Below are 57,671 nucleotides of genomic sequence, written 5' to 3' on the forward strand. Positions count from 1 at the left end.
AGTCTGAGTTGCCGCTGTCGGCAACTCTTTTTACTTCTACTATTTAAGGTTTGTCAGTGACAGGCGGAGCGGTTTCTTTTTCGCTACGGGCTAAAGTTTTTTCCAGCAATACAGAATATAGCGGTTTGCCACCTAAAAATTGAGCCATCATTGTGGCGCCAATGCAGGTAATAATCATCGGTAAGATTAACTGGTAGTTATTTGTCATTTCTAAAACTAAGACTATCCCAGTTAATGGGGCTCTGACGGTTGCGGCAAATAAAGCTCCCATGCCTGCAATAGCGAAAGTCCCCACTTCAATTTGGTAATTAGGGAATATTTCGAGGGCGGCGTAGCCGAAAACACCACCAAATAATGTCCCAAGGGCGAGTAAAGGAGAGAAAATACCACCTGGAGCCCCAGAGCTAAAGCTAATCGTCGAAGTTAAAAACCGCAAAGCAAAGAATATGAATAACAAAGTGATGGTAAATTGGCCTGCTACCATCTGGTGGATCACGGAATATCCACCACCTACAATTTCAGGCAGGTAAACGCCAATTGCACCACAAGCACCACCAATTAACCCGCCCATCAATACAAAGCGAGAAATTTTATTTTGGTAAAATGCTAAAAATTTACTTTGTAGGTACAATAAAAAACCATTAAAACAGATACCGATAACACCAAACATTAATCCTAAAATTAAATAAAGCCATAAAGTATTCATAGGTGCAGAAGAAAATTGGCCGATATTTAATACAATAGCTTCTCCATTGATTAGCCGATAGACAATGGTGGAGGTAACAACACCGATAAATACCGCTTTAATTGAAATTAAACTGTATTTAAATTGCGGACGCATTTCTTCAATAATAAACAAGATGCCAGCTAAAGGGGCATTAAATGCTGTAGATAAACCTGCCGCCGCACCAGAGGCAAGCAAGGTGTGGCGTGACTCATTATCTTTTAAACGAAATAAATCATAAAACATTTGGCTAAGGTTCGCACCAAGTTGCACGGTTGGTCCTTCACGGCCTAATACCATACCTGAGCCCAATGTTCCTAATCCACCAATAAACTTAACTGGGATGACTCTCCACCATCTTACGGGGCGTAAATCCTGTAATGCACCTTCAATTTCTGGGATCCCAGACCCACCAGATTCAGGAGAGAACCGTTTAACAAGGTAATAGCCTAACATGGCAAGAAGTGCCGAGATAAAAAACATCCCAACAACCATCAGCCATTTTGGGGCAACCCATTCACTCACCGATTGCACGCGATAGTTGCTAATCCAAGTTGTTCCTAATTCAAATAGTGAACCGATAAGACCGACCGCCGCACCAATGAGTGCCGCAAGTAGTAAGATTTTTATAGGTGTTTTATCTGATTCTTTTAGCCGTTTAAAAATCTGCAATCGGGTTTTTATCATAGATTTACTAGCTGAATTTACCTGGCTCATCTTTATTAGATTCTCTTTATACGATGGAATAACAAACACTTATAGGTAAGTATAACAAGAGTTATCGTAAGAGCGTTATCAGGATATAAATAAAATGCAAAATAGTGCATTTAAGCAAGAAAAGTGAAAACAAAACCAACAGCACGAATAGCATACTTTCATTACTGTGAATAGTTCTCATTTGCAATGAATATTAATATAGATCAATAAACCATTAGATAATGAATAATTCCACTTTTTTATTCTAATAAAGAGCGTAGTCTTAATGTTGTATTTGAAATGCAACTTTAAGAGGCGAACAACATGTACTGTGTGCAATGTGAACAAACAATTAGAACTCCAGCTGGTAATGGCTGTGCATACGCGCAGGGTATGTGCGGTAAAACAGCAGAAACTTCTGACCTACAAGATTTATTAGTTGCTGTATTGCAAAGCTTATCTGCAAGTGCAGTCACTGCCCGCTCACTGGGTATTATTGACCATGATATTGATAGTTTTGCTCCGCGCGCATTTTTCTCTACTTTAACCAACGTCAATTTTGATTCAGAGCGTATTATCGGTTACGCCCGTGAAGCTATTTATTTACGTGATAAATTAATAAAACATTGCCAATCCGTGAATAGTGTAGTGGCTTTCAATCATCCATTAATTAATTTGCAATTAAATGGTACTGACATTCCAACCTTACAGGCACAAGCGGCTCAATTTTCATTAGATATTGATAAAGCTGAAGTTGGCGAAGACATTCACGGTTTACGTATGTTATGCCTATATGGCTTAAAAGGGGCGGCAGCCTATATGGAACACGCCCATGTTTTAGGTCAGTATGATAATGAGGTTTATGGCCAATATCATGAAATTATGGCTTGGCTGGGAACATTGCCATCGGATATGAATGAACTGCTTGATAATGCCATGGCAATTGGTCTGATGAATTTCAAGGTCATGGAAATTTTGGATGCAGGTGAAACGAGCGAATTTGGTCACCCAACGCCAACGGAAGTCAACGTTCGTCCAGTCGCAGGGAAATGTATTTTAATTTCAGGTCATGACCTGAAAGACTTAAAAATGTTGTTAGAACAAACTGAAGGTACGGGTATCAATGTTTATACCCACGGCGAAATGCTGCCAGCACATGGTTACCCAGAACTGAAAAAATACCCTCATTTAGTCGGTAACTATGGTAGCGGTTGGCAAAATCAGCAAGTGGAATTTGCAAAATTCCCTGGGTCTATCTTGATGACCTCTAACTGCATTATTGACCCTGATGTTGGGGATTATAAAGACCGTATCTGGACGCGTAGTATTGTGGGTTGGCCGGGTGCAAAACATTTAGTGGGTGATGATTTTTCTGCAATGATTGCTCAAGCTCAGTCACTTGCCGGTTTCCCGTATACCGAAATCGAGCACAAAATTACGGTTGGTTTCGGTCGTCAAACCCTGCTAGGTGCGGCAGACGCGGTGATTGATTTAGTTTCACAGAAAAAACTACGTCACGTATTCCTTGTTGGTGGTTGTGATGGTAGCCGTGGCGAACGTAGCTATTATACGGATTTTGCCCGTAGTGTACCTGAAGATTGCTTAATCCTTACACTCGCATGTGGTAAGTATCGTTTTAATAAATTAGATTTTGGCACATTAGAAGGGCTACCACGCTTACTGGATGTGGGCCAATGTAACGATGCATATTCTGCCATTATGCTTGCGGTGAATCTATCAGAGAAACTTGGTTGTGGTATTAATGACTTGCCATTGAGTCTGATTCTGTCTTGGTTTGAGCAAAAAGCGATTGTCATCCTTTTAACATTATTAGCGTTGGGTGTGAAAAATATTTACACCGGCCCAACAGCACCTGGTTTCTTAACTGAAAACTTATTAAATGTGCTAAATGAGAAGTTTGGCATGCGTAGTATTACGACAGTTGAGCAAGATCTGGCAGAAATTTTACCTGCATGATCAATAAACCGATAGAAAAAGCTTAAAAACGATGTGAAAGATGGGGGCTGCGACCCCCTTTAAAGGAGTAGCGCGATGACCATGCCAAGCAGTTTATGTCCAAATAGAATGCAAGTTCATTCTATTATTCAAGAAACATCAGATGTCTGGACAATCAACCTTATCAATCATGATTTTTATACATATTCACCTGGTCAATATGCTTTGGTCAGCATTAAAAATAGTGATGATGTCATGCGTGCTTATACTCTTTCATCATCACCGGGGCAAAGTCGTTTTATTTCCATTACTGTCAGGCGGTTAGACGATGGTGAAGGGTCAAATTGGTTAACACGTTCGGTTAAAGAAGGCGACTATCTTTGGCTTTCTGAAGCGCAAGGGGAATTCACCTGCGCTAATCTAAAAAACACTGAGTATTTGATGTTAGCTGCTGGATGTGGTGTGACACCAATTATGTCAATGACACGTTGGCTGATGGTGAACCGCCCGAGCTCCCATGTAAAAGTACTATTCAATGTTCGCGATGATAAACAAGTTATTTTTGCCGAGGAATGGCAAAAACTCGTCCGCTTATATCCAGAACGGTTGCAATTGTGTGTTATGGCAGAAACACCAGATAATGGCGATATTGCACAAGGACGTTTAACTGAAGAGAAATTGAAAGCGTTAGTACCCGATATTGATTCACGAATTGTGATGACGTGTGGGCCTGTGCCTTACATGAAAAATGCACAGCAATTTGCTGCTAATTTAGGCGTCCCTGCTGAACATTTCTTTATGGAGCGTTTTTCAACTGAACCAGAGGTTGTTGATAGTGAAGATATTCTTATATTAAAAATCCGTCAACGATTGGTCGACTTTAAAGTCCCAGTAGGTACTTCTTTATTATCTGCACTGGAGCAAAATAAACAGCCCGTTATTGCAGCTTGCCGAGCAGGGGTTTGTGGAAGCTGTAAAACAAAAGTGTTATCAGGTAAATACACAACAACAAGCACAATGACATTAACTGAAGCAGAAATAGCTGAGGGCTATGTTTTAGCTTGTAGTTGCCAATTACAGGGTGACACTGAAATAGCGTAAAATTATATAACATGTGCAAACTGTCTCATTAGAGTATTAATGGGACAGTATTATTTAAAATAAATCATAGTAATTATTTACAATACTCAAAATGAGAGTGCAATTAATGTTTCGGTAGTGAGCTATGTAAAAAATAAATAGATAATTTACTTAATGTATTAATCGCTGATACAGCAACCTCTTTGTTTGGATCCTGACATAAGTCTATGATTCGTATGATGGCATCATTATATTCAATCGTTGCTTTGAAATCACCTAAAGCAGAAATGGCAGCAATTTTGATTTCATCGTTTACGCGAAATGTTAGTTTCGTTAACATTCCAACAATTACTTTATCCATAATAAAACTTTCACTGTTATATAAAATAAAAAATATTCTAAGATAATTCTTGTAATATTTAATACTAAATTGATATCTGCAATTAAATATTAACAATTTAAAAGAATGCTTTTTAATGATAATTTCGAATTAAATAATGCCTTAAGTGTATTTTCTTACTTCATTATTTGTTTGTTGGCTTATTTTTAATATAAAAAACCAACTAATGACTGATATTAGTGATTACTTGTACTCTAATAAAGCGTTTTAATTATATTAAATTGGGCTTACTCCTTTATATTGTTTTTTTTGTATTGTACGGTAAATAGAGAATTAAGTTTTGATTAATTATCGGTAAGGTTTACTAAATAATATTACAAATGATACTTTGATTTCTCAAAGGGTTGGTTATTGATAAGTAAATAAATATATTTACTTCAATTCTAATATTCATTCTTATTATTAGTTACATTTTGTTACTTTATAAAGATATATTTAATATAAACTTAAACGGAACCTAAACAATAAGTTTTCCATGCGTAAAAAAACGTAGATATAGGGTGGCAATTAATTCACCAATGGGTATAATTCGCGCCGCATCCAAAGTGCAGTATCTCGTTAGGCGAGGCTCCTATACAAACATAGGTTACTGATCTGACGACGTCGAGAGACGCCCAAGATTAGGACAGGATATATCGACCGAAGGTATATCCCCATGTAACTTCCTGCTAAGTCAGGATACGTTGTATAGTGCTAAAACCGAGACGAAGAGATAGCTTTCGCATTCTCTCATCTGGTTTCGCCCCTATGTGAGTACTGTTTGAGTAACCAACAGTAATAGGGACTAAAAAAATGACATTCACTACCCAGAACAAAGCGGGAGCAGTTGCTATTGCTCAATCCGCAATGAAAGGCGCACGCCTCAAAGACAATAACACACAGCCAGCAAAAGTTGATGATGCAACAGTCAGCGCTTATATGAGTCAATCATATTTGCCAGTATCTGTCGCAGACTCAATAGCTTGCGTGAAAAAAAATCTTATTGAACACCTTGATGGCGAGCAAATCCCAACCTATTTATTTGTTGTCGACAATGACAATTATTTAAATGGCATTCTTTCAGTTAAATCATTATTAGCTTCACCTGAAAATTTATTAGTGTCTGATATCATGCGACACAATTATTTTTCTGTTGCCCCAGAACAATCACGTCATGATGTTTATGATCTGATTAATCATAGCGGTTTAGATATGATACCTGTGGTGCAATTTGGCAAATTAATGGGTGTTTTGCGTCCGCAAGATATCGCCGAACTGATTGAAGATGAGAATACACTCGATGCGCAGCTACAAGGCGCTACTACCCCATTAGATGAGCCCTACTTAACGACAAGCCCTGTAACTTTATGGCGTAAACGTGTCGTTTGGTTGTTGATGCTATTTGTGGCCGAAGCGTATACAGGAACTGTATTAAAAGCATTTGAAGAACAGCTCGAAGCCGCAATTTCGTTAGCGTTTTTCATTCCGCTGTTGATTGGTACAGGCGGTAATAGTGGAACACAAATTACATCAACATTAGTCCGTGCAATGGCACTGGGTGAGGTGAGTTTACGTAACCTTGGTACCGTACTGAAGAAAGAGGTTTCTACCTCATTTTTAGTAGCGGTGACCATCGGTGGTGCGGCATTAATTCGTGCATGGATTTTAGGTGTTGGCCACGAAGTGACTATTGTGGTTAGCTTAACCATCGTTGCCATTACAATGTGGAGTGCGATTGTTTCTTCAATCATTCCAATGGTATTGAAGAAAATGAAAGTGGACCCAGCAGTTGTTTCTGCCCCGTTCATTGCAACTTTCATTGATGGTACAGGCTTAATTATCTACTTTGAAATCGCAAAATTAGTGATGACGGAGTTTGCTTAAGCGCACATCTCAAACTTGATGCGGCAGAAAGTCTAATTTTCTGCCGCAGCGACAGAAATCCCTTCTTGTTTCAATACTTCTCCACATTTTCGACATAAATATTGGTTTTCACCACGTAGTACTTTGTTGTGGCGGCGTATGGTTAATTCATGGGACACTTCACAGGCACAACGGTAGAGAAATGTTTTACTTTTTACTGTTGTAACCACAAAGTTATGTGTACGTTTCGCCGTGACTTCCAGTACGTGTTGCATCATCCATTTCCATTCTTTGCCATGAGGTGCGATACCTTTGCGGCCAAATACATGAAAAACCAACAAATGCGCTAATTCATGAGGCACAACCTCATCAATAAATTGCTCTGTATTTTCGATAAGTAAACTGGGGTTAAGGCGAATTTCCCATTCTTTTAAGTAAGCACTACCCGCAGTTGTCCCCCGTTGTTTGTAATTAACCGTTGGCTCTGAAAATGATTGTTCGAGTTTGTGTTCTGCAAGTGCGAGTTTTTCTCGCAATGTGCGCATGACTTGTTGCTGTAAAAAGAGTGGAACACGGATTGTTTTCATGGGGTAAAGGATACGTGAAGGTAATGGACATAAACAAGCAATAATTGACAAATATTATATCAAAACATATATTGTATTTTTATATAATATTAATTAGAAATAACATATGCCCAATAATACCTCTGAACAGCAACTGTTAGCGATGAAGCAGGCCGCATCAGAAACGGCTTCATTATTGAAAACACTAGGGAATCCAGATCGCTTAATTTTATTATGCCAATTAACACAGGGTGAAGCCTGCGTTAGTGAGTTAGAAGAGCAGTTAGGAATATTACAACCGACACTCTCTCAACAATTAACAGTATTGCGTAATGAAGGCTTAGTGATGACGCGTCGAGAAGGAAAGCGCATTTACTATGCGATAGCAGATGAAAAATTATTTACGTTGCTCAATACGTTATATCAGCTTTATTGCCCTGTGAAGGAGAAATGAAATGACAATAGATTGGGCTAATTTTACGCCACTTTCTGCCGCGATTGGCGGTGTGCTGATTGGCTTAGCCGCAGCAATTTTATTAGTATTCAACGGTCGTATAGCAGGTATCAGCGGTATTTTAGGCGGTTTATTGAAACCAACTAAGGGGGATACTGCATGGAAATTGGCATTTATTATTGGTTTGATGAGCGCCCCAACGTTGTTTACTTGGTTGGCGTATACACCAGAAGTTAACATTGCGACCAGCACACCTATTTTAGTATTAGCTGGGTTATTTGTCGGTTTTGGCTCACGACTGGGAAGTGGCTGTACTAGCGGTCATGGGATCTGCGGCATGGCAAGGTTATCCCGTCGTTCAATTGTTGCAGTATTAGTCTTTATGATTGTTGCTTTTGCGACAGTCGCACTAGCCAACCATTATGGGATAGGGAGATAAAGCAATGCCTATTCTTATCGCATTAATTTCAGGGATACTGTTTGGTTTAGGATTGGTCATTGCCGGGATGGGAAATCCAGCAAAAATTTTGGCATTTTTAGATATTACGGGAACGTGGGATCCTTCATTATTAATTACGATGGCAGTTGGAATGGTAATCAGTGGTATTGCTTTCTTAGGGGTTAAAAAACGCTCTGTTAGTGTACTTAATTGCCCATTGCAAATTCCTACCAATCAAACGATAGATAAAAAACTAGTCATCGGAAGTGTGTTATTTGGTGTGGGGTGGGGGTTAGCAGGGATCTGCCCAGGACCTGCATTATTGTTAACAGGAATGGGATTGACACAAGGGATAATATTTACATTAGCAATGGTTGCGGGGATGGCTATCTTCCAGTTTACGCAAAAAAATTAATCGCTCATTGTGAGCAATAAAAAACCCATCATTTGATGGGTTTTTGTATGTGACTTATTGACTAAAGAGATTACAGGCCTGCAGCGGCACGCAATGCTTCAGCTTTGTCAGTTTTTTCCCAAGGGAACTGAGAACGACCAAAATGGCCATATGAAGCAGTTTGTTGGTAAATCGGGTGTAATAAATCAAGCATTTTGATTAAGCCGTAAGGGCGTAAATCAAAGAATTCACGAACTAATTGAATCAATAATGACTCATCAACTTTACCTGTTCCAAAGGTTTCTACCATAATCGATGTCGGTTCTGCCACGCCGATAGCGTAAGAAACTTGGATTTCACAACGGTCAGCAAGGCCCGCGGCGACAATGTTTTTTGCCACGTAACGTGCTGCATAGGCTGCTGAACGGTCAACTTTTGACGGGTCTTTACCAGAGAATGCCCCACCACCATGGCGAGCCATACCGCCGTAGGTATCTACAATGATTTTACGGCCTGTTAAACCGCAGTCACCCATAGGACCACCGATGACAAAGCGACCTGTTGGGTTAATAAAGTATTTTGTATCTTTTGATAACCATTCTGCCGGTAGGACTGGCTTGATGATTTCTTCCATCACGGCTTCATGCAGGTCTTTTTGTTGAATATCTTCAGAATGCTGAGTCGATAAAACAACAGCGTCAATACCGACAATTTTATTATTGTCGTATTGGAAAGTAACTTGACTTTTTGCATCTGGGCGTAACCATGGCAATGTGCCATTTTTACGGACATCTGCTTGGCGTTGAACTAAGCGGTGTGCATAAGTAATAGGAGCAGGCATTAATACATCAGTTTCGTTGGTTGCATAACCAAACATCAGGCCTTGGTCACCGGCGCCTTGTTCTGATGGGTCAACACGGTCAACACCTTGGTTGATATCGGGCGACTGTTTACCAATCGCACTTAAAACGGCACATGAATTGGCATCGAAGCCCATTTCGGAACTGGTGTAGCCAATTTCGCGAACAGTTTTGCGCGTGATTTCTTCAATATCAACCCAAGCACTGGTGGTGATTTCTCCCCCGACCATTACCATACCTGTTTTGACGTAGGTTTCGCAGGCAACGCGAGCTTTCGGGTCTTGTTCCAGAATAGCATCAAGTACTGCGTCAGAGATTTGATCAGCAATTTTATCTGGATGCCCTTCTGATACAGACTCAGAAGTAAAGAGATGTGTAGCCATGAGATTAATACCTTAAGAATTCGCAAATTTATAATTGGATGTTTTAACATCTAGACGGCTATTTTAGTCCCATACAGTAAAAATTTCTACCTGTATTTATATAAAAAACGAATAGAGACATAAAACAACCATTGGTAAAGTTTTATCGCAATTTAGTCATTTTGGTTTTGCTTTTTGAGCGCAATAGATGTATAAACTGCGACCGTAACGGATGGTTGTTATTTCCCGTTATATACCAGCAGAATAATATAAAACTTCTGCTATCTATCAGGAATGTTTATAAACTTTTGAATTTCAATAAAAAATAAGGTGATATAGCTTAAATCAACAGGTCAAACTGCCAAAATAGTGCTACCACATTGAAATTTTAAAGGGGTAAACAGTTATATTGGGGGTTAATGGGTAATGATCCATAATCTACTGAATAACAGTATCCAACCGTCATATGCGGATCGCCGCGTGACTTTGGCATTTACTTTCCTGTCATTCTTTACTTCATCACGAAGTTACCGTCACATCTTTAATACACCTTCGAGGCTGAGTCATTAATCTGTCAGCTTAAGGTCGTATATTGTCACTGTTTAGAAGTTCTAAGCACTTTTTATTAAAATCTGAGTATTGCCGTTTCCCCGACATAACTGCCTTGCAGTGTTATGTCTTCACTGACATACATCAGGAAGGAGAACGCGTCACTCACCCCTCCATAAAAGGAGTTTATTATGAATGATAATATCGCTCGAAAAATGCGTCAGACGTACAACATCGCGTATTGGGGTGGTGGTTACTATCAGGTGAATGAGCGCGGAAATGTCTGTGTTTGCCCGAACCCTGAGAACCCTGACACCTTTGTTGATTTAGCTGACCTCGTTAATCAGGTTAAAGAAGAGCAGGAGCATTTACGCTTGCCTGCATTGTTTTGTTTCCCGCAAATCTTGCAGCACCGTTTACGTTCAATAAATGCAGCATTTAGACGTGCACGTGAGTCCTATGGCTATAAAGGCGATTATTTCCTGGTTTATCCAATAAAAGTTAACCAGCAACGCCGAGTCATTGAATCACTGGTTAATTCTGGGGAACCGTTAGGGCTTGAAGCGGGTTCAAAAGCTGAATTAATGGCCGTTTTAGCGAACGCAGGTAAAACACAAACCGTTATCGTCTGTAATGGATATAAAGACCGTGAATATATCCGATTAGCATTAATTGGGGAAAAATTGGGTCACAAGGTTTACCTTGTTATCGAAAAAATGTCTGAGATTGAGATGGTATTGGCAGAAGCGGAAAGCTTAAATGTCACGCCACGCTTAGGGGTTCGTGCCCGTTTGGCTTCTCAAGGCTCAGGTAAATGGCAGGCAAGTGGCGGTGAAAAATCTAAATTTGGTTTGGCTGCAACTCAAGTACTGCAATTAGTGGAAATTTTACGCAATGCCAATCGCCTAGATAGCCTGCAGTTGCTTCATTTCCATTTAGGCTCCCAGATGGCTAATATTCGTGATATCGCAACCGGTGTCCGTGAATCAGCCCGTTTTTATGTTGAATTGCATCGCCTAGGAGTCAACATTCAGTGCTTTGATGTGGGTGGTGGCCTAGGTGTTGACTATGAAGGTACTCGCTCTCAATCCGATTGCTCAGTCAACTATGGCTTAAATGAATATGCCAACAATGTCATTTGGGCGATTGGGGATGCGTGTGAAGAGTTTGATTTACCACATCCAACGGTAATTACGGAATCAGGCCGTGCGTTGACAGCGCACCATACGGTGTTAGTGTCCAATGTGATTGGAGTTGAACGTAATGAATTTACCAAAACAACATCGCCTCATGAAGATGCGCCACGTTCATTAATTTCCTTATGGGAAACGTGGGAGTCAATGCAGCACCAAGGTAATAGCCGTTCATTACGCGAATGGTTGCATGATAGCCAGTTCGACTTACAAGAAGCGCACACTCAATATGCTCATGGTGTGTTAGATTTGACCCAACGTGCATGGGCAGAAGAGTTATACCTAAATATTTGCCGCCGCATTCAACAGGATTTAGATCCAAGCAATCGTGCTCATCGTCCGATAATCGACGAACTTCAAGAGCGCATGGCTGATAAGTTTTATGTGAATTTTTCCTTATTCCAATCGCTACCAGACTCTTGGGGAATTGACCAAGTGTTCCCAGTATTACCGATTGAAGGGTTAGATAAACCATTAGACCGTCGTGCAGTACTGTTAGATATCACCTGTGACTCAGACGGTATTATTGACCATTACGTTGATGGTGATGGCGTTGAAACCACAATGCCAATGCCTGCATATGACCCAGAAAACCCACCAATGATAGGTTTCTTTATGATTGGGGCATACCAAGAAATTTTAGGTAATATGCATAATCTGTTTGGTGATACCGCAGCAATAGATGTCTGGGTTGATAGCCAAGGTAATCTGCGTTACTTGCAAAGTGAAGAGGGCGATTCTGTGGCAGATATGCTGCAATACGTCAAATTAGTCCCAGAAGTCCTATTAGAAAGCTTCACAGAGCAAGTAAAAGGGACAGGCTTGAGTGAGCAGTTACAAAAAGACTTTGTCGCTGAGTTCGAGAATGGTTTGTATGGGTATACTTATTTAGAAGACGAGTAAATGCTCAATGCGCGTTATATTTCGCACCGTCGCGTTGTTGGCTGCATTTGCCAACCCTAGTCACATACTTGTGTATGCTCCTAGGGATTGGCTCATTTTGCCGCCTAGCGACAGCACGAACTATTTAGCGCATTAATATATGAGGCTAATGCATTCAATGTTCGTTATGTTTCAAGTGGTGGTGTAGCAACGCTCGGCTATTTGGGGCACATACTTGTGTATGCTCCTAGGGATTGGCTCATTTTGCCGCCTAGCCACAACATGAACTATTTAGCGCATAAATGCGTCATAGGGCGCTATATGTTTCATAGAGCATTAAGGTAGTGAACAGATAATAACTTTGTGCAAATAACATGATTTGTTTATTATTTATACTGCGCGAAGTTGATTTAGGTAAAACGATTCGAATCGAATATTAAAAGGGCTTGCTAACGGGCAGGCCTATTTTGAGGAACAGAAATGATTAATAGTACTTTAGGCAATCAAGTTGATAATTCACTGGTTTCTAACGCATTTGGTTTCTTACGTTTCCCGCTGAATTTTCAGCCTTATAGTTCAGATGCAGAGTGGGTGATCACCGGTGTACCCTTCGATATGGCAACTTCAGGTCGTGCAGGTAGTCGTCATGGGCCAGCCGCAATTCGCCAAGTTTCCACAAATCTTGCATGGGAAAGCCACCGCTGGCCTTGGAATTTCAAGTTAACAGACCGTTTGAATGTTGTTGACTGTGGTGATGTGGTATTTGCTTTTGGTGATGCACAAGATATGAGTGACAAGCTGCAAGCACACACTGAAAAACTACTTGAATCAGGTAAACGTTGCTTGACCTTTGGTGGTGACCATTTCGTTACACTGCCATTGCTGCGAGCTCATGCGAAACACTTTGGTAAAATGGCCTTAGTTCATTTCGATGCACACACGGACACCTATGGCAATGGTAGCAAATTTGACCACGGAACCATGTTCTATCATGCACCAAAAGAAGGTCTGATCGACCCAAATCATTCAGTACAAATTGGTATTCGTACCGAACATGACAGCGACAATGGCTTTACTGTATTGGATGCAGGTCAGGTGAATGATCGTAGTGTGGATGATATGGTTGCGCAAATCAAAGAGATTGTTGGCGACCTACCTGTTTACTTGACTTTCGATATTGACTGCCTTGATCCAGCGTTTGCGCCGGGGACAGGAACCCCTGTTATTGGTGGTTTAACGTCAGATCGTGCATTGAAATTATTGCGTGGAATACAGTCTTTAAACATCGTGGGTATGGATTTAGTCGAAGTGGCTCCGGCTTATGACCAATCTGAAATCACGGCACTCGCCGCAGCGTCTATTGCATTAGAAATGCTGTATATCCAAGCTGCTAAAAAATAAGTTATTTATATTTTACTGTATCAAGAAGCCACCGATTGGTGGCTTTTTTATATCCACAATTTATCTATGTGATTATTAATTATACTGAAAATGAAGGAATCGCACTTTTTGTTTATTGAGTTGAGAATGATTTTTATTAACAATAATCTTGTAATTTACGTCTATATGCTTTTTTCTACGGTAAAAAAAATATATTCACCATGTTAATAGTGTAATATTTTTTATAAATATTAAATGTTAGAGTAAAATCATTGCTTTGTAACTTGTTGTTATTGTTGCTAACTTAATATTAAAGGTGAACTAGTCAATTTGGCTATTACTCAGTAGGAGATAAGTATGGCGTTAAATAATAAAGTTATTTTAGTTACTGGTGCAGCTCAAGGGATTGGCCGTGGTATCGCACTACGTTTAGCGAAAGAAGGGGCTGATATCGCACTGGTAGATTTGAAAAAAGACAAGCTTCAAGATGTTGCCAAAGAAATTGAAGCTTTAGGCCGTAAAGTAACAACATTTGCCGCAGATATCAGTCAACGTGACCAAGTTTTTGCTGCGGTGGCTCATGCAGAAGCTGAGTTAGGTGGTTTTGATGTAATGATTAATAACGCAGGGATTGCACAAGTTAAGCCAATCGCTGATGTTCGCCAAGAAGATATGGATTTAATCTTCAAAATCAACGTAGATGGAACCATGTGGGGAATTCAAGCTGCCAGTGAAAAATTCCAAGAACGTAAACAAAAAGGAAAAATCATCAACGCCTCCTCTATTGCAGGACATGATGGTTTTGCAATGTTAGGAGTTTACTCCGCTACAAAATTTGCGGTACGTGCATTAACTCAAGCGGCTGCAAAAGAGTATGCAAGTTCAGGTATAACTGTGAATGCTTATTGCCCAGGTATTGTTGGAACAGATATGTGGGTAGAGATTGATGAGCGCTTCTCTGAAATCACCGGTACGCCAAAAGGTGAAACCTATAAAAAATATGTCGAAGGCATCGCATTAGGTCGTGCACAAACGCCAGATGATGTGGCTGGTTTGGTTGCATTCTTAGCGAGCGATGATTCTGACTATATTACTGGTCAATCTATTTTGACTGATGGCGGGATTGTGTACCGTTAATTCACTTATGTGAATCTAGGATGTAAATAATAGCCGCGATGAATAACTCATCGCGGTTTTTGCTTATGTAGCGTGCTGCTGAATATCGGCTAAAATAGCTTCTGCTTGTGTCCAAAGTAGGGAGCCTCCCTCATCACTTAATAAATGATGTTGGCAATTGGGAAAACGGCTGGCTAATATTTTGCCAAAATCAGGGGAATGAACTGTGCTCATATCGAGTTCGCCATACCATAAAGAGACTGGCACGCGGGTCGTTTCAGGGGTGAATTCCCATTTCTGTAGTGCAATTAATAAGTCTTGAACATAACCTTGGTTGCCTTGGGCGAAAGCACGTCGCATGCAATGGCTATATGCCTCAAGGAAATGTTCTTCATTATAGAGTTGCTGGTCTATTTCTGCGCTGCAATTAAGAATAAATGCTAATAACCACTCACCAGTGACATTTTTTAATAACCAATCAGACAGCGCTTCAGGGGTGTTAAGGGCTTGTTCTTGCATATTCACGACATCAGCACTGAGTACCGCACGAGTTGCAGGGTATTCAAATTGGTCTTGCCCTGACACGATAGACAGTGAAATAGGTTGGCAATAGTGGGCGACGGCCATCGCAAAAACGGCGCCTTGAGAAAAACCGACAACTGAAAATTGAGTAATAGATTGTTCATCTAGTAGGGCTTGAACATCCATAGCAAAGCTTTTCAATGATTTTTCAGGGTGAAATGTTGACTCACCAAGACCCGCGCGTTCAGGAACAATTAAACGAATATTTAGTTTTTCGAGTAAATCCAAACCAAACCCTAATGAACCACTCATTCCCGCTCCAGTACAAAAAATAACAGGAAAACCTGTTTTAGGGCCTGATTCGAACCAGCAAAATAGACGGCTATCAGGTAATTTCATCGTGTGTTGATTCAGGTTGGTTAGTGGAACGTTATACATGGTGAATTCCTAACACAGAGCAGGTACAGATTGGGTGATAAGATAGGTCAGTTAATAATTATTAAAACTGGCATTGTTATAGTTACAATTTTAAAGTATTAAATAGGTAAAATGCAAAATATTAGCGTAATAAACATCAATTCATTAACAAAGAGAAGAGTAAAATGGCATTTTCCGAATCAGAAAAGCAGATTTTGTTGGCCGTTAAAGGTGTCGGTCCCATGGTGATTAGCCGCTTAGAACAAATGGGTTTTAGCTCACTCGCACAACTGAGTGAAGCATCTTACGATGAAATTTTAATTTCTGGTGCTGCATTGACAGGTTCAAGTTGCTGGAAAAATAGCCCGCAAGCAAAAAAAGCGGTAGAGGGGGCTATTTTAGCGGCTAAACAGGCGGTTAGGTCACCATCTTAATTAGTTTGATTTCTGGTTTTCCATTTTTTGCTGCGCAAGATATTAAGGACTTGTACTGCCATGGAAAAGAACATCGCAAAGTAGATATAGCCTTTTGATACGTGAACTTGAACACTTTCAAGTAGTAAAGTGAAACCAACTAGAATCAAAAACGATAAGGCTAAGATTTTTACGGAGGGGTAGCGCTCAACAAAGTCGCCAATGGGTTTGGCCGCAAGCATCATAATGAGTACAGCGATGACTACCGCTGCCATCATGATAAATAAGTGGTCTGATAGCCCCACTGCGGTGATCACGGAATCTAAACTGAAGATAATGTCTAATAAAGCAATTTGCACGATAGCGCCCCAAAATGAGCTCACTTTTTTATTTGCTAGATTATTTTCACTTTCCCCTTCAATCGTATCAAAAATTTCTTGGCTTGCTTTCCAAATAAGGAAGATCCCACCTGCGCATAATATGAGATCGCGAGCGGATACAACATGGTCTGCGACAGTGAAAAGCGGCGTGGTAAGGCGTGATAACCAAGCAATCGAAGCCAATAACGCAAGGCGCATCACCATTGCCGCAATAAGGCCTGTCCGTCTGGCACTATTTTGCTGGTGGCTTGGAAGCTTGCTCACCACAATACTGAGGAAAATAATATTATCGATGCCTAGGACAATTTCTAATATGGTTAGTGTGGCGAGTGCCATCCAAGCATTGGGGTCCAGTATCCATTCAAACATCTTAGTACCTTCTAATTAACAAATTAAACAGTGATAATAATTTATCGTCTGCTTTGGTACAGGCGATGGTTAGCGACTAACTTAGATTAAAATGCCGCGCTAATAGGGGCGCGGTAAAATCTTTTTTGAGATAAAAGCCACGAGGTAGCGTCATAATCGGTTGACCGAACTCACCAATCGCTTCCGTTAGTGCCTTATTGTTTGCGGCCTTAGGGCGGATCTGTAATACCTGCCCATGGCGTGCAGTGATACTTTCCACTTTGCCTAATACAATGAGGTCCATTAGCTCTTCCCAATCTTGTCTTAGTAACTGTTCTTCAAAGGGAGATGGGCTCCAGATTAACGGGTTTGCGACTCTGCGTTGTGAGAGTGGAATTTGCCTTTCCCCTTCGATAGGAAACCATAAAATGCGGGATAGTTTGCGGCGAACATGGCTATTTTCCCATGTTAAGCCACTATTCCCCGTTAATGGCGCTACAGAAACAAAGGTCGTTTCGAGTGGAGCACCATAACGGTCAATAGGAATGGTTTTTAATTCAATCCCAATATGAGCGAAATCTTGCTCTGCCTTGCTTCCCGCACTCGCACCTAAATAATATTCCAATAGCATACCAACCCAGCCTTTATCTCGTTTGAGGTCAGGAGGGATAGGGATAGCAGCATGTTGGGCGAGCTCACCAAGCGTATAGCCAGCAAGGGCTTGCGCTCGACCCATTAAGGTTGCTTCGTTATCAGGTGGCGGTGGCGCAATAAATGGCATCATGGTTTGAATATTAATGTATAAAAAGTAGCCAGTGAAAATACATAGAACTGAAGAAGTATAACACTTTTTCTTTGATGTTTTTAATTATTTGATATATAGGGATATAATGTTATTTATTCATCCAGGTCATAAATTATAACAGAGGTTATTCAAGTTCATCCCAAGATAATCACAGGATCATGCACTAGGTTATCCACAGGATTTCTGGATAACTGTGAAAAATAGAGATTACTGTGTGTATTTACAGCCTTGACTAAACGGTTTTTATGACGAATATCACAAAATATGAGTAAGTTGAGCACATATCTTGTGGATAAATACAACGTTGTTTGATCTTTGCTCAGTTAAAGTCTTAAGTATTTTAGCTAGAAAAATAGCCAGTGGATAAAACGCTTTTTTGTTATTTACTTATTTGATTTATCAATGATTATTTGACTATTCTTTTTTTTGATAAAAAAGTGGCTTGGGGATATACCCTGATTACCATGAGGTTGTTCACATGGATATCCACAGAAAAAGTGAATAACATCCTTATTATTCATTTTATCTGTTTATAACTATCATTATTTTGCTAGGTTATCCTCAGAGGGTTTAAACCATGCAGATTTAAAATCAAACCAGCCAAAGGTATTCATCCGTACGCCGCGCATGGTTTTTTGGCCTTGTAGTTCAAGCCAATGATGAAAAATAGGGTGGAAAATTTGCGAGTCAATTAAGCTTTCACACCAGGCTTCTACATCTAATTGGTTATTACGCCATAGATTAAGTTCATCGCGGAGAGTGTTATTAAGGCATTCGCGCAGTAATGGCATTTCGTACAAGGTAGCAAAGATAGAAAATTCAAGAGGTTTAAAAAAGTTAGCTGTTGCTAACCAAATATCACTTTGCCCATTGCCATTAAACCAATCATCATAATCAATGATATTAATCTTGAGCTCCACGCCTTGTGTCTGTAACACGCGTTTCATAATTTGGCTAATCGCATAGAACTCATGGTGGTTGCGATAAAAAGTAACAGTCAGCTCAGTCAAATCTTCAGGCTTAGGGAACAAGGTTAGCATTTTACTATGATGCCAATGGAGTAATAAGCCATAAGCTGGCGCCCAATGGCGCTGATAAAACGGTTCACAATGGGCAAGTAGGTTGACAGGTGTTAAAAAGCTACATAACCATTTACGGACATCTTCACGCTGAGCAACCGGTGAGCGCTGATCCATTAAGAGGAAATAGCAGCCTTCTTCCATGCGGCTTTCAAGTGAATCATTATGGTGCTTGTCACCATCCATTTTTAATGTCGTACAAACCATTTGTTCTGAAAGTTCAGGAACCACCCAAATGGTCACTTCATCTAGCAGTGCACGATAGCCAAAATAGCGGTCGAAAGCCGTGATAGTCAGCTTTTGTGGCAAGTTTTTTTCTACTTGATAGGGACCAGTGCCGATAGGGCAACGGCTAAAGTTTTCGAGGCTCTCCCACTCTTTCGGTAAAATAGCCGCATGATGACTGCCTAATAACCAAGGTAGCTGTTTATCAGGCTCACTTAACGTGATATCAATCACATAAGGTTGCGGTGAGCTGACGGATTGTATATGTGAAAATAGCGGCCAACAGGTTTTTAAGCGTAAAAGGGAATAGATAATATCGTCGGCAGCCATTTCTCTCCCATGGTGGAAATAAATAGCAGGGCGTAAATAGAAACGCCATTGGGTATCACTTATGGGTTGCCAATGGTGGGCAAGGCCATCTTCCACTTCCCCTTTTTCCTCATTTAAATGGGTAAGACCATTAAATATTTGACTCATCAAGTGAATTTCTGAGCGGCGCATGGGGGCGCCAGGAAGAAGTGTCGGGAAATCTCGATAATAAATAATCCGTAGTAAATTCTTACCTTGTCGATAGCTGCGTTCCAGTTCAGACAATACCATTTGGCGAATGGTTTCCTTATCACCCACTAGGGCGACAAGTTTTTCAATACTTTCTTCTTTGAGTAGTTGTTCAGCCTGTGCCTGTTGTAGCTCTAAGCCATTAACATGAAAAATAAGGGCCGAGCGTTTTCCTCGACCAGACTCAGCCTGCCAACTGAGCCAACCTTGTGACTGCATATTATTAAGTAGCGTCCGAACATGACGGCGAGAGCAAAACAGTGTATCAGCGATATCTTGCAGAGTTGTTTCACTGTCTTGGCCCTGAAAGTGTTGCCAGAGACGAATGAACTGGGTTTGTAATCGTGAATTAGACATAAAAGAGGAACTCCGGCAAAAAATACATCAATTTTAATTTCCTAAAATCTCACGATAATAGAAGGCAGTAAGTAGCTCGTTTGGTCTGCATGTTGCAGGCCGACTCCCCCATTTAGAGTAATGGTGTTTATCACCGAGCCGGTTTTTACCGGCTTTTTTTTATTTTTTCGTCATATTTCGCACTGTCGCGTTGTTGGTTTCGTTCAGCTACTTGGGTCACATACTTATGTATGCTCCCCAAGATATCTTCTCTCACCGCCTAGCTACAGTGCGAACTATTTAGAAAAAATCGTTCAGTTAAAGGCAAAAATCTTATTTTGTTATTAATTATACAGGAAGATATTAACGGGGAAGTGATTTTGGATTGTAAATTTTTAATGATGGATGAATTCCGCATTTTTGGTGCGAAGTAGGCGGTTTAGTTGGATAATTAGAGCTAAAAGAGGAACTACGCCCACCAAAGTAGGCGTAGAAAAGGATTTACTTCATAAAGTATGGAATCTTGCTTTCAAAATCGGTGATCTGGTCGACATGCTGCAACGTCAAACCAATACTATCCAAGCCATTCATCATGCAGTGGCGGCGGAAGCTATCAATTTCAAAATGATAGGTTTTATCACCAGCAGTCACGGTTTGAGCTTCTAAGTCTACCGTAAACTGGCAACCTTCATGGCTATTAACATAGTTAAACAGCTCATCCACTTCAGTTTCACTTAATTTGATTGGTAATAATTGGTTGTTGAACGAGTTACCATAAAAAATATCAGCAAAACTTGGGGCGATAACCACTTGAATACCAAAGTCAGTTAATGCCCAAGGTGCGTGCTCACGGGATGAACCGCAACCAAAGTTTTCGCGAGCTAATAAAATACTTGCCCCTTTAAAAACTGGCTTATTCAAGACGAAATCAGGGTTAGGTTGTTGCCCGTTCTCATCTAAAAAGCGCCAGTCATTAAACAAGTGTTGCCCAAAACCTGTGCGAGTCACTTTTTGCAAAAACTGTTTAGGGATAATGGCATCAGTATCCACATTGGCTGCATCTAAAGGAGCGACAATCCCGACGTGTGTAATAAACTTTTCCATCATTTTCTCCTTAGATTTGAATATCACGTACATCAGCAAAATGGCCATTAATCGCTGCGGCTGCTGCCATTGCTGGGCTAACCAAGTGAGTACGACCTGCGCGACCTTGGCGGCCTTCAAAGTTACGGTTACTGGTTGATGCACAGCGTTCGCCAGGGTTTAAGCGGTCATTATTCATCGCTAAACACATAGAGCAACCCGGTAAACGCCATTCAAAACCCGCTTCAATGAAAATTTTATCTAAACCTTCTTGCTCAGCTTGGGCCTTAACAGGGCCAGATCCCGGAACAACAATAGCTTGTACGCCATTAGCCACTTTTTTACCTTTTGCAATTGCAGCAGCGGCACGTAAATCTTCAATACGTGAATTCGTACATGAACCAATAAATACTTTGTCAATTTTGACATCAGATAATTTAATGCCAGACTCTAACCCCATGTAAGCTAATGCTTTTTCAGCGGAAGCTCGTTCAACAGGGTCTGTAAATGACTCAGGAGCAGGGATCGGCTGGTCGATGGCAATCACCTGCCCAGGGTTGGTTCCCCAAGTGACTTGTGGCGCGATGCTACTTGCTTGAATAGTGATGACTTTATCAAATTGTGCATCATCATCCGTTTTTAATGTTTTCCAATAAGCAACCGCATCGTCCCATTGTTGGCCTTTAGGTGCAAATTGGCGACCTTTCATATAGGCAAAAGTGGTTTCATCCGGTGCGATAATTCCCGCTTTCGCGCCTAATTCAATTGCCATATTGCATACCGTCATGCGGCCTTCCATGCTTAAGTTTTCGATAGCTTCACCACAAAACTCAACAATATAGCCAGTACCGCCTGCGCTGCCCGTTGTACCGATAATCGCTAAAACGATATCTTTTGCGGTAATACCTGCTGGAGCTTTGCCTACGACTTCAATTTTCATTGTTTTAGCGCGTGCTTGTTTCAGCGTTTGAGTCGCCATCACGTGCTCAACCTCAGATGTTCCGATACCAAAGGCTAATGAGCCAAATGCACCGTGTGTTGCGGTGTGGGAGTCTCCACATACAATGGTCATACCGGGTAAAGTAATACCTTGCTCAGGCCCCATCACATGGACAATACCTTGGTATGGGTGATTCAAATCATATAAAGTTACGCCAAAATCTTTACAGTTTTTCATCAACTCTTGCATTTGAATACGAGCCATATCGCCACACGCATTAATATCTTTGGTTTGCGTTGATACGTTGTGATCCATTGTGGCAAAAGTTTTACTTGGTTGATGTAAAGGACGTTTCTTAGTTCTCAAACCATCAAACGCTTGAGGTGATGTCACTTCATGTACCAAATGGCGATCGATATAAATCAAAGGGATTTCATTTTCGACCTCACGGACAACGTGGGCATCATACAATTTTTGATATAAAGTCTTGGCCATGTTAAACCCCTTCTGCAATATAACGAGCAATAATATCGCCCATTTCACTGGTACTTATTGACTGACCTGCACCTGCTAAGTCGGATGTTCTATAACCTTCTTCTAAGGCCTTATTGACCGCACGCTCGATTGCATCTGCTGCATCGGCTTGGTCTAAGCTAAATCTTAGCAACATGGAAGCAGATAAAATTTGTGCAATTGGGTTGGCAATATTTTTCCCAGCAATATCTGGAGCAGAGCCTCCCGCAGGTTCATACAAACCAAATCCAACTTCATTTAAGCTCGCAGAAGGTAACATGCCCATGGAACCGGTGATCATCGCACATTCATCAGAAATGATATCGCCGAACAAGTTAGAACATAACACCACATCAAACTGTGATGGGGCTTTGATCATTTGCATGGCTGCGTTATCGATATACATATGGCTGACTTCAACATCTGGATATTCTTTTGCGATTTGATTGACCACTTCACGCCATAAGACCGAGCTTTGTAACACGTTTGCTTTGTCGATTGATGTGACTTTGTTATTACGTTTGCGGGCTGATTCAAAAGCAATACGTGCGATACGCTCGATTTCATAGCGGTGATAAACTTCAGTATCAAATGCGTATTCTTCTTGGCCTTCACCTTTGCGGCCTTTTGGTTGACCGAAGTAAATCCCACCTGTTAATTCACGCACACAAAGAATATCAAAGCCTTGAGCTGCGATGTCTGCACGTAATGGGCAAAATGCTTCTAATGCTTGATATAAGCGAGCAGGGCGTAAATTACTGAATAATTTAAAATGCTTGCGTAAAGGCAATAATGCACCACGTTCAGGCTGGCTATCAGGTGGCAAGTGTTCCCATTTCGGCCCACCGACAGAACCAAATAAGACAGCGTCAGCTTCCTCACAACCTTTTACTGTGGCCTGTGGTAATGGCTCACCGTGCTTGTCGATTGCCGCACCGCCAACATCATATTCAGTGGTGTTGATTGTTATTGCAAAACGTTTGCTGATAGCAGCTAAAACCTTGTGAGCTTGCGCCATCACTTCTGGACCGATGCCATCTCCCGGTAATACGGCAATTTTATAACTAGACATTGTTAAACAGCTTCCTTTGTGTTTGATTGTGATTCTTGATTTATTTTTTGTTTTTCTTTTTCAACTTGCTCTGAGCGCCAAATGCTATTCAACACATGCACCATGGCTTTCGCTGAAGATTCAACGATATCTGTCGCTAACCCCATCCCGTGGAACTTACGGTTATGGCATTCAACCACGATATCCACTTGGCCTAATGCATTTTCACCGTGGCCTTTAGCTGACAACTGATAAGAGACTAACTTCATAGGGAATTGTGTAATGTTGCTGATAGCTTGGTAAATCGCATCAACGGGGCCATTACCGGTTGCAGCTTCAGATTTCACTTCATCACCACACTGCATTTTGACTGTTGCTGTCGCAACAATACTAGAGCCTGATTGCGTACTGAAATAGTCCATTACGAAGTGGTCAGTTTCATCTTGTTGTTTAGTAAAGAAAGCCAAGGCTTCTAAGTCATAGTCAAACACTTGACCTTTTTTATCGGCTAAATTCAAAAATGCAGTATATAATTCATCCAATTTGAAGTCTTTACCTTCGTGATACCCCATTTCCTCCATACGGTGCTTAACAGCGGCACGGCCTGAGCGTGAGGTTAAATTCAGTTGTTGTTCTTTTAAGCCAATGGACTCAGGCGTCATGATTTCATAGGTTTCGCGGTTTTTCAGTACGCCATCTTGGTGAATTCCTGATGAGTGAGCAAATGCGTTGCTGCCGACAACCGCTTTATTCGCTGGAATTGGTGTATTACATAATTGGCTAACTAATTGGCTGGTCCGGTAAATTTCTTTGTGATTAATATTGGTATGCACATTTAACATTTGCTCGCGCAATTTAATTGCCATAATCACTTCTTCTAATGCCGTGTTGCCAGCGCGTTCACCTAAGCCATTAATTGTCCCTTCTACTTGGCGGGCACCGGCTTGCACGGCACTGATTGAGTTAGCAACCGACATCCCTAAATCATCATGGCAATGAACAGAAATAACGGCTTTATCGATATTTGGCACACGGTTATACAAATCAGTGATAATTCCACCAAATTGGTAAGGCGTTGTATAACCTACAGTATCTGGGATATTAATGGTGGTGGCACCCGCATTTATAGCTGTTTCAACAATGCGGCACAAATTGTCAGGGTCAGTACGGCCGGCGTCTTCACAGGAGAATTCAACGTCGTCGGTATAGCGTCTAGCGCGCTTGATGGAATTGATTGCCATATCCATTACGCCATCAAAGGATTTATTTAATTTTTTCTCCATATGCAAATTGGAGGTGGCTAAGAAAATATGGATACGAAAGGCTTCGGCAACCTTTAATGACTCGGCTGCAACATCAATATCATTTTCAATACAACGTGCTAATGCACAAATTCGGCTATTTTTGATTTCTCTGGCAATGGTTTGAACGGACTCGAAGTCACCTGGTGAAGAGACTGGGAAACCGGCTTCAATGATATCAACGCCTAAACGTTCTAACGCAAAGGCGATTTGTAATTTTTCTTTGACTGATAAACTAGCCTGTAATGCCTGCTCACCGTCGCGTAAGGTGGTATCAAAGATAATGACTTGGTTGCTCATATTGTGTTCCTCATATCGAATTTTGTTTTTACTGAGTGTTATGTTCTTCCAAAGCCGCAGGCATAAAAAAACCCGCGGTTGCGCGGGTTCTTAATGTTTGTGGACAGTTTGTTTCTATTTTTCGTCCATAAGCATACCGCGCAAATTTAATGCGAGTAGTAGTAGGCTTAGTAGGCGAATAGAAAATGTCATTGCAACCGTCTCTCTTGAGTATCTTAATTAAACTGTATTTATTGATACGTTATCTTAAAGTTAATGTCAATCATAGATTTTTAGCATATTTTTACCAATCATGAATTATGGCTTTTAGTTGGTGGTTGTTGCTATTTTTTTGGTGTAACTCTTCTGTTTTGTCTGGATTTTTATGTAATTATAAGGGTAAAATTCTTTAATCAGGCATTGTCTAAGTATTGGTTTGGTTTAATGTGTTGAATTTTATAATGTTTTTCTATTTTCCTATGAGTTAAAGTTCAACGCAAGGAATGAATCACCTACACCAATGCTTTTTAATTAAGTTAATTATCTAATAAATGAGTATTTAAAAAATAATCTGATAATGAGGATATTTATTGATTCTAAATACGATTTATTATGATTTCTTGCAAAAATTGCTTTATTATTTTTACGGTGAGTGATTGCAAGTCTAATTAGTAGTTATCACTCATTATTTTGATGAATATTTACGTTTTATGATGATATTTATACTGCAAGTTTAATTAATAGGTTAAGTAATATAAACGTCGTTTTAATAAATGCAGGGAAAGCGAAATAGCTTATTATCTATAAGTTGTTTTAAGAATAATATTTAATGAATTTATATATTCGTCGGTTTCTTTAGATGAATGACTCTTTTCGTTAATGAAAAATGATAAATATATTAGTGGAGTAAAAAATGACTGATTTTGATACAATTTCAACAGCTAAAAAAGATAGTAGCGATATTCATTTACGTAATGTTGATCTTAACCTATTAACGGTTTTTGACGTGGTTATGCAGATGCAAAATGTGACAAAAGCTGCGCAAGTTCTAGGGATGTCTCAGCCTGCAGTAAGTAATGCGGTTTCACGTTTAAAATCAATGTTTAATGACGAGTTATTTGTGCGGTATGGGCGTGGTATTCAGCCGACATCGCGTGCTAAACAATTATTTGGGCCTATTAGGCAAGCATTACAATTAGTTCATAATGAATTACCTAGCGCAGGTTTTAACCCACAAAATAGTGATCGGGTATTTAATTTATCTATCTGTTCACCGTTAGATATTCGCCTAGCTGCTATTATTGTCGAAAAATTTAAGGTAGTTTCGCCTAATATTAATATAATCATTCATTCTTTTATGGGTGATAAAATTGCTCATCAATTAAAATACCAAGAAATGGATTTCTTCCTTGGCTATAATCAATTAGAAAAGACGGAATTTCAACATCAGGTTTTATTTGATGACGAATTGGTATTAGTGGTGGCAAATCATCATCCACGTATTGGTAATTCAATTTCTGAAACTGAACTAAATAATGAACGCCACGCTATTATGTCAATGGATAACATGGGGTCATTTAGTAAACCTTATTATAATAATACTGAGTTATCGCATACGGTTAGTTATCAAGGGACTGACTTAAATAGTGTATTGAGTATTGTTGCTCAAACTGATCTCGTGGCTATTGTGCCAAAATGGTTAGTTAATTATCACGTTGGGCAACTTAAATTACGTACGTTAACGTTACCTTGGCTTAAGGATACACTGCCTTGTTACTTAACTTGGCATGAATCAACGGTTAGGGATAAAGGCCATCAATGGATGAAGTCTCAATTCAATCAATTGATTGAGGAACTCTCTGAACAGCCTGTTGCGGCATAACACGCCTATTTAAAATATTAGAGGTTGTAGGCTATCTCGAACTGATGAGAAAGAAATAGCTCATTTTGTTAAGGGACAATAACAAATGAAATTGTCCCTTAAGGCCAACAACCTCTATATTTCTGCAAACGTGCTTATAACAAAATACACATGCCAACAAGCTGATTAACTCATTATATTAGGTGCTATGGTGAGTTTTGTAGCAGACATAACATTTGCAAAAAATTTACATATAAATGCTTTTCACGCATCTCTTTAGTCGATACACTGCGAATATTCAGCTAACACTTGTAAGCTGAAATAATAAGAATGGTTAAGTGCTTGTGAATGTGCCGAGTAGCTTATATCGATAATGACTTATAGGGAATAAACTTTGATTACTGAAAATCTATATCCATACCACTTGGTTAATCGCTTACGTAGCAGGGTTACTGCACAAGAATCAGCGAACCGGATAGCTTTCAGTCAATGGGATAACGGGCAACGTAGCTCATTAACGTGGGGGGAGGTTGGCGATCGCACTTCAGCAATTTCTCGACACCTCTTAGCATTAAACGTTATCGCACAAGAAAATATTGGGTTATTTGCCCACAACAGTATGAATTGGTCATTAGTGGATTTTGCCGCGTTACAAATTAGGGCGGTCACGGTGCCACTTTATGCGACTAGCAGTGTCGAGCAAGCTGCGTATATTATTAACGACGCAAATATTAAAGTGTTATTTGTTGGGGAAGAGGCGCAATATCAAGTTGCATGCCAGTTACCCGCTCTTTGCCCTCAATTAACCACGATTGTTGTGATGAATGACAATGTTAAGTTGGCTGATATTTCAATCAATACCATGCATTTATCCACGTTTATGGCGCAATCACAAACCGCATACCAAGCAGAACTGGATGAACGCATCGCTGCGCATAATCTCAGTGATTTATTTACCATCATCTATACATCAGGTACTACCGGAGAACCCAAAGGCGTTATGTTGGATTACTACAACATGGCTGCGCAGCTGTATCTCCATGACGAACGATTACAACTCACCGCTGATGATGTTTCTTTAAGTTTTTTACCACTTTCACATGTTTTTGAACGTGCATGGAGCTTTTACGTTATGCACGTTGGAGCTCTAAACGTTTATTTAACGGATACCAATCAGGTTCGGGAAGCATTAGCTGAGGTAAAACCGACAGTAATGTGTGCGGTTCCACGTTTTTATGAAAAAGTTTATTCAGCAATACACAGTAAAGTGGCAAAAGCACCTTTAGTACGTAGGGCACTATTTCGCTGTGCATTATCCCTTGGCAGAAGCCGAGTGAAAGCCTTAGCAAAAGGCCGCAAACCCTCTTTTATTAACCGCGCTATTTTCCCGATGGTCGACAAACTGGTCCTCAATAAAATTCGTGAAGGGTTAGGGGGGCGAATTCGGTTCATGCCAGCTGCAGGTGCCCGTCTTGATGACGATGTGATTGCATTTTTCCTTTCTGCAGGGGTAAACATTAAATACGGCTATGGTATGTCAGAAACCTGTGCCACGGTATCTTGCTGGGAAGAAGGGAAATACCCATTAGGCTCGATTGGTACACCACTATCTTCTGTTTCAGTGCGTATTGGTAAAGACGATGAAATACAAGTAAAAGGGCCGGTGGTTATGAAAGGCTATTACAACCGCCCGATTGAAACCTTAGATACATTTACAGCGGATGGCTGGTTAAAAACAGGTGATGCAGGGAAAATTGACGAACAAGGTAATTTATATATTACAGATAGACTAAAAGATTTAATGAAAACGTCTAATGGAAAATATATTGCACCGCAGATGATTGAAGGCGTATTAGGGCAAGACAAGTTTATTGAACACATCGCAGTCATTGCCGATGCTCGTAAGTTTGTTTCAGCGCTTATTGTGCCTTGCTATGACAGCTTAGAAGAATATGCCCATTCAATAAACTTGAAATATCGAGATCGTTTAGAACTCTTAAAAGACTCGAATATTGTGGCATTATTCGAAAGTCGCTTAAAAGACTTACAAAAGAATATCGAAAATTTCCACCAAGTTAAGCGTTTTACATTGCTACCAACCACATTTTCAATGGAAAAAGGTGAATTAACGCCGACTTTAAAGCTACGTCGTAAAATCATTTCTGAGCGCTATCAATTAGAAATTGAATCGATGTACAAAGAATAATTTACCATTTAATTATCTGACTTACCTGTATTATAAGTAAGTCAGGTCTTGTTTTTGTTCTGTTCTTATTTATTCATTCAAATAATAGCTCAATATTAAAAATTGTAACGGTTCCAACTAATTAAAGTTGCACTGTTTTTTCATTCATGCCAGTCATTTTTCCTTCTATTATTTTCATACGTAGTCAATTTATCTATCAAATTCCCATGTTCAAGATGATGTGAAAGTTTCGTGAACCTTGCACTGAAATGGTGTTTGCTTCGTTTCAGCCGGAGAGATATGTTAATAGTACGAATTTCACTATTTAAATGATAAAAATAAAGAGGTAGAGCATACCTCTTCACTTGCAAATAATGTCTGGGGGCAAACTCATGGAGATGTTGTCGGGAGCGGAAATGGTCGTCAAATCGTTGATTGACCAAGGAGTAAAGCACGTGTTTGGTTATCCAGGCGGTGCCGTATTGGATATTTATGATGCACTTCATACTGTTGGCGGGGTAGAACACATATTAGTGCGTCATGAACAGGCTGCGGTGCATATGGCTGATGGTTATGCACGTTCAACAGGAGATGTTGGGGTCGTGTTAGTGACATCGGGGCCAGGGGCAACGAATGCGATTACGGGTATTGCGACAGCTTATATGGATTCAGTACCGATGGTGGTGTTATCGGGGCAGGTTGCCAGTTCGCTAATTGGTAATGATGCGTTTCAAGAATGCGACATGGTTGGGATTTCAAGGCCAATAGTAAAGCACAGTTTTTTAATTAAAAGCGCAGAAGAAATTCCTGAAACCATCAAGAAAGCTTTTTATATTGCGGCAAGTGGGCGTCCTGGGCCTGTAGTTATTGATTTCCCTAAAGACACCGTTAACCCTGCCTTGAAGTTTGCTTATCGTTATCCAGAAAATGTTTCTTTGCGTTCTTATAACCCAACGCTGCAAGGCCACAAAGGTCAAATCAAAAAAGCGTTAACTAAATTAGTTTCGGCAAAAAAACCGGTTTTTTATATTGGCGGGGGAGCGATTAACGCGAATTGCTCTGCTGAACTTATTGAGTTGGCAGAAAAACTACAATTACCAGTAGTATCAACCTTAATGGGGTTAGGAGCTTTCCCAGAAACTCACAAGCAGTCTGTCGGGATGCTTGGAATGCATGGAACCTATGAAGCTAATAAGGTTATGCATAACTCAGATGTGATTTTTGCTGTTGGTGTTCGTTTTGATGATAGAACAACGAACAACTTAGAAAAATACTGCCCAAATGCGACTGTTATCCAAATTGATGTTGATCCAACGTCTATCTCAAAAACGGTTAATGCGGACATCCCAATCGTGGGTGATGCGAAACTTACATTAAAGCAAATGTTAGGTCAGTTAGACCAGGCTTCAGCAAAACAAGATAACCAAGCGCTCACTGCATGGTGGAAAGAAATTGAACAGTGGCGTAGTAAACAATGTTTACGTTACGAAACCAGCCCAACAAAAGTTAAGCCACAACAAGCTATTGAAATGATTTACCGTTTAACGAAAGGTGAAGCGTATGTGACATCTGACGTCGGGCAGCACCAAATGTTTGCCGCATTATATTATCCCTTTGATAAACCTCGTCATTGGATAAATTCTGGAGGTCTTGGCACGATGGGCTTTGGTTTACCTGCTGCATTAGGGGTGAAATTAGCGCATCCAAAATCGACAGTTGTTTGTGTGACCGGGGACGGCAGTATCCAAATGAACATTCAGGAGCTTTCAACAGCCCTGCAATATGGTTTACCGGTTTTAGTACTCAACTTAAACAATGGTTTCTTAGGCATGGTAAAACAATGGCAAGATATGATTTATCAAGGCCGCCATTCGCAATCCTACATGCAATCATTGCCTGATTTCATCAAGTTAGCGCAAGCTTATGGCCACGTTGGTATTTCGATAACAACACCTGATGAGCTGGAAGAAAAACTAAAACAAGCCCTTGTTGAAGTAAATGAAAATCAGCGATTAGTCTTCGTTGACGTAAATATTGATGAAACTGAGCACGTTTATCCAATGCAGATCCGTGGTGGCGCAATGGATGAAATGTGGTTGAGCAAAACAGAGAGGACCTGATCATGCGTCGTATTTTATCCGTTTTATTAGAAAATGAATCAGGTGCTTTGTCCCGTGTCATAGGTCTGTTCTCTCAGCGTGGTTATAATATTGAAAGTTTGACCGTGGCGCCAACGGACGATCCAACATTGTCACGTATGACTATCCAAACTAAAGGGGATGCAAAAGTTCTTGAGCAAATTGAGAAACAATTGCATAAATTGGTTGATGTGCTGCGTGTCAGTGAGCTGACGGCGTCAGCACATATTGAACGTGAAATCATGTTAGTGAAGCTACAGGCCTCTGGATATGGGCGTGATGAAGTGAAGCGCTGTGCGGATATTTTCCGTGGACAAATTGTTGATGTAACCCCAACGCTTTATACCGTTCAGCTAGCGGGAACAAGCGAAAAACTGGATGCTTTTATCGAATCAGTGCGTGGTGTTGCTGAAATTGTTGAAGTTGTACGCTCAGGGATCGTCGGAGTTTCACGCGGTGATAAAATTATGCGATGAAAAATTTATCTTCCGAAGGTAGAATAATCGCGTTTAAGGCCCCGAATGATTCGGGGCTATTCCCAAAATTGTAAAGAGGTTAACGTGAAACTGGATGAGATAGCCCGTCTAGCGGGTGTTTCCCGCACAACGGCTAGTTATGTGATCAACGGCAAGGCCAAGCAGTATCGAGTCAGCGATAAAACTGTAGAAAAAGTGATGGCAGTCGTCAGAGAGCACAATTACCATCCAAATGCAGTTGCTGCGGGGCTACGAGCAGGGCGTACCCGTTCTATAGGGTTAGTGATCCCAGACTTGGAAAATACCAGCTATACCCGTATAGCAAATTACCTTGAAAGGCAGGCGCGTCAACGTGGTTATCAACTACTAATAGCATGCTCAGAAGACCAACCTGACAATGAAATTCGTTGTGTTGAGCACCTTTTGCAACGACAAGTTGACGCCATTATTGTTTCGACAGCTTTACCGCCGGAACACCCGTTTTATCAGCGTTGGGCGAACCGTTCTTTACCGATTATCGCACTTGATAGAGCCCTTGAAAAAGAGCATTTTATTAGTGTCGTTGGTGATGACCAAGAAGATGCTTTCATGATTTCAGCAGAACTACGCAAGTTTAATGCTGAATCCGTATTGTATTTGGGGGCGTTACCTGAGCTGTCTGTCAGCTATTTACGCGAGCAAGGTTTCCGTAAAGCATGGCATGAAGACCCGCGCAAGATTGATTATCTGTATGCAAATAGCTATGAACGCGATTCAGCAGCAGAGGTTTTTGCACATTGGCTTGATAGCGGTAACGAGATGCCTGACGCGTTATTTACAACATCATTTTCCTTACTACAAGGTGTATTAGATGTTGCGTTGAAACGTAGTGGTCGTTTACCTGAGCACATGGTCATTGCCACATTTGGTGATAATGAGTTATTAGATTTTCTCGAGTGCCCAGTGCTTTCCCTTGCACAACGCCATAGGGATATCGCTGAACGTATTTTAGAATTAGTACTTGCCAGCCTTGATGAAAAGCAAAAACCAGAACCTGGTATTACTCGTATTCGCCGTGATTTATGCCGTCGTGGAAGTTTAGGTCGTAAGCAGTAGTAAAATAGACTTAACTTTAATCGAACAGTGAATATTTACACGATAATGAGTGATGTTGGTCACAATAATGAGTAATATAACGGCCCCTATCTTGTAGGGGCTTTTTTTTTATAAGCTAAAAGTAGGTAAATATTTAACTTTAGGATTTATCTTAAGATATTTATTGCTGATTTTAAAATGAAAGCTAAATCGGATGATTAAATTAATATAAATTTATTGTAGATGTATTACTGATTTGTGCGATAAATATTTAAAATTAAATACTGTTTATTAAAACAGTTATTTATTGTGTTGATATTTAATGGTTTTATTTTTCTTTCGGGGTGTTTTTACCATTATTAGATATTAATGATTATTTGGGGACTCAATAAAAGTAAATAACCGGTACAAGATATACTGATTAAAAATGAGACTTAAGTTGAATTTATAATGATTTGTATGATTTTGCAGCAATCTAGAGTGATCTCGCTTATTTAAGTTGCACTTTATAAAATATATTAATTATATCAACTTGTTATTTCGCATTTTCTTTCCAAGTCATATTTTACCTACCCTTATTTTTTCTGAATTGTTCTGTAAATAAAGCTAAAGCTGAGTGCGACTGGCTTGACAACGTTTTCATACCATTCGTAAACTTTATATGTGGTGAATTGTGGGGTAAAGTGGGTGGCTTGGAAATAAAAGGGGTTTAATCGGGTATGTTTCGTGGGGCAACACTGGTTAATCTCGACAGCAAAGGGCGTCTAACCGTGCCGACTCGTTATCGAGGAATGCTGAACGAGGAATCGAAAGGGCAAATGGTTTGTACCATTGACCTTCACCAGCCATGTCTGCTGCTTTATACCTTACCTGAGTGGGAGATTATCGAAGAAAAGCTTTCTCGGTTATCGACGATGAACCCTGCTGAACGACGCGTGCAACGGCTGTTATTGGGCCATGCAAGTGAATGCCAAATGGACAACGCGGGGCGTCTTTTGTTAGCCAGTACATTGCGTCAACACGCAGGGCTAACCAAAGAGGTCATGTTGGTTGGCCAGATTAATAAATTTGAACTTTGGGATGAACAAACTTGGTATCAGCAAGTGGAAGATGATATTGCCGCTGAGCGCCTTACCAATGAACCACTTTCAGCCCGCTTACAGGATTTGTCACTTTAATAATGACGCAACAGCAATTTAAACACGTAACAGTATTACTGGATGAAGCCGTTAATGGCTTAAACATTAAACCTAACGGTATCTACATTGATGGCACATTTGGTCGTGGTGGTCATTCAAGGTTGATATTAAGTCAGCTTGGCGAAAATGGTCGTTTAATCGCCATAGACCGTGACCCAGAGGCAATAAAAGCGGCTCAAACTATTGATGACCCTCGTTTTATGATTAAACATGGCCCATTTTCTGCGATTGCAGAGTATGTCGAAGAAGAAGGGTTGGTCGGGCAAATTGATGGCGTACTGCTGGATTTAGGCGTTTCTTCACCCCAGTTAGATGACGCTGAACGCGGATTTTCCTTTATGCGTGACGGGCCGTTAGATATGAGGATGGACCCAACCAAAGGGCAATCTGCACAGCAATGGTTGATGGACGCAGAAGCGGATGACATAGCTTGGGTTTTAAAAACTTTTGGTGAAGAGCGTTTTGCGAAACGAATTGCGAGAGCGATTGTTGAGCGTAATCATAACCCGGAAGAAGAACCGTTAACACGCACACGGCATCTTGCTGAATTAATTGCAAAAGTTAGCCCAATGAAAGACCGACATAAGCACCCAGCGACGCGTAGCTTCCAAGCCATTCGAATTTATATCAACAGTGAATTGGAAGAAATAGAAAAAGCGTTAGAAGGCGCAATGAACGTTTTAGCACCACAAGGGCGTTTATCAGTTATCAGTTTCCATTCGTTGGAAGACAGGTTAGTAAAACGGTTTATTCGCAAAAATAGTAAAGGTCCATCGGTGCCAGCAGGTATTCCTCTAACTGAAGCGCAGATTAAAGAGTTAGGTGCAGCGCAGTTACGTGACCTAGGTAAGATGAAACCTTCGGAAAACGAAATTGATGAAAATCCACGCGCACGTAGTTCCGTGTTGCGGTTTGCTGAGAAGGCGGCGGAATAATGGTTCCAGAAAGGCACAGCCTAGCTCGCGTCATTGGGCGTGATTTATTTCGTTATGGCATCGTTCCTTTGATTTTATTAGTGGCAATTATTATCAGTGCTGTTTTTGTGGTAACAACGGCACATGAAACGCGTTTACTAACGGCCGCAAAAGATAAGTTGTATGAAGAAAAAGACTTGTTAGATATCGAATGGCGTAATTTGATCCTTGAAGAAAACGCCCTTGCGAGCCATAGCCGAATAGAACGTTTATCGGTTGAAAAATTACAGATGGTGCAAGTTGAACCATCACAAGAAAAAATTATTGTTTCTAAGCAATAAAAAGGTTCCTAATGAAAGCACCAAAAACAGCGAAAAATAAGAAACAAGAAGAAAGTACCAGCTTTGTCCGCTGGCGCTTTATTTTGCTGTGCGGATGCATTGTCTTAGCGTTAGCAGGGTTGCTAACGCGGGTGGCTTATCTGCAAATTATTGCGCCAGAGAAACTGGTGAAAGAAGGCGATATGCGCTCTTTACGAGTGCAAGAAGTTGCGACATCACGAGGTATGATTAGCGACCGAGAAGGGCGGCAACTTGCCGTGAGTGTGCCAGTCAATGCGATCTGGGCAGACCCCAAAGAGGTATTTGAAAAAGGGGGAATAAGCAATGACGAGCACTGGAAAGCACTGGCAGACGCACTTGAAATTCCATTAGAACAAATTACGAGCAAAATATCGGCCAATCCAAGAGGCCGTTTTGTGTATTTAGCGCGCCAAGTTAACCCATCTATTGGTGATTACGTTAAAAAATTAAAAATACCGGGTATTTACTTACGCAAAGAATCTCGTCGTTATTACCCATCAGGCCCAGTTACCGCTCACTTACTGGGGGTAACAAACATTGATGGTGAAGGGATTGAAGGCGTCGAAAAAAGCTTTGACCGTTGGTTAAAAGGTGCGCCGGGTGAACGTACAGTCCGTAAAGACCGTAATGGGCGAGTGATTGAAACCATTTCGTCTATTGACAGCCAAGCTGCGCATAATCTGACATTAAGCATTGATGAACGTATTCAATCCATTGTTTACCGTGAATTAACACGTGGCGTGCAGGAAAATAAAGCGGAATCGGGTGTGGCAATTTTAGTTGATGTTCATACCGGTGAAATTTTAGCAATGGCGAATAGCCCATCCTATAACCCAAATAACTTAACGGGTACATCAATGGATGCGATGCGTAACCGCGCCATTACGGATATTTTTGAGCCGGGCTCAACAGTAAAACCTATGGTGGTAATGAGTGCGCTACATAACAAAATTATTAAAGAAAACTCAGTAATTAATACTTATCCGTATCGTATTAGTGGTCATGAGATCAAAGACGTAGCACGATACGCTGAGCTAACTATTACTGGGATTTTACAGAAGTCGAGTAACGTAGGTGTTTCAAAACTTGCGTTAGCGATGCCTGCCACTGAGCTGGTGGATGTGTATAGCCGCTTTGGGTTTGGCAAGCCGACTAATCTGGGGTTAGTCGGGGAAAGTAGTGGCATCTTTCCAAGTAAAAAAACACGGTGGTCTGATTTAGAAAGGGCCACCTTTTCTTTTGGCTACGGGCAAATGGTAACACCGTTACAGTTAGCGCGAGCCTATGCAACGATAGGGAGTTTCGGTATTTACCGGCCTCTATCAATCACTAAAGTTGACCCTCCCGTGCCAGGGACGCGTGTTTTTCCTGAGCCAATTATGCGTACTGTGGTGCATATGATGGAGAGTGTAGCTCTACCCGGCGGCGGGGGAGCTCGAGCAGCCATTAAAGGCTATCGCATTGCCATTAAAACCGGTACAGCAAAAAAAGTGGGCCCTGAAGGGCGCTATGTTAATAAATATTTAGCTTATGCCGCAGGTGTTGCGCCTGCGAGTAATCCACGCTATGCGTTAGTTGTGCTTATCAATGAGCCAAGTGCAGGTAAATACTATGGTGGTGCGGTTTCTGCCCCCGTATTTGGCTCAATCATGGGTGGGGTCTTGCGGTTGATGAATGTTGAACCCGATGCATTGCAACCAAACGAACAAAATGAAATCGTAAATAGTCAAAAAGAGGTTAAAAGTGGCAGATCGTAATCTTTGTGATCTACTCTCACCCTTTGGTGTGAGCACAACTCCAATCTCACTGCGTGAGATGACGCTAGACAGTCGAAAGGCTGCCGCGGGCGATCTGTTTATTGCAATAAAAGGTCATCAATCGGATGGGCGACACTATATTCCTCAAGCGATTGCTCAAGGGGTTTCCGCTGTAATAGCAGAGGCGGAAGGTGAAGCTGTTGAAGGCGAAATTCGTTTCGTTCATGGCGTACCTGTTATTTATTTGAATGACCTGAATAACCGTTTATCTGCACTGGCCGGTGAGTTTTACCACCAACCTTCTGCAAAAATGAAACTCGTTGGTGTGACGGGGACTAACGGTAAAACCACCACCACACAATTAATTGCTCAGTGGGCTCAAGGGCTAGGGGAAACTAGCGCAGTAATGGGAACCGTGGGTAATGGCCTATTAGGCCATGTGTCACCAAGCGAAAATACCACGGGCTCTGCGGTAGATATTCAACTTGAATTGACCCAGTTATTGAACCAAAAAGCAACATTAACAGCGATGGAAGTTTCTTCCCATGGATTAGTGCAAGGCCGTGTCGCAGACTTACAGTTCGATGCCGCTGTGTTCACTAATTTAAGCCGTGATCACCTTGATTATCACGGCGATATGGAAAGCTATGAAGCCGCTAAATGGCTATTGTTTTCCACACATAATACAAAATCGCAAATTATCAATGCGGATGATGCGATTGGTTTGAAGTGGCTGCAGCGTTTACCACAAGCGTGCGCGGTGACCATGGAAAACAAAATTCCTCAAGATTGGCAAGGCCCATGGTTAAAAGCAATGGAAGTTGAATACCACGACAAAGGCGCCACTATCCATTTTGATTCCTCATGGGGAAATGGTGACTTTGAAAGCCCATTGATGGGAGCATTTAATGTCAGCAACTTATTAGTGGCAATGGCAACTTTGCTGATGATGGATTATCCGTTAAACAAACTGCTGGCTGCTACATCTTCATTGTCACCAGTTTGCGGCCGTATGGAAGTGTTTAGTGCACCGAATAAACCGACAGTTGTTGTTGATTATGCGCATACTCCTGATGCCTTAGAAAAAGCCTTAGTGGCAGCACGCTTACATTGCAAAGGGCAATTATGGTGTGTATTTGGTTGCGGTGGTGACCGTGACAAAGGTAAGCGCCCTCTGATGGGAGCCGCAGCAGAAGAATATGCAGATAAAATCGTGATCACAGATGACAACCCGCGCAGCGAAGACCCTATCGACATTATTAATGACATCATGGCTGGACTATTAGATTCCAGCCGTGCCTTAGCCATTCCAGGTCGTCCAGAAGCAGTGACAAACACCATTTTACAGGCATCTCCTGATGATGTGATTGTGATTGCCGGCAAAGGTCATGAAGATTATCAAATTATTGGTCAGCGCAAGCTAGATTACTCCGACCGTTTAACGGTGGCACGTTTGTTGGGGGTAATCGCATGATCTCTTTAACACTCGCTCAGCTGGCACAGATTACCCAAGGGCAGATTGAGTCTGCTCCAAATACCAATGTTTTGATTAGCTCTGTTAGTACTGATAGCCGTAAAATTGCTGAAAATTGCCTATTTATTGCCTTAAAAGGTGAACGCTTCGACGCCCATGATTTCGCAAAACAAGTGGTGGTTGCTGGAGCTAAAGCGTTACTTGTTGAGCGCAAACTGGATGTGGATTGCCCACAAGTTATCGTAAAAGACTCGCGTATTGCGATGGGCCAATTGGCTGCATGGGTTCGTCAGCAGAGCAGAGCTCGAATCGTTGGCTTGACGGGCTCTTCGGGCAAAACATCTGTTAAAGAAATGACCGCATCTATTTTATCTGAGCGCGGTAAAACCTTATATACCGCCGGTAATTTAAACAACGATATTGGTGTGCCTTTGACACTATTTCGTTTAACAAATGATGATGAATTCGCTGTGATAGAAATGGGTGCTAATCACCCTAATGAAATCGCCTACACAACCAATATTGTTAAACCAGAAGCGGCGTTAGTTAACAATTTATTTGCTGCGCACTTAGCGGGCTTTGGTTCACCGGAAGGGGTTGCGACAGCCAAAGGTGAAATTTATCAAGGTGTTCCAGAAGAAGGAACCGCAATTGTTAACCTTGATAGCTACAGTGAAAAATGGCAGTTTCAGCCACGCCAAACTGTTTGGTATTACTCGCTAACTTCACAAGCAAAAGCGGATTTCTATCCTTCTGATATTCAAGTGAAACAGCTAACAACAGATTTTGTGTTACATACCCCTGTTGGTAGTGTCGATATCACCTTGCCATTACCAGGGCGGCATAACATTGCTAATGTGTTAGCGGCAAGTGCATTGGCGATTTCTGTCGGCGCTAGCCTAGAAGATATCAAAAACGGCATAGCAAAAACGCAAGCGGTACCCGGGCGTTTATACCCTGTGCGCTTGAGTGAACACAAAGTGGTATTAGATGACACTTATAACGCCAATGATGGCTCAATGATCGCAGCAATTCAGGTCCTCGAAAAAATGCCGGGTTACCGCATCTTAGTGGTAGGGGATATGGGGGAACTGGGTGATTATGCCGAAGATTGCCACCAACGTGTAGGTGTTGCCGCTAAGCAGGCGGGTTTAGATAAGGTATTCAGTGTTGGTCAGTTAAGTGAGTTGATCAGCCAATTTAGTGAGTGTGGTGAGCACTTCACAGTGAAAGCAGATTTATTAACCCGACTAATTCCGCTAGCGCAGCAGAAGGACGTTGTTTCTATTTTAGTTAAAGGTTCACGCAGCTCCGCGATGGAAGATGTTGTGAATGCATTGAAGGAGTGCTTCGAATGTTAGTCTGGCTTGCCGAAATGTTAGTCCACAAGTTTTCTGTTCTGAACGTCTTTTCTTATTTGACGTTCAGGGCCATTGTCGGTTTGCTGACGGCACTCGCCATTGCTCTGTGGATGGGGCCTCATTTAATTGCTTACCTGCAGAAAATGCAAATTGGTCAAGTCGTTCGTAACGAAGGCCCTGAGTCTCACTTTAGTAAGCGTGGGACCCCAACTATGGGCGGGTTATTGATCTTATTTTCAATTACCGTTTCAACATTGTTATGGGCTCGATTAGACAACCCTTACGTTTGGTGTGTACTACTCGTGCTAGTCGGGTATGGCATTGTCGGTTTTGTTGACGACTACCGGAAAGTGGTTCGTAAAGACACTCGTGGCTTAATCGCGCGTTGGAAATATTTCTGGCAATCCGTGATTGCGTTAATAGTTGCCTTTTCCATGTACGCGATTGGTAAAGATACCCCAGCAACTCAGTTAGTTGTACCATTTTTCAAAGACGTAATGCCACAACTGGGCATGCTGTATATTTTGCTGACCTATTTTGTGATTGTTGGAACCAGTAACGCAGTAAACCTAACCGATGGCTTGGATGGCTTAGCTATCATGCCAACGGTATTTGTTGCCGCAGGTTTTGCATTAGTGGCATGGGCAACAGGTAACGTCAACTTTGCCAGTTACTTACATATTCCATTTTTACCCCATGCAGGTGAACTGGTGATTGTCTGTACTGCCATTGTGGGGGCAGGGTTAGGCTTCTTATGGTTTAACACATACCCAGCGCAAGTATTTATGGGCGATGTCGGCTCATTGGCGCTTGGCGGTGCACTGGGGACTATTGCGGTATTACTGCGCCAAGAGTTTTTATTAGTGATTATGGGCGGTGTGTTCGTCGTTGAGACGCTGTCAGTTATTTTACAAGTCGGTTCATTTAAATTGCGTGGACAACGTATTTTCCGTATGGCACCAATTCATCACCATTATGAATTGAAGGGTTGGCCAGAACCACGTGTTATCGTGCGTTTCTGGATTATCTCGTTAATGCTAGTCCTGATTGGGCTGGCAACCTTGAAGGTGCGTTAAGATGGTTGATTATCAGGGTAAGAACGTCGTTATTATTGGGCTGGGGATCACCGGCCTCTCTTGCGTTCACTTTTTCCTTGAGCGCGGCGTGGTGCCTCGCGTTATGGATACCCGTGCAGTACCGCCTGGTGTAGATAAACTCCCAGAAAATGTAGAATGCCATAGTGGCAGTTTGAATAATAGCTGGTTACAGGCCGCCGATTTAATTGTTGCTAGTCCAGGAATTGCGTTAGCGACCCCTCAATTACAGCAGGCTGCAGAAAATGGCATCGAAATTGTGGGTGATATCGAATTATTTTGCCGTGAAGCAGATGCACCGATTGTCGCGATTACAGGTTCAAATGGTAAAAGCACTGTCACGTCATTGGTTGGTGAAATGGCTAAAGCAGCGGGTATTTCAGTTGGTGTAGGTGGCAACATTGGTACGCCAGCACTTTCATTACTCAATGCAGGGCATAATCTGTACGTTTTAGAACTTTCCAGCTTCCAATTAGAAACCACTTCAAGTTTAGAAGCGACCGCCGCGACAGTCTTAAATATTAGTGAAGATCATATGGATAGATATCCATTAGGTCTAGAACAGTACCGTGAAGCGAAATTAAAAATTTATCACAATGCTCAAAACTGCATTGTTAACGTACAAGATATACTGACCTTACCCGCTAATCATACTTTGGATGAATGCATTAGTTTTGGCTTAAATAGTGGTGATTATTTCTTTGATACCCAAAAACGGGTGTTAGTGGCTCAAGGAAAAGAGCTATTAGATGTCAATGAAATGCACTTAACTGGCCAACACAATTACCTTAATGCGTTAGCCGCGTTAGCATTGGCGGATGCAGTGGATATTCCTCGTCCAGCTTGCCTTCAAGTATTGAAAGAATATGCGGGGTTAGCACATCGTTTCGAATTAGTGTTATTCAATAACGGTGTTCGCTGGATTAATGACTCTAAAGCCACAAATGTTGGAAGTACAGAAGCGGCATTAAATGGGTTACACGTGGATGGCAATATCTATTTATTATTAGGTGGGGATGGCAAGTCAGCCGATTTTTCACCATTAAAACAATATATTGCTGCGGATAACTACCGCTTATATTGCTTTGGTCGTGATGGGAAAGCATTAGCTGATATGGCACCTGAAAAATCAGTATTGACTGAGACTATGGAACAAAGCTTACGCCAAATTGCGCCACAATTAAAAGCGGGGGACATGGTGCTGTTATCCCCTGCATGTGCCAGTTTGGATCAGTTTAAAAGTTTTGAGCAGCGTGGAACTGTCTTTGCTCAATTAGCCCAGGAGTTAGGTTAATGACGATACCGGGTGCGATGCGTTTAAAAAATTGGGTCATTGGTGAAAAAAATGGCGTGATTTCAGGCTCAACGCTTTACGACCGTACATTAGTGTGGTTGGCATTCGGTTTAGCCGCAGTGGGTTTTATCATGGTCACATCCGCTTCCATGCCAGTTGGCCAACGCTTAACAGAAGACCCGTTCTATTTCGCTAAGCGTGATGTGGTGTATATCGTTATCGCATTTATTTTAGCGTTGGGTGTCATGCGTATCCCGATGGCAGTTTGGGAAAAGTACAATTTCATTTTGTTGATGGTTTCACTTGGCATGCTAGTGGTGGTGCTGGTTGCAGGAAGTTCAGTTAACGGGGCATCACGCTGGATAGACATCGGTTTGGTAAAAATTCAACCAGCAGAAATTTCGAAATTTACGTTGTTTTGCTATGTGTCCAGTTACTTGGTGCGTAAATCCGATGAAGTCAGAACCCGTTTTCTTGGCTTTATTAAACCGATGTGTATTTTGATTGTTATGGCGTCATTGCTTTTATTACAGCCTGACTTAGGGACCGTTATCGTATTAGTGGTTACCACTCTGGGATTGTTATTTTTAGCGGGCGCAAGGTTAGCGCCGTTTATTATTGGTATTGCCGCTTGCGCAGTGGGGGTATTGGCTTTGATTTGGTTCGAGCCGTACCGCTTACGTCGTGTTACATCGTTTTTGAACCCGTGGGATGACCCGTTTGGCAGTGGTTATCAGCTAACCCAATCTTTAATGGCTTTTGGTCGTGGTGAAGTGTTTGGGCAAGGGCTTGGTAATTCAGTACAAAAATTAGAGTATTTGCCAGAAGCACACACAGACTTTATTTTCTCGGTTTTAGCTGAGGAGCTCGGGTACTTTGGCGTTGTATTGGTTCTGCTGATGGTCTTTATGTTGGCATTTAGAGCAATGATGATTGGCCGTCGCGCATTGATGTCAAACCAATTATTCGGTGGTTATTTAGCTTGTTCAATTGGTATTTGGTTTACCTTCCAAGCCTTAGTTAACGTTGGGGCTGCATCCGGGATGTTACCGACAAAAGGTTTAACATTGCCATTAATTAGTTATGGTGGTTCGAGTTTACTGGTAATGGCTGCTGCCATTGCGATATTACTGAGAATTGATTTTGAAACACGCCTTGAAAAAGCGCAGGCGTTTGTAAGGAGCACTAAATGAGTCAGGCAAAGAAATTACTCGTCATGGCAGGTGGAACTGGAGGACATGTTTTTCCAGGTTTAGCCGTGGCACATTATTTGCAGGCTCAAGGGTGGGAAATCCGTTGGTTAGGCACGGCTGACCGAATGGAAGCAACATTAGTGCCTAAACACGGTATCGATATTGAATTTATTCAAATTTCTGGTCTCAGGGGTAAAGGCATTGCCGCCCAACTGGGGGCGCCATGGCGTATTTATAAAGCAATTCGCCAAGCAAAAACAATTATCAAGCGTTATCAGCCAGATGCTGTATTAGGCATGGGAGGCTATGTTTCGGGGCCCGGTGGTATTGCGGCATGGCAATGTGGTGTACCCGTTGTGCTTCATGAACAAAATGGTATTGCAGGGTTAACGAATAAATGGCTATCTCGAATTGCAAAAAGAGTATTACAAGCCTTTCCGGGGGCATTTCCTGACGCACCAGTTGTAGGGAATCCAGTACGGGAAGATGTTTTGGCTCTACCTGCACCACAGGAACGTTTAGCGGGCCGAGAAGGCGCTATACGCGTATTGGTTGTCGGTGGTAGCCAAGGGGCACGGATTTTAAATCAGGTGATGCCTCTGGTTGCTGAAAAAGTAGGCAAACAGTTAAATATCTGGCATCAAGCGGGAAAAGGCAGTAAGGAATCGACAGAAGCATTGTATAATGAGCACATGCAAGTTTCAGTCAATTCTGAGTATAAAGTTACTGAATTTATTGATGATATGGCGCAAGCTTACGCATGGGCAGATATTGTTGTTTGTCGGTCTGGCGCACTAACCGTAAGTGAAATTGCAGCCGCAGGTTTACCGGCTATTTTTGTTCCTTTTCAACATAAAGACCGTCAACAGTATTGGAACGCATTACCGCTAGAAAAAGCGGGGGCGGCTAAAATTTTAGAACAGTCACAATTTACCGCAGATGCTGTGGCGAGCTTATTAGGGCAATGGGACAGAAACGAATTACTCTCAATGGCTGAAAAAGCACATAGTTGTGCAATTACTGATGCAACAGAGCGAGTTGCTGCCGTGATCTGTGAAGTGGCTAAATAATATTAGTCATAATTGATACCGAATTAATTAGAAGCGAAGAAATATAGTGAATACACAACAATTAGCGAAATTAAGAACATCAGTGCCAGAAATGAGAAGAGTCAGGCACATCCATTTTGTCGGCATCGGCGGTGCTGGCATGGGTGGTATCGCTGAAGTGTTGGCAAATGAAGGCTATGAAATTAGTGGTTCAGATTTAGCTCCGAATGCAGTGACTCAACAATTAACCGCATTAGGGGCAACGATTTACTTTAATCACCGTCCAGAGAACGTTGAAAATGCCAGTGTTGTCGTCGTATCAACAGCGATCTCAAGTGAGAACCCAGAAATTCAAGCCGCCAAAGAATTGCGTATTCCTGTTATTCGTCGTGCGGAAATGTTAGCGGAATTAATGCGTTATCGTCATGGCATTGCTGTTGCAGGTACCCACGGGAAAACCACTACGACAGCAATGATTTCTGGGATTTATGCACAAGCAGGCCTTGACCCCACATTTGTGAATGGGGGATTGGTTAAATCAGCAGGAACGCATGCACGTTTAGGTAGTAGCCGCTACTTGATCGCAGAAGCCGATGAAAGCGATGCTTCATTCTTGCATTTGCAACCGTTAGTTGCAGTTGTGACCAATATCGAAGCAGACCATATGGATACTTACCAAGGTGACTTCGATAATTTAACGAATACGTTCATTAATTTCTTGCACAATTTGCCATTTTACGGGCGCGCAGTGATGTGTATTGATGATCCAGTCATTCGTTCGTTACTACCCAAAATTGGCCGCTATATCACCACTTATGGTTTTAGTGAAGACGCTGATGTGCGTATCACGCAATATGAGCAAAAAGGAAATCAAGGCTTTTTCACTATTGCCCGTGAAAATATGCCAGAACTGACGGTGGTTCTAAATGCACCAGGGCGTCACAATGCTCTCAATGCGACAGCCGCAGTGGCGGTTGCCACAGAAGAAGGTATTGACGATTTACATATTTTATCTGCACTAGTTGAATTTCAAGGAACAGGGCGTCGCTTTGATTTCCTAGGGAATTTCCCTCTGCGAAATGTGAATGGCAAAGAGGGTGAAGTGATGCTAGTCGATGACTATGGTCATCACCCAACCGAAGTGGATGCAACGATTAAAGCCGCGAGAGCAGGCTGGCCAGATAAGCGTATTGTAATGGTATTCCAACCGCATCGCTATACTCGTACTCGTGACTTATACGATGATTTTGTTAACGTTTTGGGGCAGGTTGATGTGCTGCTAATGTTAGACGTATATTCAGCGGGCGAAAAGCATGTACCAGGTGCGGATAGCCGCTCATTGTGCCGCTCAATTCGTGGTCGTGGTCAGATTGATCCTATTTATGTTGCAGATATTGAACAAATTCCACATATTTTAGCTCAAACTCTTGATGAAAATGATTTAATTTTAGTTCAAGGCGCAGGAAATATTGGTAAAATAGCCAAAAGCCTAGCAGAAGCAAAATTACAGCCACCGATGATTGAGGAATAAAAATGACAGAGAAAGTTGCGGTTCTATTAGGAGGCTCATCTGCTGAACGTGAAGTTTCACTTCAGTCAGGAAATGCTGTGCTGGCAGGGCTACGCCAAGCAGGTATTGATGCTCATCCTATCGACCCTCAAGATTTCCCTGTAGAAACATTGAAAGATGCAGGTTTCAATAAAGTTTTTATTGCGTTACATGGCCGCGGTGGTGAAGACGGTACATTACAAGGGCTGTTAGAAACACTAAATCTGCCTTATACCGGCAGTGGTGTTATGGCTTCAGCGCTTAGCATGGATAAGTTGAGAACAAAACAATTATGGCAAGGTGCAGGATTAAGTGTATCGCCGTATGTTTACTTAACAAAACAGCAGTATAAGCAGGCTTCTTATGAGCAAATTGTCGCTAAAGTGCAATTTCTCGGATTACCTCTTATCGTGAAGCCAAGCCTTGAAGGCTCCAGTGTTGGTATGAGTAAAGTTGATAACTTAGAGGCATTGCCTGCTGCACTGGATCTTGCGTTTCAATTTGATGAAACGTTGTTAATTGAAAAATGGCTGAGTGGTCCTGAGTTCACGGTCGCGGTGTTAGGAGGCAACACTCTACCGTCAATTCGTATTCAACCACCAGGTATTTTTTATGACTACGAAGCGAAATATTTATCTGATGAAACTCAATATTTTTGCCCAAGTGGTTTAGATGAACAGCTTGAGTCAGAACTCGCAGACTTAGCGCTGAAAGCTTACCAAGTTGTTGGTTGTGAAGGCTGGGGGCGAGTTGATGTAATGCAAGGCAGCGATGGCCAATTTTATCTGTTGGAAGTTAATACATCGCCAGGTATGACAAGCCATAGCCTAGTACCGATGGCTGCTCGTCAGGCAGGTATGAGTTTTTCACAGTTAGTTGTGCAAATTTTGAGATTGGCTCGTTGATATGTCACAAGCAGCACTAAATGTTAGGCATCATAATCAAAAGAACGATGAGGATCCTCGTTCAGGAGGACCTAGTAATGGTGCATTTTTAGGTGGGTTATTTTTCTTCCTATTTGTGGTTGGCACTATCATCTGGAGTGGTTGGATGGTAATGACTTGGATGAAAGATGCGGATCGGCTGCCGATGTCCAAGTTAGTGTTAACGGGTGAGCGCCATTACACCAAAAATGATGATGTTAGAAAGGCTATTTTAGCGCTAGGGCAGCCTGGGACGTTTATGACCGTCGATGTCAACGCTATCCAGAAGCAAATAAGCATGATGCCATGGGTACGCCAAGTGACTGTGCGTAAACAATGGCCAGATGAATTGAAAATTCATATTGTTGAATACCGCCCATTCGCTAGGTGGAACGACCAAAACATGGTGGACGAACAAGGTCGGGTATTTAACTTACCGGTTAGTGAAAATGGTAAAGGCGATTATGTGTTGCTTTATGGGCCACAAGGTAGCCAAAAAGAGGTTCTTAAAGAGTTCGCAGTCTTTAAGAACACATTAGCTGCACATAATCTAAAGCTAAAATCGCTATCGATGACAGCCAGAAATGCATGGCAAATTATTTTAGACAACGATGTTAGAATCGAATTGGGTAAGAAAGATGTGTCAGAGCGGTTAAATAGGTTCCTTGAACTGTATCCGCTTTTGCAGCAAACAACGGATAAACGCGTTGACTATGTTGACTTACGTTATTCCAGTGGTGCTGCGGTGGGCTGGGCGCCACTGTTGGTTGATGCTCCACCGGAGTTACAATAAAGACGATGACTAATAACAAAAATTAGGCAGAAAAAATGATTAAAGCAACGGACAGAAAATTAGTGGTAGGCCTTGAAATTGGAACTTCCAAGGTATCAGCCCTTGTTGGCGAAATTCTGCCCGATGGTATGGTTAATATTATTGGGGTGGGAAGTTGTCCATCTCGTGGAATGGACAAAGGTGGCGTAAACGATCTTGAATCAGTGGTAAAATGTGTACAAAGAGCCATTGATCAGGCAGAACTCATGGCCGACTGCCAAATTTCATCAGTTTACCTTGCACTATCGGGTAAGCACGTCAGTTGCCAAAATGAGATTGGTATGGTGCCAGTTTCAGAAGAAGAAGTGACGCAAGAAGATGTTGACAGTGTTGTGCATACAGCAAAATCGGTACGTGTTCGCGATGAGCACAGAATTTTGCACGTGATACCGCAAGAATTTGCAATAGATTACCAAGAAGGGATTAAAAACCCGGTTGGTTTATCAGGTGTACGTATGCAAGCCAAAGTTCATTTGATCACCTGCCATAACGATATGGCAAAAAATATTGTTAAAGCCGTTGAACGCTGTGGGTTAAAAGTTGATCAGCTTATTTTTGCTGGTCTCGCTGCAAGTTATAGTGTTTTAACGGAAGATGAGCGTGAATTAGGTGTATGTGTCGTTGATATCGGTGGCGGCACTATGGATATGGCGGTTTACACTGGCGGGGCTTTGCGCCATACAAAAGTCATCCCGTATGCAGGCAATGTGGTGACAAGCGACATCGCTTATGCATTTGGAACACCACCTAGTGATGCAGAAGCCATTAAAGTGCGTCATGGGTGTGCAGTCGGTTCTATCGTGAGTAAAGACGAGACCGTGGAAGTGCCAAGTGTTGGTGGGCGACCACCAAGAAGCTTACAGCGTCAAACCTTAGCAGAAGTGATAGAGCCAAGGTATACTGAGCTGTTAAACTTAGTAAATGAAGAAATTTTAAATTTACAGGAACAGTTACGCCAACAAGGTGTCAAACACCATTTGGCAGCTGGTATCGTGTTGACTGGTGGGGCCGCACAAATTGATGGTTTAGTCGAATGTGCGCAAAAAGTGTTCCATACGCAAGTGCGAATTGGTACACCGCTCAACATCACAGGGTTAACGGATTATGCGCAGGAGCCATATTATTCAACAGCAGTAGGGCTTCTGCATTACGGTAAAGAAAGCCATTTAGGCGATGATACCGAAGTAGAAAAACGTGCATCAGTTAGTGGATGGTTTAGTAAAATCACCAGTTGGCTGAGAAAAGAATTTTAATTTTGATAAAGAAGCATATTATTAGCTTCAAAAGTAGTAAGCACAAAACGGAGAGACATTATGTTTGAACCAATGGAGCTAACCAACGATGCGGTGATTAAAGTCATCGGCGTTGGCGGCGGCGGCGGTAACGCCGTTGAACACATGGTGCGTGAACGTATTGAAGGCGTTGAATTCTTCGCTGTCAATACAGATGCACAAGCGCTGCGTAAAACCGCAGTTGGACAAACTATCCAGATCGGTACCGGTATTACCAAAGGTCTGGGTGCAGGTGCAAACCCTGAAGTTGGCCGTAATGCCGCTGAAGAAGATCGTGAGGCGCTGCGTAATGCTTTAGATGGCGCGGATATGGTCTTTATCGCAGCAGGTATGGGTGGCGGTACAGGGACTGGTGCAGCTCCGGTCGTTGCCGAGGTTGCCAAAGAATTGGGTATTCTGACAGTTGCTGTCGTGACTAAGCCTTTCAATTTCGAAGGTAAAAAGCGCATGGCATTTGCAGAGGCTGGTATCACTGAGTTGTCAAAACATGTTGACTCACTGATCACTATCCCAAATGATAAATTATTAAAAGTACTTGGTCGTGGTATCTCATTACTGGATGCTTTTGGTGCGGCAAATGACGTACTAAAAGGTGCAGTACAAGGTATCGCTGAACTGATTACACGCCCAGGTTTAATGAACGTAGACTTTGCTGACGTACGTACTGTGATGTCAGAAATGGGCTACGCAATGATGGGGTCAGGTGTTGCTCGTGGTGAAGATAGAGCAGAAGAAGCGGCAGAAATGGCTATTTCTAGTCCACTTCTTGAAGATATCGACCTGTCTGGTGCACGTGGTGTATTAGTTAACATCACGGCTGGTTTCGACCTGCGTTTAGATGAGTTTGAAACGGTGGGTAACACTATTCGTGCTTTCGCATCTGATAATGCAACTGTGGTAATCGGTACATCTCTTGACCCAGAAATGCACGAAGAACTGCGTGTTACAGTTGTTGCTACAGGTATTGGTATGGACAAACGTCCAGAAATTACTTTAGTTAGCAATAAAATGTCTCAGCAGGCGTCAATGGAACAGCGCTATCAGCAAATGCAAAATAGCATGTCTTCATTAACAGAAGAGAAACCAGCGGCTAAAGCGGTCAATGACCAAAATACGCAAACAAATAAAGAACCAGATTATCTTGATATTCCTGCGTTCTTGCGTAAACAGGCCGATTAATTTTATTTATATTGGTTTCTCCGCTTTTTGTGCTAAAATTTCCTACTGATTATCTTGTATGATGATCAGTAGGACTTATAACATTGCGAGAAAAATACGATGATCAAACAACGGACACTAAAACGTATTATTACAGCGACTGGTGTTGGTTTACATACCGGCAAGAAAGTTACGCTTACATTACGTCCAGCGCCGGCCAATACCGGGGTCATCTACCGTCGTACTGACCTTAATCCACCGGTTGATTTTCCGGCAGATGCGAAATCAGTTCGTGACACCATGTTATGTACTTGCTTAGTCAATGAAGATAATGTGCGTATTTCGACTGTTGAGCATTTGAATGCTGCCTTAGCAGGGTTAGGTATCGATAACATTGTTATTGAAGTCAATGCGCCTGAAATCCCTATTATGGATGGCAGTGCCGCACCATTTGTATTCTTACTGCTTGATGGCGGTATTGAAGAATTAAATTGTGCAAAGAAATTTTTACGTATAAAAGAAACAGTACGTGTTGAAGATGGTGATAAATGGGCTGAAATGCGACCTTATAATGGGTTTAGCCTTGATTTCACAATCGATTTTCAGCATCCAGCGATTGATAGTAGCACACAACGCTACTCACTTGATTTCTCAGCGGAATCATTTGTAAATCAAATAAGCCGTGCGCGTACTTTTGGCTTTATGCGTGATATTGAATATCTGCAATCAAAAGGCTTATGCTTAGGCGGTAGTTTCGACTGCGCCATCGTTGTTGATGACTATAAAGTTCTTAACGAAGATGGCTTACGTTTTGAAGATGAATTCGTTCGTCACAAAATGTTGGATGCAATTGGTGATTTATTCATGTGTGGGCACAATATTATTGGCGCATTCACGGCGTTTAAATCAGGCCATGCATTGAATAACAAGCTATTACAAGCAGTTTTAGCGAAAGAATCAGCTTGGGATCTCGTCACATTTGAAGACGAAGCTCAATTGCCTGTCGCATTCAAAGCACCTTCAACGGTGTTTGCATAAAATTTGATTATGCAGCTATCTTCGAGAACTGATCGAATTTAGCCTTTTCTGTTGGTTGCGCTAGTACTCTCTCCGGCTAGCGCAGCCAGCCGCTCAAACCTTTCTTTTAATCCTTTCGGGCTATTTTCGGCTAATTTCAAAAGCGCTTGTGCAGTTTGTGGACTTATCTGACGTTCGTTCATTTTTTGACTTATTGAGACTGTTTGCTTAGTTAGTGAACTATTTTGTCTCGATTTTCGCATAAGATCGGGATTGATTCTGATGTCGATAGAGGATAAAGATGGTAGAATGGACGTTCTTAATGCAGAAAGAAGATTGATTTTTTCGTAATTAAGTCGGGTCATCCAACTGGCGTTTGCCACTTCAATGACCATAACATTATTACGATAGTTTGCAACACGGCACATGGGTTTGATTTCAGCCGGCAGTAATCCTTTTACAGTACGATTCAGTTTGATAATCGCTTTTGCATTACGCTGAATAGTTTGTAAAGTGTTTGATGATGTTGCCAATGAGCCTTCAAGAACATCAAAAAGTGCTTGTGGATGACTATCTCTCATTTTTAGCTCCAGCTGAGAATGAAACAACGAATTGCAAATAATAATTTTGTCACTTATTCATTATATAAGAGTTTGATGGGCATTTTAAATTTTTGGCGACAACTTGGTAGAAAATACTTTTGGTCCCACCTGCTATTAGGTGTGGTTGCCACAGGTGTCGGCTTGCCTACAATTTTAAATGCGTTATCAGATTCTCAACATACACAGGTTAACTCTTCTCCAGTTAATCGCCAAAGCCAAGCTGTGAATGCTTTTGACAATTTATTTGCTCAACAGAATTCCCAACGCTCTTCGTCATCATCGTCATCTTATTCAGTAAATTACTGGCAGCAACATGCGGTAAGAAACGTTATTCGGCAGCTAACTTTTGCTTTTTCGGCGACAGAAGACGATGATGTAAACGCTGCAACAGAAGAGACTGAACAGCTTATTGCCCCACAATTGATGTTAGACACGCTGTATGCCATGTTAGCACAGCGTTCACTTCAGTGGGATGAAAGTGTTATTCAATTTAGTCATTATAACTATCCCCATATTATTGCCTATCAACCTGCAATTTGGATTGCTCAAGTACACGGCATTCGTGCCGGCCCGTTAACAGTTTAATCTTCATTCATGGTAAAACAGCTCATCGCTGTGCTGTTTTACGCCATAAAATTTATAAAAATTTAAAGTAATTAATTGATTATTAGAGATTAAAATATGTTAACAAAGATTTTGACCAAAGTTTTTGGTAGCCGTAATGACCGTACGTTGCGCCGCTTACGTAAAGAAGTTGAAAAAATTAACCGTCTTGAACCCGATTTCGAAAAGTTATCTGATGATGAGTTAAAAGCAAAAACGGTGGAATTTCGTGAGCGTTTAACGAAAGGTGAAAGTTTAGAAAGTATCATTCCTGAGGCATTTGCAACTGTTCGTGAAGCAAGTAAACGTGTATTTGGTATGCGTCACTTTGATGTACAGCTTATCGGTGGAATGGTACTGAATGAACGCTGTATCGCAGAAATGCGTACGGGGGAAGGTAAAACTTTAACAGCAACATTACCTGCTTATATCAACGCATTAAGTGGTAAAGGGGTTCACGTAGTTACGGTGAATGATTACTTAGCCAAACGTGATGCTGAAAATAACCGCCCATTATTTGAATTCTTAGGCTTAACTGTGGGTATCAACCTGCCAGGTATGGCTCCGCCTGCAAAACGTGAAGCATATGCGGCAGATATTACTTACGGTACTAATAATGAATTTGGTTTCGACTACCTACGTGACAACATGGCGTTTAGCCCTGAAGAGCGTGTTCAGCGTAAATTGCATTATGCTTTGGTGGATGAGGTTGACTCCATTCTTATCGATGAAGCGCGTACACCACTGATTATTTCAGGTCCTGCAGAAGACAGTTCTGAACTGTACCAAAAAGTTGATAAACTTATTCCATATCTTCAACGTCAAGAGAAAGAAGATTCAGATACTTTCCAAGGGGAAGGCCATTTTTCTGTCGATGAAAAATCGCGTCAAGTGACTATAACTGAACGTGGACTGGTGTTAATCGAAGAGCTTCTAGCAAAAGAAGGTTTAATGGATGAAGGAGAGTCTTTATATTCACCTTCTAACATCATGTTAATGCACCATGTGATGGCGGGCTTACGTGCTCATGCGCTATTTACCTTAGACGTTGATTATATTGTAAAAGACGGTCAAATTGTTATTGTTGATGAACACACCGGCCGTACAATGGAAGGGCGTCGTTGGTCTGACGGCTTACACCAAGCAGTAGAAGCGAAAGAAGGCGTTGAAATTCAAAACGAAAACCAAACCTTGGCTTCAATTACTTTCCAGAACTATTTCCGTTTATATGAAAAGCTTGCAGGTATGACAGGTACTGCGGATACCGAAGCTTTTGAGTTTAGCTCAATTTATAAACTCGATACAATTGTTATCCCAACTAACCGCCCAATGGTGCGTAAAGATTTACCTGACCTCGTTTATATGAACGAAGCTGATAAGTTTGCAGCAATTATTGAAGATATTCGTGAAAGAACTGCCAATGGGCAACCCGTTCTTGTTGGTACAATTTCAATCGAAAAATCCGAATTGATTTCGAATGCGTTGAAAAAAGCTAAAATTGCTCATAATGTTTTGAATGCAAAATTCCATGCAATGGAAGCTGACATCATTGCGAATGCGGGTCAAGCTGGAGCTGTAACGATCGCAACTAATATGGCCGGTCGTGGTACTGACATCATGCTAGGTGGTAGCTGGCAAACTGAGGTTGCTGCATTAGAAGAGCCAACTCAAGAGCAAATTGATGAAATCAAAGCAAACTGGAAAGTTCGCCATGACGCTGTTTTAGCAGCAGGTGGTTTACATATTATTGGTACAGAACGTCATGAGTCACGTCGTATCGATAACCAGTTACGTGGTCGTGCCGGTCGTCAAGGGGATGCGGGTTCATCTCGTTTTTACTTATCAATGGAAGATGCGCTGATGCGTATTTTTGCTTCAGACCGCGTTACTGGCATGATGAAAAAGTTAGGTATGAAGCCGGGTGAAGCGATTGAACACCCATGGGTGACCAAGGCTATTGCTAATGCGCAACGTAAAGTTGAAAGCCGTAACTTTGATATCCGTAAACAATTACTTGAATATGATGATGTTGCAAGTGACCAACGTCGTGCGATTTATACTCAGCGTAATGAACTACTGGATGGCGGTGATATTAAAGAAACGGTTGATAGCATTCGTGAAGATGTATTAACCACAACGATGGATGCCTATATTCCACCTCAATCACTTGAAGAAATGTGGGATATCGAAGGACTACATCAGCGTTTAGTCAATGATTTTGACCTCGATTTACCAATCAAAGAGTGGTTAGATAAAGAGCCAGAGTTACACGAAGAAACATTACGTGAACGTATTATGGCAAAAGCGATTGAAGTTTATGATCGTAAAGAAGAAATTGTTGGCGCGGAAGCGATGCGTAATTTCGAAAAAGGTGTCATGTTGCAAACATTAGACACGTTATGGAAAGAGCACTTAGCGTCAATGGATTACTTACGCCAAGGTATTCATTTGCGTGGTTATGCGCAAAAAGATCCTAAGCAAGAATACAAACGTGAATCTTTCAGTATGTTTGCTAACATGCTTGAAGCATTGAAATATGAAGTGATTAGTACTTTATCTAAGGTACAAGTTCGTTTACCTGAAGAGGTTGAAGCATTAGAACAACAGCGTCGTGAAGAAGCTGAGCGTTTAGCGAAGAGGCAACAATTAAGCCATGAAGCGGGCGCTGAATCTTTAATGACTGAAACCGAAGCTAAAATTGCAACCCAAGGTCACAAAATTGGCCGTAATGACCCTTGTCCTTGTGGTTCGGGTAAAAAATACAAGCAATGCCATGGCCGTTTAAATTAATTTACTATTAACTCATTAATATAAAAAAGGCGGGGTAACCCGCCTTTTTGACGAAAAAATTATGGAAAAAAAACATTTGCATATCGCGGCTGGGATTATTCGTAACCCCGAGCAAAAAATTTTTATTACTAAACGACCAGAAGGCACGCATATGGCTGGTTTTTGGGAATTTCCCGGTGGGAAACTTGAAGTTAATGAATCTCCTGAAGCCGCTTTAATTCGCGAACTTGAAGAAGAAGTTGGAATTGTAGTGACTAAGAACGAGTTATTTCATCGGGTTGACCATGAGTTTGATGACCGTTTCATTACACTCTATTTTTTTATGGTATCTTCATGGGAAAATGAACCGTATGGCAGAGAAGGGCAGGATTTGCGTTGGGTTTCTCAGCATGAGCTTAAAGCTGAAGAATTTCCCCCAGCAAACCGTATCATTGTTGATTTATTAACACAGAGAAGTGATCAACATAATAGCTGATAATGATATTAAGTGGAAAATACACAATAATATATTTTCCACTTAATTTACGATGTCACGACTTATACATTATTTATCTGGTTGTTCACTCCAGTCATCGCTGTCAGAAATATCCCCTTGACTCGCAATTCGTTTTTCTTCACTAGCCCATTCACCAAGGTCAATAAGTTGACAACGCTTACTACAAAATGGCCGGAACGGGCTATTTTCATTCCAAACAACTATTTTTTTACATGTAGGGCAATTAACTTCAATGATTTCACTCATAAAAATATTTCTCTAGCTAGCAACAGGATAACTCAAAATTAATAATATCGGGGAGTATACCATTCTCACTGTCGATATGTAGAAAACGTAGTGCGAATCGTGTTTTGTGGCCAGAGATTTGTGGGTATACCAAGTGTTCTGCAGTTAACTTGATGCGTAGTAGTTCTTTACCTTCTACGTTGTCTTGATAAAAACCATTATGAGACTCTTTTTGTTCAAAGATTCCATTTTGCCGAATTAGTGTTAGAACAGCTTGCAATGCATCATTGAGTGGGTCGAGGCTTTGCAACCAGCCACTAATGACCTTGTCTCGTTCAGTTTGTGGAATATTTAACCAAAGTTGTAAAGTCGGTAGGTCGAAACTACAACAGCCACCAGGAATACTCAAACGTTGGCGTACCATACTAATAATTTTATCTGTACGTAGATGGTGGCCAAAGCGTGCTGCGGACATTAAATTGGATGTTGTTTCTGATAATTGTTTTAGTAATGTAGATATTAATTGGTTATCAGCGTTAGGAGCTTCTGCCCAATTAGATAGCCGAGTTCGTTGTTTTTCTAGTTCTTTTATAAGCTCAGAACGAACCTCTCCTCTATCTAGGATTTCAATTAATTCTGAAACTGAGCGAAAAAAAGCAATACCAGTAGAGTAGGAGGTAATATTACTTAACTCATAAATTTGAGATAAAAGTGTTTCAAGGCGCAACCACGAACGAATTTTTTCATTCATTGGGTATTCATAAGTAATTAAATTTGTTGTAATTAATTCGCCCATTTTAATTCCTATTTTTTTATTCTTGCTAGTGTTAAGTACTGGTTATGAAGAATTGCTACCTTGTCAGAGAGATCCGTGCCATGAGTATGGTTTGTTATTATATCGTTGGCATGACTAAGTCGTTTTTCACGACTAACTTGTGCATTAAGTATATTAGTTACTTGTTCTAAACTGGTCTTATCTCTTTTTAGGGTTCGTTGAATTTGTTCTTCGACAGTAACATCAACAACTAATACCCTATCAGCCAAATGATGAATATTATTTTCAATTAATAAAGGGACTACCCATAATACATAAGGGTAATCTATTTGTTGAAATTGTTTTTGCGTTTCTTGTTGAATCAATGGATGAAGTAGAGCATTCAGCCACTTTTTTTCATCGGGCTTAGAAAAAATAATGTCTCGTAAGCGTTGCCTATCTAGGCACCCGTTGGGAAGAATAATATCTTCACCGAAGTGATATCTAATACTTTCAAGGGCTGGGCTGTCAGGCTCAACAACCTGTCGTGCAATCACATCGGCATCAACTAGGGGGACTCCAAGTTTAGCAAACTCGTTTGCAACTGTTGTTTTACCACTTCCAATACCACCTGTTAAAGCAACTATATAAGGCATATGATTATTCATTTACTCGTTGAAAAAAAATAGATTACACTGAAATAAATCATTTGTCTTCATCCAAAGTAATATACTGTGAATAGTTTAAAAAAATATTATATAAAGTTGTTAGGATAAAATGTAATATTCATATCCACATGAAATTATTTATAGTTCAGTTATAACGTTACCTAAATTAAATATCGGTAGATACATTG

At 41.3% G+C, this 57,671-nt stretch carries 51 protein-coding genes and 1 riboswitch (1 of these 52 running past the window's edge); of the genes, 34 read left to right on the top strand and 17 right to left on the bottom strand.

What is annotated here, in order from left to right:
* Positions 1-43: 43 nt before the first annotated feature.
* A complete protein-coding gene (gene clcA, locus PSF31_RS14235; protein WP_096863198.1) occupies positions 44-1,441 on the bottom strand; it encodes a H(+)/Cl(-) exchange transporter ClcA in 1,398 nt (465 codons plus the stop codon).
* A gap of 303 nt (positions 1,442-1,744) precedes the next feature.
* Here clcA and hcp point away from each other — a divergent pair, with 303 nt between their 5' ends.
* Together hcp and hcr are read left to right on the top strand one after the other, a co-directional pair.
* Positions 1,745-3,397 (top strand): hydroxylamine reductase, encoded by a 1,653-nt coding sequence (hcp, locus tag PSF31_RS14240; protein ID WP_096863197.1) that lies wholly within the window; start codon positions 1,745-1,747, stop codon positions 3,395-3,397.
* 75 nt (positions 3,398-3,472) lie between these two features.
* Positions 3,473-4,477 carry an NADH oxidoreductase gene (gene hcr / locus PSF31_RS14245; protein WP_096863196.1) on the top strand — a complete coding sequence of 335 codons (1,005 nt, stop codon included), beginning with the start codon at positions 3,473-3,475 and terminating at the stop codon, positions 4,475-4,477.
* Between the two features lie 103 nt (positions 4,478-4,580).
* Here hcr and PSF31_RS14250 read toward each other — a convergent pair whose 3' ends face one another.
* Positions 4,581-4,817 (bottom strand): HEAT repeat domain-containing protein, encoded by a 237-nt coding sequence (locus tag PSF31_RS14250; protein WP_004262089.1) that lies wholly within the window; start codon positions 4,815-4,817, stop codon positions 4,581-4,583.
* A gap of 586 nt (positions 4,818-5,403) precedes the next feature.
* Positions 5,404-5,575, top strand: a riboswitch (M-box (ykoK) riboswitch).
* A gap of 73 nt (positions 5,576-5,648) precedes the next feature.
* Here PSF31_RS14250 and PSF31_RS14255 point away from each other — a divergent pair.
* Entirely contained in the window at positions 5,649-6,719 is a 1,071-nt protein-coding gene (locus PSF31_RS14255) for a magnesium transporter (RefSeq protein WP_004262087.1), read from the top strand.
* A gap of 32 nt (positions 6,720-6,751) precedes the next feature.
* On the opposite strand, the gene PSF31_RS14260 is transcribed toward PSF31_RS14255, so the two are convergent.
* A complete protein-coding gene (locus PSF31_RS14260) occupies positions 6,752-7,285 on the bottom strand; it encodes a SprT family zinc-dependent metalloprotease (RefSeq protein WP_096863314.1) in 534 nt (177 codons plus the stop codon).
* A 106-nt stretch (positions 7,286-7,391) separates the two neighbouring features.
* Between PSF31_RS14260 and PSF31_RS14265 the strand changes: the two genes are divergently transcribed.
* The 3 genes from PSF31_RS14265 to PSF31_RS14275 are packed head-to-tail and all read left to right on the top strand — an operon-like array spanning position 7,392 to position 8,572.
* Positions 7,392-7,718: an ArsR/SmtB family transcription factor gene (locus tag PSF31_RS14265; protein ID WP_004262083.1), complete on the top strand. Its 327-nt coding sequence runs from the start codon at positions 7,392-7,394 to the stop codon at positions 7,716-7,718.
* A 1-nt stretch (position 7,719) separates the two neighbouring features.
* On the top strand, positions 7,720-8,157 hold the full coding sequence (locus PSF31_RS14270) for a YeeE/YedE family protein (RefSeq protein ID WP_004262082.1): 438 nt from the start codon (positions 7,720-7,722) through the stop codon (positions 8,155-8,157).
* Positions 8,158-8,161: 4 nt separating this feature from the next.
* Positions 8,162-8,572: a DUF6691 family protein gene (locus tag PSF31_RS14275; RefSeq protein ID WP_096863195.1), complete on the top strand. Its 411-nt coding sequence runs from the start codon at positions 8,162-8,164 to the stop codon at positions 8,570-8,572.
* A 70-nt stretch (positions 8,573-8,642) separates the two neighbouring features.
* Here PSF31_RS14275 and metK read toward each other — a convergent pair whose 3' ends face one another.
* Complete coding sequence (gene metK / locus PSF31_RS14280) at positions 8,643-9,794, bottom strand: methionine adenosyltransferase (RefSeq protein ID WP_004262078.1); 1,152 nt, start codon at positions 9,792-9,794, stop codon at positions 8,643-8,645.
* A 719-nt stretch (positions 9,795-10,513) separates the two neighbouring features.
* Here metK and speA point away from each other — a divergent pair.
* From speA to PSF31_RS14295, 3 genes are all read left to right on the top strand, one after another.
* Positions 10,514-12,418 carry a biosynthetic arginine decarboxylase gene (gene speA, locus PSF31_RS14285; RefSeq protein WP_096863194.1) on the top strand — a complete coding sequence of 635 codons (1,905 nt, stop codon included), beginning with the start codon at positions 10,514-10,516 and terminating at the stop codon, positions 12,416-12,418.
* Between the two features lie 459 nt (positions 12,419-12,877).
* The gene (gene speB, locus PSF31_RS14290) at positions 12,878-13,798 is read left to right on the top strand and encodes an agmatinase (protein WP_094961355.1); all 921 of its coding nucleotides are present in this window, start codon (positions 12,878-12,880) and stop codon (positions 13,796-13,798) included.
* Positions 13,799-14,134: 336 nt separating this feature from the next.
* Positions 14,135-14,914, top strand: coding sequence for an acetoin reductase (locus PSF31_RS14295; RefSeq protein ID WP_004262072.1), 780 nt, complete (start codon positions 14,135-14,137; stop codon positions 14,912-14,914).
* A gap of 63 nt (positions 14,915-14,977) precedes the next feature.
* Here PSF31_RS14295 and PSF31_RS14300 read toward each other — a convergent pair whose 3' ends face one another.
* A complete protein-coding gene (locus PSF31_RS14300) occupies positions 14,978-15,853 on the bottom strand; it encodes an alpha/beta fold hydrolase (RefSeq protein ID WP_096863193.1) in 876 nt (291 codons plus the stop codon).
* 164 nt (positions 15,854-16,017) lie between these two features.
* On the opposite strand from PSF31_RS14300, the gene PSF31_RS14305 reads away from it, so the two are divergent.
* Entirely contained in the window at positions 16,018-16,266 is a 249-nt protein-coding gene (locus PSF31_RS14305) for a hypothetical protein (protein ID WP_004262067.1), read from the top strand.
* On the opposite strand, the gene PSF31_RS14310 is transcribed toward PSF31_RS14305, so the two are convergent.
* The 7 genes from PSF31_RS14310 to leuA form a co-directional block, all read right to left on the bottom strand.
* On the bottom strand, positions 16,263-16,994 hold the full coding sequence (locus PSF31_RS14310; protein ID WP_004262066.1) for a TerC family protein: 732 nt from the start codon (positions 16,992-16,994) through the stop codon (positions 16,263-16,265). The genes PSF31_RS14305 and PSF31_RS14310 overlap by 4 nt on opposite strands.
* 76 nt (positions 16,995-17,070) lie before the next feature.
* Positions 17,071-17,754, bottom strand: a complete 684-nt coding sequence (mutH, locus tag PSF31_RS14315) for a DNA mismatch repair endonuclease MutH (protein WP_036958529.1) — start codon at positions 17,752-17,754, stop codon at positions 17,071-17,073.
* A gap of 566 nt (positions 17,755-18,320) precedes the next feature.
* Positions 18,321-19,997, bottom strand: a complete 1,677-nt coding sequence (gene sgrR / locus PSF31_RS14320; protein ID WP_096863192.1) for an HTH-type transcriptional regulator SgrR — start codon at positions 19,995-19,997, stop codon at positions 18,321-18,323.
* A 480-nt stretch (positions 19,998-20,477) separates the two neighbouring features.
* Positions 20,478-21,083 carry a 3-isopropylmalate dehydratase small subunit gene (gene leuD / locus PSF31_RS14325; protein ID WP_164561173.1) on the bottom strand — a complete coding sequence of 202 codons (606 nt, stop codon included), beginning with the start codon at positions 21,081-21,083 and terminating at the stop codon, positions 20,478-20,480.
* Between the two features lie 7 nt (positions 21,084-21,090).
* Positions 21,091-22,494 (bottom strand): 3-isopropylmalate dehydratase large subunit, encoded by a 1,404-nt coding sequence (gene leuC / locus PSF31_RS14330; protein ID WP_096863191.1) that lies wholly within the window; start codon positions 22,492-22,494, stop codon positions 21,091-21,093.
* A 1-nt stretch (position 22,495) separates the two neighbouring features.
* Positions 22,496-23,584, bottom strand: coding sequence for a 3-isopropylmalate dehydrogenase (leuB, locus tag PSF31_RS14335; RefSeq protein WP_096863190.1), 1,089 nt, complete (start codon positions 23,582-23,584; stop codon positions 22,496-22,498).
* A 2-nt stretch (positions 23,585-23,586) separates the two neighbouring features.
* Positions 23,587-25,164, bottom strand: a complete 1,578-nt coding sequence (gene leuA, locus PSF31_RS14340) for a 2-isopropylmalate synthase (RefSeq protein WP_004262054.1) — start codon at positions 25,162-25,164, stop codon at positions 23,587-23,589.
* An 892-nt stretch (positions 25,165-26,056) separates the two neighbouring features.
* On the opposite strand from leuA, the gene leuO reads away from it, so the two are divergent.
* From leuO to lpxC, 21 genes are all read left to right on the top strand, one after another.
* Complete coding sequence (gene leuO, locus PSF31_RS14345) at positions 26,057-27,025, top strand: transcriptional regulator LeuO (RefSeq protein ID WP_096863189.1); 969 nt, start codon at positions 26,057-26,059, stop codon at positions 27,023-27,025.
* A gap of 373 nt (positions 27,026-27,398) precedes the next feature.
* On the top strand, positions 27,399-29,210 hold the full coding sequence (locus PSF31_RS14350) for an AMP-dependent synthetase/ligase (RefSeq protein WP_036958469.1): 1,812 nt from the start codon (positions 27,399-27,401) through the stop codon (positions 29,208-29,210).
* Positions 29,211-29,581: 371 nt separating this feature from the next.
* Positions 29,582-31,309, top strand: a complete 1,728-nt coding sequence (gene ilvI, locus PSF31_RS14355; protein ID WP_036958468.1) for an acetolactate synthase 3 large subunit — start codon at positions 29,582-29,584, stop codon at positions 31,307-31,309.
* A gap of 2 nt (positions 31,310-31,311) precedes the next feature.
* Complete coding sequence (gene ilvN / locus PSF31_RS14360) at positions 31,312-31,803, top strand: acetolactate synthase small subunit (protein WP_004262045.1); 492 nt, start codon at positions 31,312-31,314, stop codon at positions 31,801-31,803.
* 84 nt (positions 31,804-31,887) lie between these two features.
* On the top strand, positions 31,888-32,898 hold the full coding sequence (cra, locus tag PSF31_RS14365; RefSeq protein ID WP_094961381.1) for a catabolite repressor/activator: 1,011 nt from the start codon (positions 31,888-31,890) through the stop codon (positions 32,896-32,898).
* 698 nt (positions 32,899-33,596) lie between these two features.
* Complete coding sequence (mraZ, locus tag PSF31_RS14370; RefSeq protein ID WP_004262043.1) at positions 33,597-34,055, top strand: division/cell wall cluster transcriptional repressor MraZ; 459 nt, start codon at positions 33,597-33,599, stop codon at positions 34,053-34,055.
* A 2-nt stretch (positions 34,056-34,057) separates the two neighbouring features.
* Positions 34,058-35,011, top strand: a complete 954-nt coding sequence (gene rsmH / locus PSF31_RS14375; RefSeq protein ID WP_096863188.1) for a 16S rRNA (cytosine(1402)-N(4))-methyltransferase RsmH — start codon at positions 34,058-34,060, stop codon at positions 35,009-35,011.
* A complete protein-coding gene (gene ftsL / locus PSF31_RS14380) occupies positions 35,011-35,331 on the top strand; it encodes a cell division protein FtsL (protein ID WP_004262041.1) in 321 nt (106 codons plus the stop codon). Before rsmH ends, ftsL begins: the two co-directional genes overlap by 1 nt.
* An 11-nt stretch (positions 35,332-35,342) precedes the next feature.
* Positions 35,343-37,109, top strand: a complete 1,767-nt coding sequence (ftsI, locus tag PSF31_RS14385; RefSeq protein WP_004262040.1) for a peptidoglycan glycosyltransferase FtsI — start codon at positions 35,343-35,345, stop codon at positions 37,107-37,109.
* Positions 37,096-38,583 (top strand): UDP-N-acetylmuramoyl-L-alanyl-D-glutamate--2,6-diaminopimelate ligase, encoded by a 1,488-nt coding sequence (gene murE / locus PSF31_RS14390; RefSeq protein WP_096863187.1) that lies wholly within the window; start codon positions 37,096-37,098, stop codon positions 38,581-38,583. The genes ftsI and murE overlap by 14 nt, the downstream gene beginning before the upstream one ends.
* Positions 38,580-39,944 (top strand): UDP-N-acetylmuramoyl-tripeptide--D-alanyl-D-alanine ligase, encoded by a 1,365-nt coding sequence (gene murF, locus PSF31_RS14395; protein ID WP_096863186.1) that lies wholly within the window; start codon positions 38,580-38,582, stop codon positions 39,942-39,944. Before murE ends, murF begins: the two co-directional genes overlap by 4 nt.
* Positions 39,938-41,020: a phospho-N-acetylmuramoyl-pentapeptide-transferase gene (mraY, locus tag PSF31_RS14400; protein ID WP_004262035.1), complete on the top strand. Its 1,083-nt coding sequence runs from the start codon at positions 39,938-39,940 to the stop codon at positions 41,018-41,020. Before murF ends, mraY begins: the two co-directional genes overlap by 7 nt.
* Position 41,021: 1 nt before the next feature.
* Positions 41,022-42,332: a UDP-N-acetylmuramoyl-L-alanine--D-glutamate ligase gene (murD, locus tag PSF31_RS14405; RefSeq protein ID WP_096863185.1), complete on the top strand. Its 1,311-nt coding sequence runs from the start codon at positions 41,022-41,024 to the stop codon at positions 42,330-42,332.
* On the top strand, positions 42,332-43,525 hold the full coding sequence (gene ftsW / locus PSF31_RS14410) for a cell division protein FtsW (protein WP_004262031.1): 1,194 nt from the start codon (positions 42,332-42,334) through the stop codon (positions 43,523-43,525). Before murD ends, ftsW begins: the two co-directional genes overlap by 1 nt.
* Positions 43,522-44,595 (top strand): undecaprenyldiphospho-muramoylpentapeptide beta-N-acetylglucosaminyltransferase, encoded by a 1,074-nt coding sequence (murG, locus tag PSF31_RS14415; RefSeq protein ID WP_004262030.1) that lies wholly within the window; start codon positions 43,522-43,524, stop codon positions 44,593-44,595. The genes ftsW and murG overlap by 4 nt, the downstream gene beginning before the upstream one ends.
* Before the next feature lie 46 nt (positions 44,596-44,641).
* Complete coding sequence (murC, locus tag PSF31_RS14420) at positions 44,642-46,105, top strand: UDP-N-acetylmuramate--L-alanine ligase (RefSeq protein WP_036958462.1); 1,464 nt, start codon at positions 44,642-44,644, stop codon at positions 46,103-46,105.
* 2 nt (positions 46,106-46,107) lie between these two features.
* Complete coding sequence (locus PSF31_RS14425) at positions 46,108-47,028, top strand: D-alanine--D-alanine ligase (protein ID WP_096863184.1); 921 nt, start codon at positions 46,108-46,110, stop codon at positions 47,026-47,028.
* 1 nt (position 47,029) lies between these two features.
* Complete coding sequence (gene ftsQ, locus PSF31_RS14430) at positions 47,030-47,839, top strand: cell division protein FtsQ (RefSeq protein ID WP_094961367.1); 810 nt, start codon at positions 47,030-47,032, stop codon at positions 47,837-47,839.
* Positions 47,840-47,874: 35 nt separating this feature from the next.
* Entirely contained in the window at positions 47,875-49,131 is a 1,257-nt protein-coding gene (ftsA, locus tag PSF31_RS14435) for a cell division protein FtsA (RefSeq protein ID WP_004262024.1), read from the top strand.
* A 60-nt stretch (positions 49,132-49,191) separates the two neighbouring features.
* Positions 49,192-50,349 (top strand): cell division protein FtsZ, encoded by a 1,158-nt coding sequence (gene ftsZ, locus PSF31_RS14440; protein WP_004262022.1) that lies wholly within the window; start codon positions 49,192-49,194, stop codon positions 50,347-50,349.
* 99 nt (positions 50,350-50,448) lie between these two features.
* A complete protein-coding gene (lpxC, locus tag PSF31_RS14445; protein ID WP_004262020.1) occupies positions 50,449-51,366 on the top strand; it encodes a UDP-3-O-acyl-N-acetylglucosamine deacetylase in 918 nt (305 codons plus the stop codon).
* A 38-nt stretch (positions 51,367-51,404) separates the two neighbouring features.
* On the opposite strand, the gene PSF31_RS14450 is transcribed toward lpxC, so the two are convergent.
* Positions 51,405-51,926, bottom strand: coding sequence for a DUF721 domain-containing protein (locus PSF31_RS14450; RefSeq protein WP_096863183.1), 522 nt, complete (start codon positions 51,924-51,926; stop codon positions 51,405-51,407).
* Positions 51,927-52,001: 75 nt separating this feature from the next.
* Here PSF31_RS14450 and secM point away from each other — a divergent pair, with 75 nt between their 5' ends.
* The 3 genes from secM (at position 52,002) to mutT (ending at position 55,815) form a co-directional block, all read left to right on the top strand.
* Positions 52,002-52,532 carry a secA translation cis-regulator SecM gene (gene secM / locus PSF31_RS14455; protein ID WP_094961382.1) on the top strand — a complete coding sequence of 177 codons (531 nt, stop codon included), beginning with the start codon at positions 52,002-52,004 and terminating at the stop codon, positions 52,530-52,532.
* A 96-nt stretch (positions 52,533-52,628) separates the two neighbouring features.
* Positions 52,629-55,340, top strand: a complete 2,712-nt coding sequence (secA, locus tag PSF31_RS14460; RefSeq protein ID WP_004262013.1) for a preprotein translocase subunit SecA — start codon at positions 52,629-52,631, stop codon at positions 55,338-55,340.
* Positions 55,341-55,401: 61 nt separating this feature from the next.
* Positions 55,402-55,815 carry an 8-oxo-dGTP diphosphatase MutT gene (mutT, locus tag PSF31_RS14465; protein ID WP_164561170.1) on the top strand — a complete coding sequence of 138 codons (414 nt, stop codon included), beginning with the start codon at positions 55,402-55,404 and terminating at the stop codon, positions 55,813-55,815.
* Between the two features lie 69 nt (positions 55,816-55,884).
* Here the strand turns inward: mutT and yacG are convergent, their stop codons facing one another.
* The 4 genes from yacG to PSF31_RS14485 all read right to left on the bottom strand — a co-directional run.
* Positions 55,885-56,082 (bottom strand): DNA gyrase inhibitor YacG, encoded by a 198-nt coding sequence (yacG, locus tag PSF31_RS14470; protein WP_004262008.1) that lies wholly within the window; start codon positions 56,080-56,082, stop codon positions 55,885-55,887.
* 16 nt (positions 56,083-56,098) lie between these two features.
* Complete coding sequence (zapD, locus tag PSF31_RS14475) at positions 56,099-56,857, bottom strand: cell division protein ZapD (RefSeq protein ID WP_004262007.1); 759 nt, start codon at positions 56,855-56,857, stop codon at positions 56,099-56,101.
* 8 nt (positions 56,858-56,865) lie between these two features.
* Positions 56,866-57,471 carry a dephospho-CoA kinase gene (coaE, locus tag PSF31_RS14480; protein WP_164561169.1) on the bottom strand — a complete coding sequence of 202 codons (606 nt, stop codon included), beginning with the start codon at positions 57,469-57,471 and terminating at the stop codon, positions 56,866-56,868.
* Between the two features lie 150 nt (positions 57,472-57,621).
* Positions 57,622-57,671 carry the final stretch of a type II secretion system F family protein gene (locus PSF31_RS14485; protein WP_004262003.1) on the bottom strand. The gene runs 1,138 nt beyond the window's last position, so only the last 50 of its 1,188 coding nucleotides appear in the window; the start codon falls outside the window, past its right edge; the stop codon is at positions 57,622-57,624.

The organism is Providencia sp. PROV156 (assembly GCF_028480905.1).
Lineage (GTDB): Bacteria > Pseudomonadota > Gammaproteobacteria > Enterobacterales > Enterobacteriaceae > Providencia > Providencia hangzhouensis.

What these genes read in the sequence shown, in the direction of transcription:
- metK (WP_004262078.1), bottom strand. Translation starts at nt 9,794, where the DNA reads ATGGCTACACATCTCTTTACTTCTGAGTCTGTATCAGAAGGGCATCCA.
- PSF31_RS14300 (WP_096863193.1), bottom strand. Translation starts at nt 15,853, where the DNA reads ATGTATAACGTTCCACTAACCAACCTGAATCAACACACGATGAAATTA.
- PSF31_RS14265 (WP_004262083.1), top strand. Translation starts at nt 7,392, where the DNA reads ATGCCCAATAATACCTCTGAACAGCAACTGTTAGCGATGAAGCAGGCC.
- ftsW (WP_004262031.1), top strand. Translation starts at nt 42,332, where the DNA reads ATGACGATACCGGGTGCGATGCGTTTAAAAAATTGGGTCATTGGTGAA.
- PSF31_RS14260 (WP_096863314.1), bottom strand. Translation starts at nt 7,285, where the DNA reads ATGAAAACAATCCGTGTTCCACTCTTTTTACAGCAACAAGTCATGCGC.
- ftsQ (WP_094961367.1), top strand. Translation starts at nt 47,030, where the DNA reads ATGTCACAAGCAGCACTAAATGTTAGGCATCATAATCAAAAGAACGAT.
- leuB (WP_096863190.1), bottom strand. Translation starts at nt 23,584, where the DNA reads ATGTCTAGTTATAAAATTGCCGTATTACCGGGAGATGGCATCGGTCCA.
- PSF31_RS14310 (WP_004262066.1), bottom strand. Translation starts at nt 16,994, where the DNA reads ATGTTTGAATGGATACTGGACCCCAATGCTTGGATGGCACTCGCCACA.
- secM (WP_094961382.1), top strand. Translation starts at nt 52,002, where the DNA reads ATGGGCATTTTAAATTTTTGGCGACAACTTGGTAGAAAATACTTTTGG.
- PSF31_RS14270 (WP_004262082.1), top strand. Translation starts at nt 7,720, where the DNA reads ATGACAATAGATTGGGCTAATTTTACGCCACTTTCTGCCGCGATTGGC.
- coaE (WP_164561169.1), bottom strand. Translation starts at nt 57,471, where the DNA reads ATGCCTTATATAGTTGCTTTAACAGGTGGTATTGGAAGTGGTAAAACA.
- PSF31_RS14250 (WP_004262089.1), bottom strand. Translation starts at nt 4,817, where the DNA reads ATGGATAAAGTAATTGTTGGAATGTTAACGAAACTAACATTTCGCGTA.
- PSF31_RS14255 (WP_004262087.1), top strand. Translation starts at nt 5,649, where the DNA reads ATGACATTCACTACCCAGAACAAAGCGGGAGCAGTTGCTATTGCTCAA.
- yacG (WP_004262008.1), bottom strand. Translation starts at nt 56,082, where the DNA reads ATGAGTGAAATCATTGAAGTTAATTGCCCTACATGTAAAAAAATAGTT.
- ftsI (WP_004262040.1), top strand. Translation starts at nt 35,343, where the DNA reads ATGAAAGCACCAAAAACAGCGAAAAATAAGAAACAAGAAGAAAGTACC.
- ilvI (WP_036958468.1), top strand. Translation starts at nt 29,582, where the DNA reads ATGGAGATGTTGTCGGGAGCGGAAATGGTCGTCAAATCGTTGATTGAC.
- murG (WP_004262030.1), top strand. Translation starts at nt 43,522, where the DNA reads ATGAGTCAGGCAAAGAAATTACTCGTCATGGCAGGTGGAACTGGAGGA.
- speA (WP_096863194.1), top strand. Translation starts at nt 10,514, where the DNA reads ATGAATGATAATATCGCTCGAAAAATGCGTCAGACGTACAACATCGCG.
- leuA (WP_004262054.1), bottom strand. Translation starts at nt 25,164, where the DNA reads ATGAGCAACCAAGTCATTATCTTTGATACCACCTTACGCGACGGTGAG.
- ftsZ (WP_004262022.1), top strand. Translation starts at nt 49,192, where the DNA reads ATGTTTGAACCAATGGAGCTAACCAACGATGCGGTGATTAAAGTCATC.
- rsmH (WP_096863188.1), top strand. Translation starts at nt 34,058, where the DNA reads ATGACGCAACAGCAATTTAAACACGTAACAGTATTACTGGATGAAGCC.
- hcr (WP_096863196.1), top strand. Translation starts at nt 3,473, where the DNA reads ATGACCATGCCAAGCAGTTTATGTCCAAATAGAATGCAAGTTCATTCT.
- leuO (WP_096863189.1), top strand. Translation starts at nt 26,057, where the DNA reads ATGACTGATTTTGATACAATTTCAACAGCTAAAAAAGATAGTAGCGAT.
- PSF31_RS14305 (WP_004262067.1), top strand. Translation starts at nt 16,018, where the DNA reads ATGGCATTTTCCGAATCAGAAAAGCAGATTTTGTTGGCCGTTAAAGGT.
- PSF31_RS14425 (WP_096863184.1), top strand. Translation starts at nt 46,108, where the DNA reads ATGACAGAGAAAGTTGCGGTTCTATTAGGAGGCTCATCTGCTGAACGT.
- sgrR (WP_096863192.1), bottom strand. Translation starts at nt 19,997, where the DNA reads ATGTCTAATTCACGATTACAAACCCAGTTCATTCGTCTCTGGCAACAC.
- hcp (WP_096863197.1), top strand. Translation starts at nt 1,745, where the DNA reads ATGTACTGTGTGCAATGTGAACAAACAATTAGAACTCCAGCTGGTAAT.
- zapD (WP_004262007.1), bottom strand. Translation starts at nt 56,857, where the DNA reads ATGGGCGAATTAATTACAACAAATTTAATTACTTATGAATACCCAATG.
- clcA (WP_096863198.1), bottom strand. Translation starts at nt 1,441, where the DNA reads ATGAGCCAGGTAAATTCAGCTAGTAAATCTATGATAAAAACCCGATTG.
- ilvN (WP_004262045.1), top strand. Translation starts at nt 31,312, where the DNA reads ATGCGTCGTATTTTATCCGTTTTATTAGAAAATGAATCAGGTGCTTTG.
- secA (WP_004262013.1), top strand. Translation starts at nt 52,629, where the DNA reads ATGTTAACAAAGATTTTGACCAAAGTTTTTGGTAGCCGTAATGACCGT.
- lpxC (WP_004262020.1), top strand. Translation starts at nt 50,449, where the DNA reads ATGATCAAACAACGGACACTAAAACGTATTATTACAGCGACTGGTGTT.
- mutH (WP_036958529.1), bottom strand. Translation starts at nt 17,754, where the DNA reads ATGCCATTTATTGCGCCACCGCCACCTGATAACGAAGCAACCTTAATG.
- mutT (WP_164561170.1), top strand. Translation starts at nt 55,402, where the DNA reads ATGGAAAAAAAACATTTGCATATCGCGGCTGGGATTATTCGTAACCCC.
- leuC (WP_096863191.1), bottom strand. Translation starts at nt 22,494, where the DNA reads ATGGCCAAGACTTTATATCAAAAATTGTATGATGCCCACGTTGTCCGT.
- leuD (WP_164561173.1), bottom strand. Translation starts at nt 21,083, where the DNA reads ATGATGGAAAAGTTTATTACACACGTCGGGATTGTCGCTCCTTTAGAT.
- ftsA (WP_004262024.1), top strand. Translation starts at nt 47,875, where the DNA reads ATGATTAAAGCAACGGACAGAAAATTAGTGGTAGGCCTTGAAATTGGA.
- murF (WP_096863186.1), top strand. Translation starts at nt 38,580, where the DNA reads ATGATCTCTTTAACACTCGCTCAGCTGGCACAGATTACCCAAGGGCAG.
- PSF31_RS14275 (WP_096863195.1), top strand. Translation starts at nt 8,162, where the DNA reads ATGCCTATTCTTATCGCATTAATTTCAGGGATACTGTTTGGTTTAGGA.
- PSF31_RS14295 (WP_004262072.1), top strand. Translation starts at nt 14,135, where the DNA reads ATGGCGTTAAATAATAAAGTTATTTTAGTTACTGGTGCAGCTCAAGGG.
- speB (WP_094961355.1), top strand. Translation starts at nt 12,878, where the DNA reads ATGATTAATAGTACTTTAGGCAATCAAGTTGATAATTCACTGGTTTCT.
- ftsL (WP_004262041.1), top strand. Translation starts at nt 35,011, where the DNA reads ATGGTTCCAGAAAGGCACAGCCTAGCTCGCGTCATTGGGCGTGATTTA.
- mraZ (WP_004262043.1), top strand. Translation starts at nt 33,597, where the DNA reads ATGTTTCGTGGGGCAACACTGGTTAATCTCGACAGCAAAGGGCGTCTA.
- murD (WP_096863185.1), top strand. Translation starts at nt 41,022, where the DNA reads ATGGTTGATTATCAGGGTAAGAACGTCGTTATTATTGGGCTGGGGATC.
- PSF31_RS14450 (WP_096863183.1), bottom strand. Translation starts at nt 51,926, where the DNA reads ATGAGAGATAGTCATCCACAAGCACTTTTTGATGTTCTTGAAGGCTCA.
- mraY (WP_004262035.1), top strand. Translation starts at nt 39,938, where the DNA reads ATGTTAGTCTGGCTTGCCGAAATGTTAGTCCACAAGTTTTCTGTTCTG.